This is a genomic window from Pseudoalteromonas distincta, from assembly GCF_000814675.1.
Lineage (GTDB): Bacteria > Pseudomonadota > Gammaproteobacteria > Enterobacterales > Alteromonadaceae > Pseudoalteromonas > Pseudoalteromonas distincta.
Genome location: NZ_JWIG01000011.1, coordinates 115,343 through 173,013, shown reverse-complemented (window position 1 = coordinate 173,013; position 57,671 = coordinate 115,343). Strand labels below are relative to the sequence as shown.

The window sequence follows — 57,671 nt, the reverse complement described above, 5'->3', positions numbered from 1 at the left end:
CACGTCAAGAAGCTCGTAGCAGCAACCTACTGATTTTAACAAAAACTAACTCTGTTTCTCGTGTTCATCGTCCAGCTTACATCGATTATGTAGGCATTAAGCGTTTTGACGATGAAGGCAATGTAATTGGTGAAGACCGCTTTATCGGTTTATTTTCATCAAGCTTTTACAATAACAGTGCTACTGATGTACCTGTGTTAAAAAGTAAAATTAATCGCATTATGGAAATGTGTGATTTTGCTAAAGGTACTCACGCTTACAAAGCTGTTTTAAATATTTTAGAAACCTACCCACGTGATGAGCTAGTTCAAGCGCGCGAAGGTGAGCTACTTGAAGTTGCTATGGGTGTGTTACAAGTACAAGAGCGCGATATGTGTCGCTTGTTTGTACGTAAAGATGCGTATGGTCGTTTTTTATCTTGTATGGTTTATGTACCTCGCGAGCGTTATAACACGGCTCTTCGTCGTGAAACGCAAGATATATTAGCTAATGCATTTAATTCTGACGATAAAGTCGAATTTACTACTTATTTCTCTGAGTCAACACTGGCGCGTACTCATTACACCGTTCGTGTGACCGACAACAAGATCGAATATAACGTGAAAGACATCGAAAACAATTTAGTAGAAGCTGCACGTACGTGGGAAGATAAACTTCAATCTGCTCTTTTAGAGTCTGCGGGTGAAGCTCGTGGTAACGATTTAAATCGTAAATACTGTAACGCGTTTGCACGCTCGTACAAAGATGAAGTGCTTCCAAGTGCTGCGGTTGTTGATATTGAAAAGTTAGAACTACTTAGCGATGAAAACAAACTAGAAATGCTGTTTTATCGTCCTCAAGAAGAAGCAAACAGCAATATTGTACGATTAAGCTTATTCCATAAAGATGAGCCGATTCACTTATCTGATGTTATGCCAATGCTTGAAAACTTTGGCCTTCGCGTTGTTGGTGAAACACCATATTCAGTTAAAACTAGCGATGGTCGTATCAACTGGATCATGGACTTCTCGATGCTTATTGACAGCAAAGGGATGGCGGATTTTGATAAAATCTCAGCACGTTTTCGTGCTGCATTAACAAATGTTTGGGGCAACCGCCTTGAAAACGATGGTTTTAACCGTTTAGTGTTAATGGGTGGCTTAACAGGCCGCGAAGCCTCTATTTTACGTGCGTACGCTAAATACATGCGTCAAATAGGTGTAACGTTCTCACAAAGCTACATAGAAAGTACATTTGCAAATTATCCAAATATCGCAGCGCAAATTGTTAACTTGTTTGCTAAAAAGTTCTCAGTTAAAAGCCCTGCAAGTGCTAAAACACTTGAAAAGCTAAGCACGCAAATTTATTTAGAGCTTGAAAATGTAGCAAACCTTGATGATGACCGTATTATACGTTTATACGTAGATATGATTGTTGCGACGCTGCGTACTAACTATTTCCAAAAATACGATGCTGGACAGTTTAAGTCTTATGTGTCGTTTAAAATACAACCTAGCTTAATCCCTGATGTACCACTTCCTTTACCTGCGTTTGAAATTTTTGTTTATTCTCCGCGCGTAGAAGGTGTGCATTTACGTTACGGCAAAGTAGCGCGTGGTGGTCTGCGTTGGTCCGACCGTCGTGAAGACTTCCGTACTGAAGTACTTGGCTTAGTTAAAGCACAACAAGTTAAAAATACGGTAATCGTACCTGTAGGTTCTAAAGGTGGCTTTGTATGTAAACAACTACCGACAGAGCGTGAAGCGTTTATCAAAGAAGGCCAAGAGTGTTATAAAATCTTTATCCGTGGTCTTTTAGATATTACTGATAATATTGAGCGTGGTGAAATAGTACCAGCGCGCGATGTTGTTCGTCACGATGAAGATGATGCTTACCTAGTAGTTGCAGCCGATAAAGGAACCGCTACTTTCTCTGATATCGCAAATGGCATTGCTAACGAATACAATTTCTGGCTAGGTGATGCATTTGCATCTGGTGGCTCGGTTGGTTATGACCATAAGAAAATGGGTATCACAGCAAAAGGCGCATGGGAGTCAGTTAAACGACATTTCCGTGAAATGGATATTGATTGTCAAACTACCGACTTTACAGTCGTAGCAATTGGCGATATGGCAGGCGATGTATTTGGTAATGGTATGCTGTTATCTAAGCATATTCGTCTACAAGTTGCCTTTAACCATATGCACATTTTTGTTGACCCTAATCCAGATGCTGCTACATCTTACCCTGAGCGCGAACGTTTATTTAATATGCCGCGTTCTTCTTGGGAAGATTACAATAAAGAGCTAATTTCTGCCGGTGGCGGTGTGTTCTCTCGTGCAGCTAAATCAATTACGCTTAGCCCAGAAATGAAAAAAATGTTGGGCACTAAAAAAGCTAGTATGACACCAAATGAGTTAATGAAAGCCTCATTAATGATGGAGTTTGATTTACTGTGGAATGGCGGTATTGGTACATACATTAAACACTCTAAAGAAACTGATGCCGATGTAGGGGATCGTGCAAACGATGCACTACGTATCAATGGTAGAGATTTAGGCGCTAAAATAATAGGTGAGGGCGGTAACTTAGGTGCAACGCAATTAGGTCGTGTTGAATTTGCAGCTAAAGGTGGTCGCGTTAATACTGACTTCATTGATAACGTAGGGGGTGTTGCCTGTTCAGATAACGAAGTTAACATTAAGATTTTACTTAATGGCTTAGTTGCTGAAGGTGACCTAACACGTAAACAACGTGATGAGCTACTTTACTCAATGACAGATGAAGTTTCTGAATTAGTATTAAAAGACTGTTACCGTCAAACACATACTATTTCAATTACGCAGTCTAAAGGAACTTCAACGCTCAAAGAAAAGATTCGCTTTATTCATGCGCTTGAAAAAGAAGGCAAGTTAAACCGTGCTATCGAATTTATTCCAAGTGATGAAGAATTGGCAGAGCGCGCCGCTGCAGGTAAAGACTTAACTCGTCCTGAGCTTTCAGTGCTAGTGTCTTACGCAAAAATGGTATTAAAAGAGTCTTTAGTAAGTGATGAAATTACTGAAAACCCTTACTATCGCCAATTGCTTGTTAAGTCATTCCCACGCCCATTGCGTGAGAAGTTTAACGATGCGATGAACAACCACCCACTTCGTAAAGAAATTATTGCAACTAAACTTGCTAACAGTATCGTTAACGATATGGGTTTAAACTTCATGGTACGTATGCATGAAGAAACCGGTGCTAATGAAGCTGAGATAGCAATGTGTTACTCAATTGCTAGCGAAATATTTGAAATGCGTGAAACATGGTCTTCTATTAGTGCACTTGATAATAAAATACCAGCAGCAGTTCAAACTGAAATGCTTTACCAACTTCGCCGTACTGTGCGCCGTGCAACGCGTTGGTTCTTACGTCACCGTAATAAGTCACAAACGATCGAACAAGGAATTGAATTCTTTGCGCCAACCTTTAAAGATTTAAGCGATAACTTAAATACGTATATGATTGAAAAAGAAAATGATCGTATTGTAATTGAGGCCAATAAGTTAATTGACGCGGGCGTTCCAACAGATATAGCTAATCGTATTGTTTCTTTATCAAGCTTATTCTCTGTGATGGATTTAGCAGAAGTTGCGAATAGTTCAGGTAAGAGTATTTCGATGGTGTCCAATACTTACTTTAAACTAGGTGCAAGAATGGGTCTGCATTGGTTCTTAGAGCAAATAACTAAGCAACCAGTAGCAAATCATTGGCAAGCACTTGCTCGCTCGTCTTATCGAGAAGAGCTTGATTGGCAGCAACGTACGTTATCTGAAGTTGTATTAAATAGCTTTGAAGGTGATGAGAGCGATGTGGATAGTCAAATAGACGAGTGGATGGATAGCCAAGATTTATTACTTCAACGCTGGAAACAAATGCTGGCTGAGTTTAAAACATCACAAAGCCACGACTTTGCTAAGTTCTCGGTTGCACTTCGTGAACTTATGTTGTTAAGCCACAATTGTGATACGTCAGGAAAATAATTTAGCTTTAATCAGTTAATTGTTTAGTAAATAAATAACTGATTGTTAAAATTGTTATACAATACCTCAGCCTTGTCTGAGGTATTTTTTTGTCTAAAATTTAAAAAGAGGATTATATTGATGTTTTATGATTTAGCTCGCCGTTTTATGTTTACCCGTGATGCGGAGTGGGCGCATGAGTTTGCACTTAATAATCTTCGTCGTTTTACCAATACACCTTTAAATTTAGCTTGGTCGCAAAATATTTCTGATAAGCCAGTCGATTTTTTGGGTCTGAAATTTAAAAACCCTGTAGGGCTAGCAGCTGGCCTTGATAAAAATGCGGAATGTATTGATGCATTCAGCCAAATGGGCTTTGGTTTTATTGAAGTTGGCACTATTACGCCGCGTGCTCAAGCTGGTAATGATAAACCTCGTATTTTTAGGTTGCCAGAATCAAACGCTATTATTAACCGCATGGGTTTTAATAATAAAGGCGTTGATAACTTAGTTGCAAATGTAAAAGCAGCAAAATACAGCGGCATACTCGGTATTAATATTGGTAAAAATAAAGATACGCCAAATGAACAAGGTAAAGATGACTATATTCATTGTATGCGTAAAGTGTTTGAGCATGCCTCATATATTACGGTAAATATTTCATCACCAAATACACCTGGCTTGCGTGACTTGCAATATGGCGCTGCACTTGATGATTTACTGCAAAGTCTTAAAAACGAACAGTTAGATTTAGTTGCAAAGCACAATAAACAAGTGCCTATGCTTGTAAAAATTGCACCGGATCTAGATCAAATTCAAATTCAACAAGTAAGTGAATCACTTTTAAATAATAAAATCGATGGTGTAATTGCCACCAATACCACGCTTGAGCGAGCTGCAGTTATGGGCCAGCAATATGCAGAAGAAGCCGGCGGTTTATCAGGTCACCCTGTTAGAATGCGTTCTACAGAGGTAGTGAGTGAATTGAAACGCTTAACACAAGGTAAATTACCAATCATCGGAGTAGGCGGAATAGATGATGCGCAATCTGCAAAAGAAAAGTTCGATGCAGGCGCAAATTTAGTCCAGGTTTATACTGGGTTCATCTACAAAGGTCCACAATTGGTAAAGTCGATCGTTAACGGCTTATAAGGATCAGTTATCTAAGCTTTTGATCGTTCGATAAATGTTCTAAGCAAGCATTTTAAAAGTGGTCAAAAGCGGTTATACTGTGAGCAATAATTATTCAACATACCCAAGGAGGAGTAAATGTTACAAGCATCAAAGCAATGGCAGTGGATTACTTGTCCTAATAAAAATCGTTTGTTACTTGATTTAAATGACGACATGCAATTATGTACGCCCTATAAGTTAAGACAACTCACCGATTCTGTTTTTAAAAATCCACGTTTTAGTTTAGAAGATGCTGCATTTTATGAACAAGTTTATAACTATTTAGATGGGTTTGAATTGTGGTCTGCTGCTCAAATTTGTCAAATATCGCTAAATGCAACCGCTGTTAAGTATCATTTAAAACCCGTTTTATCAAAAAGCTGGTTTTTTGAAGAGTACACTGGAACAGAGCCTAGTGTCGAAGCAATAGTTAAATTAATATCTAAAGCGCAAACTGGCGATTTTTTAATTGTAGAGCATTGCCCTGATGCATCTATTTGCTTAAATTTAAGCGAAACCTTCAAATTAGACGAAAATTTATCTTTAGCACAATTTGAAGTAATCCGTATTTTGAATAATCGAGTACACCCCATCCTAAATCAGCAATATCAAAGTCAAACCGCCTAACCAAATTTAAGTCTTAAGCGTGTCTTTATGGCGTGTTTGTAGCCCAACCTATGTTATAATCCTGCGCAATTAGCTATTAAGGGTTATTACTTTGCAATTTATCGCACTTACTTCTATCGGAATCGAAAATTTATTGGTTGATGAACTAACAGAACTTGGCGCAACTGTGTCTAAGCAAACTGTTGGTTCTGTTCGTTTTGAGGCTGACTCATTACTGGCGCAAAAGGTTTGTTTATCAAGTCGTTTTGCAACGCGTGTGCTTATGCTTATTGAAGAAAAAGAAGGCGTAGATGACAAGAATAGCCTGTATAATTTTGCTCGCTCGCAACCTTGGCAAGAGTGGTTTGGACCAACTCAAACATTCGCTGTCGACTTCAACGGTACCAATGACTCATTAAAAAACACACAATTTTCGGGTCTTGTAATAAAAGATGCGATTGTTGACTACTTTAATGATTTATACGAGCAGCGTCCTAACGTTGATAAGCAAGATGCAAATGTGCGTGTTGTTGCACGATTAAATCGTTACGGCGTTTCTATGTATATTGACTATTCTGGCCCTCGTTTGTCTGAACGTGGTTACCGTCAAGGTCAAGGTAAAGCACCAATTAAAGAACATTTAGCTGCTGCATTAATTAAACGAAGTGGTTGGCTTGATAATGTAAAACAACCTTTATTCGATCCATGTTGTGGTGCAGGTACTATTTTAATCGAAGCTGCCGGCATGGCACGAAACGAAGCACCGGGATTATTTCGTGAAGGCTTTGCTTTTGAGCGTTTACCTAGTTTTAGAGCCGCTAAGTTTAAAGAACTTAAAGAAGAGTTACTTGCTAACATTACCGATCCTAAATTGTGGTTAATTGGCCACGATTACGATGAGCAAGTTTTAAATAAAGCGATTGATAATGCCAAACGTGCTGAGCTTGATGATGTTATTAAGTTTAAGCAAAGTGATGCAACTAAACTTACTGCTGTTGCAAAATTACCGGGTGTTGTAATTTCAAACTTACCTTACGGTGAGCGTATTGGCTCTATGGCTGAGCTTGTTGATTTACACCGTAATTTAGGTGTTGGCTTTAAAAAGCACTTTAATCATTGGAAACTTGCCTTACTAGGTATGGACGAGAGCTTATTTAAACTTTTAAAACTTGTGCGCCTTAAGCGTTATAAGTTTAAAAATGGCCCACTTGATGTTGAACTTAACTTATATCAATTAGATGATAAGCAAGTAAGTTTGACCACCGATGATAAAAAAGCGCTTAATTTTGAAGGTTCTACGTCATTCGCAAATAGATTGAAAAAGAATAAGCAAGGCTTAAAAAACTGGCTTAAACAAAATAAAGTAGACGCTTATCGTGTTTATGAAGCGGATATCCCTGAGTACAATGTTGCTGTAGATATTTACGGTGATTCTGCGGTTATTTTTGAATATGCAGCGCCTAAAGAAATTGATGAAAAAACATCAGAAAAACGCCTGCAAGACGTAATAACATTGACTTCGCAACAACTTGATATCTCACCTGAAAATATTGCTGTAAAAGTGCGTAAAAAGCAAAAGGGCGAAGACCAGTATACGGCCATGTCTAAACAAAACCGAACTATGGTAGTTGAAGAGTTTGGTGCTAAGTTTAAAGTTAATTTATTTGACTACTTAGACACAGGTTTGTTTTTAGATCACCGTTTAATGCGTCGTTATATTCAAGAAAATGCGAAAGATAAGCGCTTTTTAAACTTGTTTGCATACACAGGTACTGCCTCTGTGCATGCTGCACTTGGTGGCGCTAAAGCAATTACAACAGTTGATTTATCTAAAACCTATTTAAAATGGGGCCAAGATAACTTCGATTTAAACAATATCAGTAATACACGTTACCGTTTTGAACAAGCAGATTGTTTAAAGTGGTTAGAGCATGCGACAGCACAATATGATTTGATATTTTTAGACCCTCCAACGTTCTCAAACTCAAAACGTATGAAAGACGCGTTTGATGTGCAAAGCGATCACATTAAATTATTAACGTGGGTTAAAAAGATCTTAAGTCCATCAGGTACTTTGATTTTCTCTAATAACAAACGTGGTTTTGTAATGGATGAAGTTGGCCTGATTGGTTTAGGTTTAAAAGCCGTTAATATCTCAGATAAAACGCTATCACCAGACTTCAAACGTAATAAAAAAATCCATAATAGCTGGCTAATTACGCATGGCTAAATGGATTTTATATCATACTGATGGTTGCCACTTGTGCGAACAGGCTGAGCAACTTATCACTGATGTACTAAATGACAACAGTGAGTTATTACTAATCGATATTATGACTGATGAGCAGCTTATTGCTGAGTATCAAATTACTATTCCTGTATTAAAAAGTGAAAAAGGCGAGAAATTATATTGGCCTTTTACTTTACACTCTGTGCGCGAATTTTTAGCACAAGCAGAATAAGAGCAAATAAGAACTATGGATTTAATAAGAATTTTAAAAGCACAACTTGCTTTTGGTACACATGCTTTGCTTAACAAAGCAGACGCTGTTATAGAAAGTGGCGAAAGAGTGTGTGTAGTTGGTCGAAATGGCGCGGGTAAGTCAACGTTATTAAAAGTACTCGATGGACAAGTTGTTTTAGATGACGGTGAAATAAATCAGCTTGGTGGCATTCGAATTTCTCGTTTAGAGCAAGATCCACCAAAAGGTGCAAGCGGAACTGTATTTGATTACGTTGCGCAGGGTATGCCGGAAATTGCTAACCTACTCATTGATTTTCATCATGTTAGCAACGAACTGCAAACACAATGTACTGATAAGTTATTAAATAAACTTGAACGTTTATCAAACCAACTTGAAGCCGCTGATGGTTGGCGCTTTGATAGCCGAATTCAATTAGTTTTGACACAGTTAGAATTAACACCAGAGGCTAAACTTGAGTCTCTTTCTGGTGGCTGGTTACGTAAAGTAGCACTTGCGCGTGCACTTGTAAGTGAGCCTGACTTATTATTACTAGATGAGCCAACAAACCATTTAGATATGGCAAGTGTAATGTGGCTCGAACAGTTTTTAAAAGAATTCAAAGGCGGCATTGTATTTATATCGCATGACCGTGCGTTTATTCGCGCTGTCGCTACGCGTATTTTAGATTTAGATCGCGGTAAACTTATTTCGTACCCAGGTGATTACGCGACTTATCTAGAGCAAAAAGCGCATGATTTAAAAGTAGAAGAAGCGCAAAATGCATTGTTTGATAAGCGTTTAGCTGAAGAAGAAACGTGGATTCGCCAAGGTGTTAAAGCGCGAAGAACGCGTAACGAAGGGCGTGTTCGAGAGCTAAAACAGCTACGTAATGAGCGCAAGCAACGTGTTGATCAAGTTGGAAAAACTGACTTTAATATTGAAACAGCTGATCGCTCAGGTAAGTTGGTATTTGAAGCTAAGAACCTTTGCCATGCATTTAAAGACAAAGTTATTGCTGATGATTTTTCGACACTTGTAATGCGTGGCGACAGAATTGGCTTAGTAGGCCCAAATGGTATTGGTAAAACAACACTATTAAAACTAATGTTTGGTGATTTAGAACCAGATAGTGGTATTACTAAGCAAGGTGTTAATTTAGAGTTTGCTTACTTTGACCAATACCGTGAAAAACTTGACGAAGAAGCAACTGTTCAAGATAACGTTGCCGAAGGTAAACAAGAAGTGATGATGGGCGGTCGTTCACGCCATGTTTTAGGTTACCTGCAAGACTTTTTATTCCCTCCAGCACGCGCTCGAACCCCGGTTAAAGCACTCTCTGGTGGTGAAAAAAATAGACTGCTATTAGCTAAACTGTTTTTAAAACCATCTAATATACTTGTTCTCGATGAGCCAACGAATGACTTGGACATTGAAACGTTAGAGTTACTAGAGGACATTATTAATCAATATCAAGGTACAGTGCTGATTGTAAGCCATGACCGAGAATTTATTGATAATACATGTTCTAGTGTATGGGCATTTGAAGGCAATGGTAAAGTAACAGATATCGTCGGTGGTTATAGCGACTACGAAGCTTATGTAGGTTACTTAGCTGAACAAGAAAAAAAAATTCAGCAACAACCAGTAAAAAAAGTTGAAAAAGTAACAGCTCCAGCTTCAAAACCAGCAGCTAAGACAAATAAACTCTCTTACAAATTAAAACTTGAATTAGAGCAACTACCGAATAAAATGGAAAAACTAGAAGCTGAAATTGAAGCTCAACAAGCTGTAGTAAGTGACGCAAACTTTTTTAAACAAGAGAGTGATGTAACAACTAAAGCATTGAACCATTTAGCACAACTTGAGTCTGACCTTGAAGCTGCCCTTGAGCGCTGGGAAGAACTTGAAGAATTACAGAATCAGTAGTAAGGACTAAAATGAAATATAAATTACTCGCTGCCAGTATTTTAGCGACATTAAGCACTTCAGCAACAAGTGCGACGTACCAGTTAAGTGAATTAGGGACTCTTGAAGACGCTAAATATTCTTATGTAACAGATGTAAGCGAAAGCGGGCATATTATTGGTTTCGCAAATGGTTTATACAATTTACCTATTGATACAAGCTATATAGATTTTACTGAAAACCTTATTGAAAATAGCTATGACAATACAGAGGCAGCATTTGAATTAAGTGATAAAGAGATTACCTTCACACTTGATGACATTGAAAATAATGATGCAGTACTGACTAATGCTGATGCACACACTTTCATGGTTAGTTTTTTATCTTCAATTTCTACAAATTTTGAATATCAAAAATTAAGCTCATTAGTAGGCATAAAATATAATGATACACAAATAACTGAGCAACCATTATTTGATGTTGCATCTGTTGATTATGACGGACTAACACGTTCAACTACTAACCTTTTTAATGCTGTAACTGAAGATGGTGTTACAGTCGGTTGGGGAAGCGCCCCATACGATAAAGTATCTTTTACACCTGATGGCGAAGATGATGCAGAAACGTGGTTTACTCATGAATTTATAGAACGTGGGATTGTAATAAGCGCTGATGGCAGTGTAAGTGTTGAGTTAGAGCCTGAGTTTAATGAATACGGTGGCACAAGCCGCGCTAACGATATTGTTAAAACTAACAGTGGTTATACCGTTGTAGGTAATATGTCTACAAGCATTCCAGATGACAGACAAGATAATATTGATGATAACTGTGATAATGAAGACGAACCTACGTCAGTATGTATCAACTTGTTAAATTCAAATATTACACGAGGCTTATTTAATAAGCGCGCTGTTAAATGGGAACTTGATGAATCACTTAATATCACGTCTGTTGAAGAGCTTGGTATGGCACTGACACCTGATGAAGGTGAAGCGGAAGATGATGCATTTACAAGTACTGCTTTAGCAGTGAACAGCAACGGGACAATTGTAGGTTCATCGAATACACGTTATTACAAAAATGACGATACAATTCTTACAATGCCAGTTTATTTTAAAGACGGTGCGGTTGTTGATTTTATTAATCAAGAAGATGACTGGCAGTCTGGTAAATCAATTGCTATTAATGATAACGATGTAATTACAGGTTATGCAACTAAACGTATTGAAGGTACTCTTCGTAATAAATTCTTTTACCATGATATAGCAACGGGTAGTACGGTTTTCCCTACTGATTACTTTTCAAGCTCAAGTTCTTACGGTAACGATATAAACAACCAAGGTTATATTGTAGGTGAAGGGGAAGTGGGTGTTTCTGATAGCTCGCGACTCAAAGAGGCCTTTATTTACAAAATTGGTGAAGACAAAATCACTAATCTAAACGATTTACTGCCTTGTTATGACACCGACGGTGAAACTGATTACGCTTATACTATGGTTGAAGCGACTGCTATCAACGAAAATAATGAAATATTTGGTACTGCGACTAAAACAGTTGAAAAGCTAGATTCATTAGGCGGTGTAGTAACTGATATTAATGGTGAAATTGAATATGAGAGTATTGCAATAGCAGTTAAACTAACTCCCATTGCAAATGGTGAAGTAGAAAGCTGTGCTCCAGTAGAAGCGGAAGCTTATGAGCGTAACTCTGCTAGCTTCCCTTGGTATACATTATTGTTATTACCACTGGTTGGCTTAAGGCGCGTATTTCGCTTTTAAAGTTTATTGATTATAAAAAAACCAACTTAATAAAGTTGGTTTTTTTTCGTCTATAATATTTTATTAGATTAGAATTGCAGTGATTATTTAGCTTTAACGCCCTAATTATTTCGTGATAACCATGCTTTTTTCACAGATCGGCGCCAAATAATATCGATACCAAAATATCCGATAATTGATGCAATAGAAGCACATACTAATGAACCTAATAAAAATGCAGGACCAATTGTTTCTATACTTTCTAAAAACCAAGACCAACTGGCTTCAAATACAAAGTGTTGTTCTGGCTGATTAAGTATTAACGTACCCACTAAGTATGAGCCATAAAAGATAGGTGGCATGGTTAATGGATTCGTAAGCCATACTAAAGCAACTGATATGGGTAAATTAACCCTAAATAATATAGCACCTGCTGCGGCTAAAACCATTTGAAAAGGAACAGGGATGAAAGCAAAAAATAACCCGACCGCGAAGGCCCCTCGAGCTGAACGTCTATTTAAATGCCAAAGATTTGCGTCTTGCAAAAGTCGTCCAAATATTTTTAGTGATTTATGATGTCTAATTTTATTTGGATCAGGTAAAAATCTTTGGATCGTTTTTTTAGCCATTTAAAGCAACCATTTACATCAGTGTGGATAAGTCTTGGGTTTGTAATTGGCTGTGTAGCAACCGTGTTTTATTATCAAACTCTCGAATTTACAGTCTTCACAATTTTCATTGTAATAGTGAGCGCTTATTTTAAGCCGTTTTTAAACGTATTGTTAGGCTTTATTTGCGCAATTTGCTTTGTTGGTATGCATTTTTACCTTTTTTATAGTTTTGAAATACCAAAACCGAACGAAAAGTATGCACTTGATTCTACATTAGTTGTTGAAGAGGTTATTTCTGATAAAAAACCTCAGTATATCAAAGCCAAAATAGTGGCATTAGACGGGAGTAGTTTTTCGAATTTTAGAGCACCCAAAGCAATGCTCAGTGTTAATTCTGCACAGCCTTTTACAGTCGGCGATGAATTCTCTGCATTAATCCATTTAAAATATTTTCGCAGTAATAAAAATTTTAATGTGTTTGATAATGAACGTTATGCATTTATAAATAGAATATTATTTAAAGGCAAAGTGCTCAATAAAGAGCTTAATATAATACACAGCGATAAACAAAGCATCGTGCTAGATTATCAAAACTTCATTAAAAATACCTATACAAATACAAGATTGCAGTGGCTCTATTATGCATTACTCAGTGGTGATAAATCGTTAATGAGCTATACAGATAAACAATTAATGCAATCACTTGGGTTAAGTCACTTACTGGCTATATCGGGCTTACATATTGGTTTGATTTTTAGCTTTGGTTACTTATTCATTCGATTTATCTGTACGAAAATAAACTTTTCAATTGGTCAATCATTTAACCTTACACTTTACTACAGTTCGTTCGGTTTTATAGCTGCATTAGTTTACGTATATTTAAGTGACTTTTTAGTATCAGCAACGCGAGCACTAATTATGCTGGGTTGTTATTTGTTACTTTATTTTCTTGCTAAGCAGCCGCTGCGATGGCATAGTATTTTATTTGCCTTGGTAATAGTGCTTGCTGTTAACCCATTTAATTTACTTAATCCAGGTCTGTATTTTTCATTTTTAGCAGTCGCTATAATTTTTACTGTTATTAGTAAATTACCAATATTAAATACACGAATAAAAAACAAAATTATTGCGTTATTTGTTATTCAAGTAGCATTATTTATCGGTTTATTACCACTTTCACTTTATTTTTTTAATGGCGTAAGTATTGCGGGACTAGTGATTAACTTAATTGCGATACCGTTTCTTTCCATCATTATTTTGCCATTTTTGATTGTTTTTACATTACTGAGTACTTTTATAGATATAGGTAATTTAATACATTTGTTTGATACAGGGTTATATGCATTATTTAAATTACTTTATGAAATACCCGAGCCGTTAAGATGGCTGACAACAGGACGAATCGAGTTAATATTCGTCATTTTTACCTATATTACTATGTTGATGATTTACTTCCTCCCCTATAAGTTGCTTTCTTTCATTCCTTTAACAGTACTTTTATTGAATAATCTTCTAAAAGAAAAGCCTAACTGGCAACTTCATGTGTTTGATGTTGGGCATGGTCTCATGGCATTAATTGAAAAAGATAACCAAGTGCTTATCTATGATTTTGGTCCAAGTTATTTTAATCGTTTTAGCCGTACGCGAAGTATTTTATTGCCTTATATAAAAGCAAATAATTTCACAGTAAAAACAGCAATTCTAAGTCATGAAGACAGCGATCACGCTGGAGGAATACAGCATTTTATTGAAGCTGGATTTGGGGAAACATTAAAGCAATTTCATCCTGAAAATACACTTAATGTGTGTGAAGTCCAAAGTGTTGATTTTGTTGGTTTAAGAGTAGAAAGTTTTAGCACTAGAGGGTATGGAAATGAAAACGACGATTCATGCGTTGTTAGAGTATCGAGTAATACTCATAGTGTGTTATTTACAGGTGATATATCAAAATCTCGTGAAGCCTCTTTATTAGCTAATAATACATCGTTGAAAAGTACAGTCATGTTAAGCCCGCATCATGGCAGTGATACATCCTCAAGTGTTAATTTTATTAGTCATGTAGCTCCTAAAGTTGTGATTCATTCAAGTGCTTATAAAGGACAGTGGGAATTTCCCAAGCCAGTTGTTGTCGAGCGTTACAAAGCAATAAGCGCCGAGCAATTTACAACAGGCGTTGAAGGACAAATTAGTATTAAATTCTACTCAAACAATTTGGTCATAGAAACAGCAAGAGGGCAGGAAAGTTATTGGTTTATCAAAGATTGACGTTTAGTTTTATCTCATCGAAGGATACAATACAGGGAGTTACTGTATTTAGAGAGTGTTATGGATCAAAGTACTGCACAAATTTATAAACGTCTTGTCTCGTATGTTGGCGCATACAAAAGCGTCGCTTTTATCGCAATTGTTGGGATGATAGGCTATTCAGCAATGGATGCTTTATTCATTCAATTAATGAAGCCGTTTATTGATCAAGGTTTAAACCAGCGAAATACAGAAGTTTTAAAGTACGCTCCTTTTGTCGTTATCGCGTTAGTACTAGGGCGTGGTGTTTTTAACTTTATGTCTTCGTACTGTTTAAGTTATGTGGGCTCTCAAGTTGTACGCTCTTTACGCCAAGAGTTATTTGAGCACATATTGCATTTACCCGTTTCTTTTCATGACAAAAACTCAACAGGCGATTTAATTTCAAAAATCACTTTTGACACAGAGCAAGTTCAACAAGCAATTACTAAAGCGTTACTTATTGTTGTACGTGAAGGGGCCTTTGTTGTCTTTTTACTTGGTGTAATGTTTTATACCAGTTGGAAGCTCTCACTTATATTTTTAGTCATCATCCCTCTCGTTGCCATTATTGTAGCAGTTGTATCGAAACGTTTTCGCCATATTTCTAAAAGTATCCAATCAGCTATGGGGCAGGTTACACGTAGCTCTGAACAAATGCTTAGCGGACATAAAGTTATTCATGGATTTGGCGGACAAGACCAAGAAATAAACCATTTCTCAAAGATTAATAATCATAACCGCCAGCAGCGCATTAAAATGGATGCGACAAAAGCTTTAAGTGTATCAATTATTCAAATATTAGCAGCAAGTGCTATGGCTGTTATTTTATGGGCTGTATCTCTTCCATCAATGATTGATACGATTACCTCTGGTGACTTCATGGCATTAATTGCCTCAATGATGATGCTATTGCGACCGCTAAAACAACTCGCTAATGTTAATAGTGATATGCAGCGTGGTATCTCTGCTGCACAAAGTATTTTTTTAGTGTTAGATGAAGAAATGGAAAAAGATACTGGCACCGTTTCAGTCGATAAAGTTAAAGGGGTAATTGAAGTTAAAAATGTAACCTTTAAGTACCCAACAAAAGATGAAGCCGTATTAAACGATTTGTCGCTAACGATTAAAGCGGGTGAAAGTATTGCCTTAGTAGGGCGCTCAGGCTCGGGTAAATCAACAATTTCTAATTTATTACCACGCTACTATGACCTAGAGTTACCGAGTGAAATATTACTTGATGGTATAGCCCTGCAGGATTATAAATTAACAGATTTGCGTCGCCAATTTGCTTTAGTGTCTCAACAAGTCGTGTTATTTAACGATACGATTGCTAACAATATTTGTTATGGCATAAAGCATGATGTGTCTGAGAAAGAATTAGAGCAAGTTGCTAAACAAGCGCATGTTTGGGAGTTTGTTAAAGACCTGCCAGAGCAATTAAACACCATGGTAGGTGAAAATGGTGTAATGCTCTCCGGCGGTCAACGTCAGCGTATAGCGATAGCACGTGCAATATTAAAAGACGCACCTATTTTGATTTTAGACGAGGCAACATCAGCACTTGATACCGAATCTGAAAAGCTTATTCAGCAAGCATTAGAAACGCTAATGAAAGATAAAACCTCAATTGTCATTGCGCACCGCTTATCTACTATCGAAAACAGTGACCGAATTTATGTTATTGATAACGGTCGTGTAATAGAAAGTGGCGATCACAATAGCTTATTAGCAAATGACGGTACTTATTCAGCCCTTTGCAAAATGCAGTTTGGTGATCAGGCGTGAGTAAAATAGAACAAAGCTGGTATAAACCATTTGGACTAATTACTTTGCTGTTATTACCATTAAGTGCTTTGTTTTGGGTTGTATCTTCATTTCGAAAATACTTATACAGCGCTAAAATACTTAAACCTTTTGAGTGCAAAACGCCTGTAATCGTAGTTGGCAATATAAGTGTAGGCGGTAATGGTAAAACGCCTTTTGTTTTGTGGCTGTATGGTCATTTAACACAGCAAGGTTTATCAGTAGGAATTATTAGTAGAGGATATGGCGGGCAATCAGAAAATTACCCGCTGTTAGTTACTGAGCTTGTAGATGCTCAGCAGGCTGGAGATGAGCCCGTACTTTTATACCATCGTTTAAAGTGCCCAATAGCGGTTGGGCCTAATAGACAACACAATATCGATTTATTAGAAAATAATTGTACACTCGATGTTATTATTTCTGATGATGGAATGCAGCATTATAAAATGCCTCGTAGCATTGAGTGTTGTATTGTTGATAGTGAGCGTCGTTTTGGTAATGGCTTTGTTATGCCAGCAGGGCCACTTCGTGAAACAACTAAACGATTGCAAAGTGTCGATATAGTAATTGAAAATGGTGGTGAGGCTAATAATAGCTACACATTACAAGTAAGTAATCTTCGCTTGGTTAATTCAAGCGATTATGCAAAAAGTAACGTAAGTGAAGCACATGCAATAAGTGCAATTGGGAACCCTAGACGGTTTGAAAACTCATTAGAAGCACAAGATATTACGTTATTATCGACTCATCATTTTAGAGATCATTATGCTTATACAGTAGATGATTTTGCCCAATTTGGTGATGATTGCATTATAATGACCGAAAAAGATGCCGTTAAATGTAAGTCCTTTGCAAAGCCTAATTGGTATTATTTACCAGTAGATGCACAACCTACCGATAGCGTAATAAACACATTAAATTCAATATTAAAAGAAAAAGGAATACTCAATGGCCTTTGATACAAAATTACTCGAGATAATTGCGTGCCCTGTTTGTAAGGGAAAATTACGCTTTGACAGAGAAAACAACGAACTAATTAGCACAGCAGCTAAGCTTGCTTATCCTGTTCAAGACGATATTCCAGTTTTACTTGAAAATGAAGCACGAGAACTATCTCTAGAAGAGGTTGAAAAGTGGAATTCGTAGTTGTAATTCCTGCTCGTTTTGCATCGACCCGACTACCAGGTAAACCGCTTGCTGATATTTGTGGTAAGCCAATGGTTCAACACGTTTACGAAAAAGCATGTTTATCAGGTGCTAGTAAAGTAGTTATAGCAACCGATCATCAAAAAGTATTTGATGCAGTAAGTATGTTTACTAATGATGTACTAATGACGCGTGAAGATCACCAGTCGGGTACTGAACGATTAGCTGAAGTGGTTGATTTGCTTAAACTTGATAGCAATACAATTGTGGTTAATGTACAAGGCGATGAGCCATTACTTGCACCAGAAAACGTATCTCAAGTTGCTGCACTATTAAGTGATTCAACAGCACCAATGGCAACGTTAAGTGTTGCTATTGAAGAACGTGATGAAGTATTTAATCCTAATGCCGTTAAAGTGGTTAGCGATATAAATAAAAATGCCCTGTATTTCTCTCGTGCAAGTATACCGTTTGATAGAAATACGATGATGGAAGATAGCACTGCCCTTAATTTAGCCCCGTTTCAACGCCATGTAGGTATTTATGCGTACAGAGCGGGTTTTATTAAACAATACATAGAGCTGAGTGTATCACCACTAGAATTACTTGAATCACTTGAGCAGTTACGTGTTTTGTATCACGGTTATAAAATTAAAATAGAACAAGCTCAAATAGCCCCTCATGCAGGCGTAGATACGCCTGATGATTTAGCTAAAGTGATAGCGCATATTAAAAGTAAAAACGTGTGAGTGAGCAAGTAAGTAAGATAATAAAAGTTGTTTATACACATAACGACTTTTATATTTTAGAAAAGCCAGCGGGTCTTAATTTTCATTCTGAAGAAGGGCCTGGCTTTGTTGTTTTAGCCGAACAACAATTATCGCAAAAGCTTTATGCCGTGCATCGTTTAGATAAAGTGACATCAGGGCTGATTATTTTAGCGCGAAACAAATCCGCTGCAGCCGCCTTTACTGTTATGTTTACTGAGCATGCGATTGCTAAATTTTATTTAGCGATTAGTGATGCTAAACCAAAAAAGAAGCAAGGGTGGATAAAAGGCGATATGGCTAAGTCTCGCCGTGGCTCGTTTAAGTTACTAACGAGTACACTTAACCCTGCAATCACCCGATTCTATTCTCTGAATTATAAGCCAGGGTTTAGAGGGTATATTTTAAAACCTTACTCTGGCAAAACACATCAACTAAGAGTGGCACTAAAAAGTGTGGGCGCAGCTATTTTAGGCGATGTAATGTATTCAGGCACGCCATCAAATCGTACCTATTTACATGCATATGCATTGAGCTTTTTATGGCAAAGTGAACAAATACAGCTAACTTTATTACCCGATAATGGTGATGAGTATTTGGCGTTAATTAAACATCAAGATTTTCAAGCATGGCAATCGCCATGGCAACTGGATTGGTAAATGAGCGAAAAAGTTACAGATATACGTTTTGGTGGTATTAAACGTTTATATGGTCATCAACAGTTTGATTGGCTTCAAGAAGCACATTTTTGTGTAGTAGGGATTGGGGGTGTAGGAAGCTGGACAGCAGAAGCACTTGCACGTACTGGTGTTGGTGAAATAACACTTATAGATTTGGATGATATTTGCGCGACCAACGTCAATAGACAAATTCACGCGTTAACGGGCACTATTGGTCAAGCTAAAGTCGATGCAATGAAAGCGCGCTGCGAGCTCATTAATCCACAGTGCCAAATTAATGTAATAGATGACTTTATTACGCTTGATAATATTCAAGAGCATATTCAAGGTTTTGATTATGTAATTGATTGTATTGATGCAGTTAAAGAAAAAGCAGCATTAATTGCTCACTGTAAACGTAATAAACTACCTATAATTACAACTGGTGGTGCTGGCGGGCAAACAGATCCTAGCCAAATAACTTTTGGTGATGTAGCTAAAACTACGCAAGACCCATTACTTGCAAAGGTGCGCTATATTTTGCGCAAGCAATATAATTTTAGTAATAATCCTAAACGTAAGTTTAATATTGATTGTGTTTACTCAACAGAGCAATTGGTTTACCCAGGAAGCGATGGCAGCGTATGTCATGCTAAGCAAAGTGCTGATGGCACGATGAATATGGACTGTAATAATGGTTTTGGCTCTGTGACTATGATCACAGGAAGCTTTGGATTTTTTGTTGCTGCTAAAGCTGTACGTAAATACTTAGATAAAAAACAACGCTCACAAGCCTAGGCTCTGCCTTGCCTAAATACCAAACAGACTGCTGCAATTTAACCTTGAAAGATCAACAGACCTTGGTTAACTAAGCTTGTGTTGTGCCATGGTTTGAATTTTTTCAACCATGGCTTTAATACCATTACCACGTGATGCGCTTAAGTGGCTAATAAGGCCTAGCTTTTCAAATTCTTCATACGCATTTTTATTCACTACCTGTTCTGGTGTGAGCCCGTTATAAAGCGCTAAAATAATAGCTAATAATCCTTTTACTATACGAGTATCAGAGTCACCTATTACAACAAGTGTATTTTCGGTTAAGTCAAATTCAACGAACATCCATACTTTGCTTTCACAGCCAGAGACAAGTGCGTCATCAGTTTTTAAAACATCAGCTAAAGCCGGTAACGTTTTTCCTAAAAGCATTATTTCACGATATTTTTGCTGCCAAGCAGGTGCATTTTTTATAGATTCTGTGACTTTGTTAAACGTATTTGTCATGAGTTATCCTAATTAATTCTATTAAACTGGCGTTCAATCTAATAAAGCTATACATTTTTTAAGTGAATCAATGAATATATCTACATCTTTGTATGTATTATAAAAAGAAAAACTCGCTCTTAACGTTCCATTAAGCCCTAAATGTGTCATTAATGGTTGCGTACAATGGTGTCCACTTCTGACTGCAACCCCATATCCGTCAAGTAAAGTTGCCAAATCATAAGGATGTTCATCTTTAAAATTAAAACAGAGTGTACCAATATTGTCAGATAGGTTGCTGAATATGGTAATGCCATCCACCTTTACCAATTTTTGTGCCGCGTAACTAAACAATTCTTGTTCATATTGCTGTATTTGCACGTGATCTAATTCATTTAAATAGTCTAAAGCGGCACCAAAGCCTAAAACTCCAGAAATATTTGGTGTGCCAGTTTCAAATTTTGCAGGCGCAGGGCGATAAGTGCTATGAGTTAAGTAAACTTTATCGATCATTTCACCGCCGGATTGGTAAATATCTAGTGTATTTAGCTCTTCATATTGGCCATAAAGTACACCTAAGCCTGTTGGACCGAGCATTTTATGGCTTGAGCAAACATAAAAGTCACAGTTTAATTCACGTAAATCGGGTTTTAAATGCAGTGCACCTTGGGCTCCGTCCACTAAAACAAGCGAATTCACCTCTTTTGCAGCTACAATTAGTGGCTTTAAATCAGTGATATTACCCAGTGTGTTCGATGCTTGTGTAATAGCTAATAAGGCAGGTTTTGTTTCTTTTATAAATTCACAGCATTGTTGTATGTTTAGCGTGCCGTTATTGTTAAGCGGCAGAGAGACTAATTTAGCTCCCGTCTGTTGGCTTACTAGTTGCCAAGGCACTATGTTTGCGTGATGCTCAAGCGGAGATATTATTATGGTATGACTTTTATCTAAACGCTTTTTTAAGCCGTTAGCGACCAAATTTATGGCTTCTGTAGCACCTTTAGTCCATACAATCTCTTTACTTAAGACATTAAAAAACCTTGCAGTTTTATCCCGGACTTGTTCATAAGAATAAGTGGCTTGCTCGCTAAGTGTATGGCGTCCACGGTGTACATTTGCATTTTGAGACGTATAAAACTCAGTAATTGTATCTATAACTGATTGAGGCTTTTGTGAGGTTGCTGCTGAGTCTAAATAAACAAGCGGGCAGCCGTTTATTGTTTGATTTAATGTCGGGAAGTCTTTTCTAATTTTATTTATATCAAACTTTAAAGTAGGCATAGCTCATCTACATAGTGTTTTTAAGGCAGGGATTGTAATCGGTTTATGATAATTCTCAAGTGCTGTTAATAAAAAAGGCCGCAAAATGCGGCCTTTTAAACTAACCAGCGCTAATTAACGCTTGTCAGTTGATACGTAGTCACGTTGAGTGTAACCAGTATACATTTGGCGAGGACGGCTGATCTTATGACCAGGTTGAGATAGCATCTCATCCCAGTGAGTGATCCAACCAACAGTACGTGCCATTGCAAAAATTACAGTGAACATGCTTGTTGGAATACCAATCGCTTTTAAGATAATACCAGAGTAGAAATCTACGTTAGGGTATAGTTTCTTCTCTACAAAGTACGGGTCTTCAAGGGCAATTTGCTCAAGCTTCATAGCAATATCAAGAAGTGGATCTTGGATATTTAGCTCAGCTAAAACTTCATGACACGTTTGACGCATTACTGTAGCACGTGGGTCGAAGTTTTTGTAAACGCGGTGACCAAAGCCCATAAGGCGGAATGGGTCAGCTTTGTCTTTAGCTTTAGCAACGTATTCATCAATACGGTCCACAGAGCCAATCTCTTCTAACATGTTTAAACATGCTTCGTTAGCGCCGCCGTGAGCAGGTCCCCATAAAGAAGCAATACCAGCTGCAATACATGCATACGGGTTAGCACCTGATGAACCAGCAAGACGCACTGTTGAAGTCGATGCATTTTGCTCATGATCTGCATGAAGCATAAAGATTTTATCCATAGCTTTAGCAGTTACAGGGTTAACTTTATATTCTTCAGCAGGTACAGAGAACATCATGTGTAAGAAGTTTTCTGCGTAGCTTAAATCGTTACGTGGGTATACAAACGGTTGGCCGATGTTTGTTTTATAAGCCATTGCAGCAATAGTTGGTAACTTAGCAACTAGCTTAACTGCACTTGTTTTACGTTGTTCTGCATCAGTAATATCAAGGTCTTCATGATAAAAAGATGATAACGCACCCACTACGCCACAAAGCATTGCCATTGGGTGAGCGTCAAAGCGGAAACCTTGGAAAAAGTTAGCAATCTTCTCGTCAAGCATAGTGCTTGTAGTGATTTCATTCTTAAAAACTTCGTATTGTTCTTTAGAAGGTAACTCACCATTTAAAAGTAAGTAGCAAAGCTCAATATAGTTAGAATCTTCAGCTAATTGCTCAATTGGGTAACCACGGTGAAGTAGTACACCTTTACCACCATCAATATAGGTGATTGCAGATTCACAAGAACCAGTCGACATGAAACCTGGGTCATAAGTAAAGTGACCATGTGAACCTAACGTACGTACGTCGATTACATCTTGGCCAGCAGTGCCTTGATAAATTGGAAGTTCGATTGGATCTAGTCCATCAATATGGACTGTGGCTTTTTTATCTGCCATCGCTATGTATCTCCTATTAAGATATCTATTCTGATTTTTAGATTTTAAAGTTCTGAAATCTGTTTTAAGCACATCTTCGCATTTTAACGTGAAAGAGGGGGTTAAAGTCAATTTTTATAAACATTATGCATATATGTATAATAAATATTCGGTATTAATTAAATATAATACTATTGGCTAATTCGCAAACATCTCTAAATAAACAAGAATTGTAAAAAGTCCTGTGGGTATATATACTAACGGTGGTTTTAAACCGTATTGTATTTGGGTAAACATATTCTTAACAGCTTAAAATTTACTGTTTTGTGAACTTTAACTATTTTGATACGTTTATTCTGATAGTTCCATCAGTAATATTTGGTGGGTTTTTAGAAAAACAAGTAGATGAGCTCCACTGTGAGCAAAGATGGGCAAGTAACTGTGAAAAAGCAAAGACCTGTAAATCTAGATCTAACAACTATATCTATGCCGGCAACGGCTAAAGCTTCAATTTTTCACCGCGTCACCGGTGTTGCATTGTTTTTTGCTTTAACGTTTGTCATTTGGGCTTGGTCTGAGTCTCTCTCTTCAGCTGAAGGTTTTGAATTCGTCAAGGGTCTGTTTAACGGATTCATTGCCAAATTTATAGCTTGGGGCACTGTTTCTGTATTAGGTTATCACCTTATTGGTGGCATCCGTCATATGATTATGGATATGGGACATTGGGAAGAACTTGAATCAGGTAACCTCAGCGCTAAAGTATCAATGGCTCTTGGTGTTGTGTTTGCCGTATTGGCAGGGGTGTGGATATGGTTTTAAATCAAGCAACTCTAAAACGTGATGGTGTACAAGATTTCGTATCTTTACGTACCACGGCATTAATAATCAGCGCGTACGCGATTTTTATTATCGGCTATTTTTTAGCGACGCCAGAAGTCACTTTCGAAGCCTGGACAGGCCTCTTCTCTAACCTAGCAATGAAAGGGTTTACTTTAATTACCCTTATTTGCATTATGGTTCATACCCGCATTGGCCTTTGGCAAGTTCTTACAGACTATGTTAAGTGTTCGAAGTTGCGTGCTGTTTTAGGTTTTGTTTTAAACCTAATGGCCGTTGCTTACGTAGCTATTGGTCTAATCGTATTATGGGGTGTTTAAGTGAAATATTCTGTTCGTGAATTTGACGCCGTAGTAATTGGTGCAGGTGGTGCTGGTATGCGCGCTGCTTTAGCAATTACAGAATCTGGCAAAACGTGTGCATTAATATCTAAAGTATTTCCAACGCGCTCACACACTGTATCTGCTCAAGGTGGTATTACAGTAGCGCTTGGTAATTCACACGAAGACAACTGGGAATGGCATATGTACGATACCGTTAAGGGTTCCGATTTTATCGGCGACCAAGACGCTATTGAATACATGTGTCAAACTGGCCCAGAAGCTATTACTGAATTAGAAAACATGGGACTACCATTTTCTCGTTTTGAAAATGGCCGTGTTTACCAACGTCCTTTCGGTGGTCAATCGAAAAACTTTGGTGGTGAACAAGCCGCACGTACTGCTGCTGCAGCTGACCGTACTGGTCATGCTTTACTTCATCTTCTATATCAACAAAACGTTAAAAACAAAACAAATGTATTCTCTGAGTGGTATGCACTTGACTTAGTTAAAAACGACAATGGCGATGTAGTAGGGTGTACAGCAATTGAGATTGAAACAGGTGAAATCACTTTCTTCAAATCTAAAGCAGTTGTATTAGCCACTGGTGGTGCAGGTCGTATATTCGCATCAACAACAAATGCTCACATTAACACCGGTGACGGTGTTGGTATGGCAACACGCGCTGGTATTTCTATGCAAGACATGGAAATGTGGCAGTTCCACCCAACGGGTATTGCAGGTGCTGGTACGCTAGTAACTGAAGGTTGTCGTGGTGAAGGCGGTTATCTTTTAAATAAAGATGGCGAGCGCTTCATGGAACGTTACGCACCAAATGCAAAAGACTTAGCGTCTCGCGATGTTGTTGCGCGTTCAATGATGACTGAAATCCGTGAAGGTCGTGGTTGTGATGGTCCTTGGGGTCCTCATATCAAGCTGAAACTTGACCATTTAGGTGAAGAAACGCTTAACCTACGTCTTCCTGGCGTATGTGACCTAGCTAAAACTTTCGCTCACGTTGATCCAGCTAAAGAGCCAATTCCAGTAATTCCTACTTGTCATTATATGATGGGTGGTGTTCCTACTAACGTAAATGGACAAGCACTACAAATCGATGCTCAAGGCAACGAAAAAGTAGTTGAAGGTTTATTTGCTGTTGGTGAGATTGCATGTGTATCAGTACACGGTGCAAACCGCCTAGGTGGTAACTCATTACTAGATTTAGTTGTATTTGGCCGTGCTGCTGGTAACTTCTTAGGTAAATACCTTAAAGATGTTGAAGTATCAAAAGCGGCTTCAGAGTCAGATTTAGAAGCGTCTCTTGCACGTTACAACCGTTGGGAAAATTCAACGGCTGGTCAAGGTGAAGATCCAGTTCAAATCAAAAAAGACCTACAGCAATGTATGCAGCTTAACTTCTCGGTATTCCGTGAAGGCGATTCAATGGCTTCAGGTCTTCAAGAACTTAAAGAAATTCGTGAACGTCTGCAACATGCTCGTCTTGATGATAAATCATCAGACTTCAATACGCAGCGTATCGAATGTCTTGAACTAGATAACTTAATGGAAACAGCTTACTCAACTGCAGTAGCTGCAAACTTCCGTACAGAAAGCCGTGGTGCACATTCTCGCTTTGACTACCCAGATCGTGATGACGAAAACTGGTTATGTCACTCAGTATTCAATCCTGTAACGGATGAAATGAGTAAGCGTGATGTAAACTATGCGCCTAAAACGCGTGAAGCTTTCCCACCTAAAGCACGTGTTTACTAGGAGATAGACGATGGCACAAGTACAATTTTCAGTTTATCGTTATAATCCAGATGTTGACAACGCTCCTCGTATGCAAGAATACACCTTGCAAACAGAGGAAGGTCACGACATGATGGTGTTAGATGCACTTATTCTTTTAAAAGAACAAGATCCTACACTATCTTTTCGTCGTTCATGCCGTGAAGGTGTGTGTGGATCTGATGGTGTTAACATGAATGGTAAAAATGGTTTAGCATGTATTACTCCTTTATCTACGCTACAAAAAAATGGCAAAGGTAAAATTGTAGTACGTCCGTTACCAGGCTTACCTGTGGTTCGTGACCTTGTTATTGACATGAGTCAGTTCTACACTCAGTACGAAAAAGTTAAACCTTATTTAATTAATGATCAGCCTGCAGCAGGCGAGCGTCTTCAATCTATTGAAGAGCGTGATAAATTAGATGGGCTATATGAGTGTATTTTGTGTGCATGTTGTTCGACATCGTGTCCTTCGTTCTGGTGGAATCCAGACAAGTTCATTGGTCCAGCAGGCCTTCTTCACGCTTACCGTTTCTTAGCTGATAGCCGAGATACAGCAACTGAAGAACGTTTAGCGGATTTAGACGATGCGTTCAGTGTGTTCCGTTGCCACAGTATCATGAACTGTGTTAGCGTTTGTCCTAAGGGTCTTAACCCGACTAAAGCAATTGGGCAAATCAAATCTATGTTATTAAACCGAGCGGTTTGATTACTTAGTAAACGTAAGATGGCTAATACAGATTATTAGCCATCTTGTTATGATAACTATTAATTTCTGCGCTAAAGAAAAGGGCTTATAAATGCACGAAGGTGTGATGAAGGCATGGCTAGAATCTTCACATTTAAACGGCGGCAACGTTGCTTATGTAGAAGAGCTTTATGAAGCGTATTTAGACGATGCGACTTCTGTGCCAGATGAATGGCGAGAAGTGTTCGAACAATTACCTAAAGTTGATGGTGTGGATGTTGAAGTAAAACATTCAGAAGTTCGAACGCAGTTTGCACAGCTTGCAAAAAACAAGCATAGAGAAGTAGTGGTAGCAGAGGGTAGTGGCAGTGACCTTAAACAGGTTAAAGTTCTACAACTTATTAATGCTTTCCGTTTTCGTGGACACCAAAATGCAAACCTAGATCCATTAGGTATTTGGCAACGAGAGCGTGTACGAGATTTAGAGCTAGAGTACCACGACTTATCTTCAAGTGATTTTGACCGCGAGTTTAACGTAGGATCGTTTGCCGTAGGCCGCGATACTATGCCTTTAGGTGAACTATACCAAGCACTAAAAACTACATATTGTGGTTCAATTGGCGCTGAGTATATGCACATCACATCAACAGAGGAAAAGCGTTGGTTACAACAGCGTTTAGAATCTGTCCAGTCTAGGCCTAAATTCGAAAAAGACGAAAAGCTGCGTATCCTAAAAGGATTAACTGCTGCTGACGGACTTGAAAAATATTTAGGGGCTAAGTTCCCAGGTGCTAAGCGTTTCTCACTTGAAGGTGGCGATGCGTTAGTTCCAATGTTAAAAGAGCTTATTCACCGCGCTGGTGAAAGCGGCCAACAAGAAGCTGTTATTGGTATGGCTCACCGTGGTCGTTTAAATGTTCTTGTAAATGTACTTGGTAAAAATCCATCAGAGTTATTTGATGAGTTTGCTGGTAAACATAAAGAAACATTAAGTTCTGGCGATGTTAAATACCACATGGGTTATTCATCTGACTTTGCTACTAAAGGTGGCAATGTTCATATGGCGCTTGCGTTTAACCCGTCTCATCTTGAAATTGTAAACCCAGTTGTTATGGGCTCAGTACGTGCTCGTCTTGACCGCTTAGGTGACAGTTCTGGTATTAAAGCTTTACCAATTACAATTCATGGTGATTCTGCGGTTACAGGCCAAGGTGTTGTACAAGAAACGTTTAACTTATCACAAACTAACGCGTTTAGTTGTGGTGGTAGTATTCGTATTGTTGTAAATAACCAAGTTGGTTTTACTACATCAAAACAAGACGATGTACGCTCTACAGATTACTGTACTGACATTGCTAAAATGGTTCAGTCACCTATCTTCCATGTTAACTCTGATGACCCTGAAGCAGTTGCATTTGTTACTCAAATTGCACTTGATTTCAGAAACCAGTTTAAACGTGACGTAGTAATCGATTTAGTATGTTACCGTCGCCATGGTCACAATGAAGCTGATGAGCCTAATGCAACTCAGCCTGTTATGTACCAAAAAATTAAAAAGCACCCAGTTCCACGTTTAATATACGCAGACCAACTTATAGCTGAAGGCTCTTTTTCTGAACAAGAAATAAAAGCACTTGCTGATGAGTACCGTAATGCATTAGACGAAGGCAACTGTGTTGTTTCAGAAATTCAACCAGAGACATCGCATTCTTCAGATTGGGCAAAGTATGTTGGCCATGAATGGGATGTTGATTACGATGCCAGCGTACCTGTTGAAGAGCTCAAAGCACTCGGTGAGAAAATCGCTTCTTACCCAGAGCAATATAAAGCACAGTCACGCGTTAAAAAGATTTACGATGATCGTAAATTAATGGCTTCTGGTGAGAAACCTCTAGATTGGGGTATGGCAGAAACACTTGCTTATGCAACAATCGCAACTGAAGGCACTGACATTCGTTTAACTGGTCAGGATTCAGGGCGTGGTACATTCTTCCATCGTCATGCTGTTGTTCACAGTCAATCAGACGGCGCTACTTATACACCTCTACAGCACTTAAGCGAAGATCAAGGTACTTTTGAAGTATTTGACTCTGTTTTATCTGAAGAAGCTGTTGTTGCTTTTGAATACGGTTATGCAACTGCAGAGCCTACTTCATTAGTACTTTGGGAAGCACAGTTTGGTGATTTCGCCAACGGTGCACAGGTTGTATTTGACCAATTCCTAAGTTCTGGTGAGCAAAAATGGGGCCGTTTATGTGGTCTTACAATTTTGTTACCACATGGCTATGAAGGACAAGGTCCAGAACATAGTTCAGCTCGTTTAGAGCGTTTCCTACAACTATGTGCTGATCACAACATGCAAGTATGTGTTCCATCTACTCCTGCACAAGTTTACGCTATGCTTCGTCGTCAATCAGTTCGACCACTACGTCGTCCTTTGATTGTTATGACGCCTAAGTCGTTGCTTCGTCATCCTCTTGCAACTTCATCGCTTGAAGAGCTATCGCATGGTGTTTTCCATAATATGATCGACGAAGTTGATGATATTAACCCTGAGAAAGTTGAACGCGTTGTATTTTGTAGTGGTAAAGTTTATTACGAACTATTACAAGAGCGTCGTAAGCTTGAGCAAGATAATATTGCTATTGTTCGTGTTGAGCAGTTATATCCGTTCCCACATGACGAAATGCAAACAATTATGGAGCGTTACCAACACGTAACTGATTTTGTATGGTGTCAAGAAGAGCCACAAAACCAAGGTGCATGGTACTGTTCACAACATCACTTTATTGATGCAATCCCACAAGGTGCTAAATTAAAATATGCAGGACGTAAAGCGTCTGCATCACCAGCGTGTGGTTACATGTCAGTACATACTAAAGAACAACAAGCGCTCGTTGCCGACGCGCTTACTATAGAAAATAAAGGATAAGCAATGAGCACAGAAATTAAAGTTCCTGTTCTTCCTGAGTCGGTTGCAGATGCTACCGTTGCTACATGGCATGTAAGTGTTGGCGACAAAGTAACTCGCGATCAAAACTTAGTAGACATTGAAACAGATAAAGTGGTTTTAGAAGTTGTTGCACAGCATGACGGTGTAATTACAGAAATATCACAAGAAGAAGGTGCAACCGTACTTGGCGATCAAGTTATGGGTTTACTTGGTGATGCTGATGCAGCGCCAGCAAGTGAAGGTTCATCTAAAGAAGAATCAGCACCAGCTAAATCAGAAGACGCGCCAGCGGCGCAATCAGCACCAGCATCAGAAGGTAAAGAAGTGGACATTAAAGTACCTGTACTTCCAGAATCAGTTGCAGACGCAACAATTGCTACATGGCATGTACAACCAGGTGACGCAGTAACACGCGACCAAAACTTGGTAGATATTGAAACAGATAAAGTTGTTCTTGAAGTAGTAGCTCAAGAAGATGGCATCATGGGTGATATCATTCACAACGAAGGCGATACTGTACTAGGCGAGCAAGTAATTGGTTCGGTTAAAGCAGGCGGTGCACCAGCGGCTCCAGCTGCAAAAGCAGACGAAACGCCAGCAGCAGATTCTAGCGAAAGTTCAGATGTGTTAACACCATCAGTTCGTCGTTTAATTGCTGAGAAAGGCTTAGACGCTTCTAAAATTAACGGCACGGGTAAAAATGGCCGTGTAACTAAAGAAGACGTTGATACTTTCTTAAAAGCACCAGCGCCAGCGGCTAAAAAAGCAGAAGCTTCTGCTCCTGCAGCACCGATGGGCGATCGTACTCAAAAACGTGTTCCTATGACTCGCCTGCGTAAAACGATTGCTACACGTCTTCTTGAAGCTAAAAATTCAACTGCAATGTTAACAACATTCAACGAAGTGAACATGGAACCAATCATGAGCCTTCGTAAGCAGTACCAAGAAGTATTTGAAAAGCGTCATGGTATTCGTTTAGGTTTCATGTCTTTCTACGTGAAAGCGGTAACTGAAGCACTTAAACGCTTCCCAGATGTTAATGCATCAATTGATGGTGACGATATTGTTTACCACAACTATTTTGATATCAGCATTGCAGTATCTACTCCACGTGGTTTAGTTACTCCAGTACTTAAAGATTGTGACAAACTATCTGTTGCTGAAATCGAAAAGGGTATTCGTGAATTAGCACTTAAAGGTCGTGATGGTAAGCTAACGCTTGCAGATATGACCGGTGGTAATTTCACTATCACTAATGGCGGCGTATTTGGTTCATTACTATCTACACCTATCATTAACTTGCCACAGTCTTCAATTTTGGGTATGCATAAAATCCAAGACCGTCCGATGGCTGTAAATGGTAAAGTAGAAATACTACCTATGATGTATTTAGCACTTTCTTATGACCACCGTATCATTGATGGTAAAGAATCTGTTGGTTTCTTAGTGACTATTAAAGAGTTACTTGAAGATCCAACTCGCTTATTGCTAGATGTTTAATCTAGTTGTATGAAATGTAAGCTGTGAATGAACATTCACAGCTTTTTTTTTGCGCCTTTGGTCTTACTGGGGTTTTCATGTTAAGCCTTGGGATCTATACTAGGTGCGCAATTTGGGATAGTTGTTTATTTGAAAAAATATTCAGCTCTTTTAGTATAAAAAATTGGATAAAGCATCATGAATTTGCATGAGTATCAGGCAAAACAACTTTTTGCCGAATATGGTTTACCAGTTTCTCAGGGTTTCGCTTGCGATACACCTGAAGAAGCTGCAGCAGCTGCTGAAAAAATCGGCGGTGATATGTGGGTTGTTAAAACTCAGGTTCACGCAGGTGGACGTGGTAAAGCTGGCGGTGTAAAGCTAGTAAAAACTATCGACGAAGTAAAAGCGTTTGCAGCTAACTGGTTGGGTAAAAACCTAGTTACTTACCAAACAGACGAGAAAGGCCAGCCAGTAGCTAAAATTTTAGTTGAAAGCTGTACTGACATTGCTAACGAATTGTACCTAGGTGCAGTAGTTGACCGTGCATCTCGCAAAGTAGTTTTCATGGCGTCTACTGAAGGCGGCGTTGAAATTGAAACTGTTGCAGAAGAAACACCAGAGCTTATCCACAAAGCTGAAATTGATCCATTAGTGGGTCCTCAAGCTTATCAAGCACGTGAACTAGGCTTCAAATTGGGTCTTAACCCAGTACAAATGAAGCAGTTTGTTAAGATCTTTATGGGTCTTGGTAACATGTTTACTGATTTTGATTTCGCACTACTTGAAATCAACCCGTTAGTAATTACAGACGAAGGTAACCTTCACTGTCTTGACGGAAAAATCGGTATTGATGGTAATGCACTTTACCGTCAGCCTAAAATCCGTGAGTTCCACGATCCATCTCAAGAAGATGCACGTGAAGCACACGCAGCAAGCTTCGAGCTTAACTACGTTGCTCTAGATGGCAATGTTGGTTGTATGGTTAACGGCGCAGGCCTAGCAATGGGTACTATGGACATCGTAAACCTACACGGCGGCAAACCGGCTAACTTCCTAGATGTTGGCGGCGGCGCGACTAAAGAACGTGTTTCTGAAGCATTCAAAATCATCCTTTCTGACGACAATGTTAAAGCTGTTTTAGTAAACATCTTTGGCGGTATCGTACGTTGTGACATGATTGCTGAAGGTATCATTGGCGCAGTTAAAGAAGTTGGCGTAAATGTACCTGTAGTTGTACGTTTAGAAGGTACTAATGCTGAATTAGGTCGTGAAGTTCTTAAGAACTCAGGTCTAGATATCATTGCTGCTGAATCACTAACAGACGCTGCTGAGAAAGTTGTTGCTGCTGCGGAGGGCAAATAATGTCTGTATTAATCAATAAAGATACAAAAGTTATCTGTCAAGGTTTCACTGGTGGCCAAGGTACTTTCCACTCAGAGCAAGCGCTTGAGTACGGTACACAAATGGTTGGTGGTGTAAGCCCAGGTAAAGGCGGTCAAACGCACCTTGGTCTTCCTGTATTCAACACAGTTCGTGATGCTGTTCAAGAAACTGGCGCAACTGCTTCAGTTATCTACGTACCAGCTCCTTTCTGTAAAGATGCAATCTTAGAAGCTATCGATGCTGGCATCGAGCTGATTGTTTGTATCACTGAAGGTATCCCTACGCTTGATATGGTTGACGTAAAAGTTAAACTAGATCAAACAGGTACTCGTATGATCGGTCCTAACTGTCCAGGTGTTATTACTCCTGGTGAGACTAAGATTGGTATCATGCCTGGTCACATCCACAAACCTGGTAAAGTAGGTATTGTTTCTCGCTCTGGTACTTTAACGTACGAAGCGGTTAAGCAAACTACTGATGCTGGTTTTGGTCAGTCTACGTGTGTTGGTATTGGTGGTGATCCAATCCCAGGTACTAACTTTATCGACGTTCTAGAAATGTTCGAAAAAGATCCACAAACTGAAGCAATCGTAATGATTGGTGAAATTGGTGGTACTGCAGAAGAAGAAGCTGCAGAGTACATCAAAGCTAACGTAACTAAACCTGTAGTATCTTACATTGCTGGTGTTACTGCACCAGAAGGTAAGCGTATGGGTCACGCTGGCGCAATCATCGCAGGCGGTAAAGGTACTGCTGATGAGAAATTTGCTGCATTAGAAGCTGCGGGCGTAAAAACTGTACGTTCACTTGCTGAAATCGGTAAAGCACTTAAAGAGAAAACAGGCTGGTAATTGCTTGTTTCCTCTGAAAAGGCCCGCTTATGCGGGCCTTTTTGTTATTGAGGTAAATTTAGAACGGATAACTAATATGCTGAAAAAAGCGTACAGACAAATCTTGTCGTTGTTTATTTATGGCCAGCTCGTTACATAATGCATGAATTGTTTTCTCTACTTGGTTCATAAAGCGGCCATAACCAATTTCATGTTTATCCTGCTGCGTTGCTACAATAACAAAATGTAGTGTTTCTACTAATTTTGTTGCTTCATAAAAATACTTAATTTGATTTTCATTTGATTCAACATCAAAGCTCAACTTTTGTAACTCTGCATTACCTTCATTTTTATCTATTTTACTGTTTCGGACAATGGGTATTGCGCCATTAGCTACCATTGCACCGTGTGTTAGTTTGTTTTGTTCACATGCGCGTTTAAAACTATCTGCAAAGTAATCATAAAACTTTTCCACATCGTTATTGTTCACTATTGTTTGAAACTGTGTTTTGATGGCCCGAGAAACCGCAATGGTAAATGTTGCGTAAGTCATTTCAGCATAGTCACTAGGGATATTACATTGCCTTGATTGATAACGAGGGTAGAGGCTTCTGAGTTTATATCCATAACTCTCTTTATTTCCCTTATCTTTAGCAAATAAATCGTAAGTTAGATGTTGGTGATCGCGAAGTTTAAATTGGGGCTGATTTATAAATAACTGTTCTTGGAGTAAGTTTAATACTTTTTGCACTCTATTGTGAAACAAAGCTGAGTTTGCACGTAAGTCTTCACCCGTGGCTAAAAACAAGAAACGTATTTTCTTGCTTTTTATATCTGGTGAGTAATAAATTTTATGTGCCTCGTGATAACGAGGGTTATAAAAAAACAACATCTGCTTGTCGGTTTCTAATTGATATGACTCATCATGAAAGCGTACAACCGGTAGTTTATCGTTTGCTAATAAATGTACATTATGCAGTTCATACTCATCACAACATGCAAATAATTGACGCGCAATACGCTCGTAGCAACAGTTTATAGTGCTAAAGCTATTATAAAATGCTTCATTAGGTATTATTTCAGCCAATAAATAGTGGTTAGCGCGTGCATTAGTTGGAATATATACACGGTGTTGATTAAGTGTCGCCATCTTAGAATCCTTATAAAGTAGGTTATTTAGCTACTATAATTGGCTTTGATGACCTAAATGTTGCGTTAAAACAAATTTTATTCATAAACAATTGAACAAGTGGATTAAAGTTAATCAATATCTAAAATAAACCTTAATCTATTGCTGTATGTTATTGTATGTTTTTGTAATAATGCATTAGTTTTGTTATTACGTAATATTTAGAGGATCACACTCCTATGGCGGAAATTGAGAATCGCCCAAGTAACTTTATTAGAACCCGAATTGATGAAGACTTAGCAAGTGGCAAACATGCGACAACGCATACACGTTTTCCACCTGAGCCAAATGGTTTTTTACATATTGGCCATGCCAAATCAATTTGTTTGAATTTTGGTATCGCAAAAGACTACAACGGTTTATGTAACCTACGTTTTGACGATACAAACCCTGAAAAAGAAGACATTAACTACGTTAACTCTATTAAAGAGGATGTACAGTGGTTAGGCTTTAATTGGGATGGCGACATAAAGTATTCTTCTAACTATTTTGATACTTTATATGGTTACGCAGTAGAGCTTATTGAAAAAGGCTTAGCGTACGTTTGTTTTTTAACTGCAGACGAAGCACGACAGTACCGCGGTACATTAAAAGAGCCAGGTAAAAACAGTCCTTATAGAGATACTTCAGTTGAAGAAAACCTAGCGTTATTTGAAAAAATGCGCGCTGGCGAATTCAAAGAAGGTGAATGTGTACTGCGTGCTAAAATTGATATGGCAAGCTCATTTATGGTGCTTCGCGATCCAATTATTTACCGTGTACGTTTTGCTCATCATCACCAAACAGCAGACAAGTGGTGCATTTACCCAATGTATGACTTCACTCACTGTATTTCTGATGCGCTTGAAGGTATTACACATTCATTATGTACATTAGAGTTTCAAGATAACCGTCGTTTATACGACTGGGTACTTGATAACATTAGTTTAGAGTGTCACCCACAGCAAATTGAGTTTTCGCGCTTAAATCTTGAATACACTATTATGTCAAAGCGTAAGCTAAATGATTTAGTAGTAAATAACTATGTAGAAGGGTGGGATGACCCTCGTATGCCTACTATTGCAGGTTTACGTCGTCGTGGTTATACACCAGGTTCAATTCGTGAATTTTGTTTGCGTATTGGTGTAACAAAACAAGAGAATATGGTTGAAATGGGCATGCTTGAAGCCTGTATCCGTGAAGACTTAAACGAAAATGCACCACGTGCAATGGCTGTACTCGATCCTGTTAAAATCGTTATTGAAAACTACGATGCAGATAAAGTTGAAACTTTATCAGTGGCTAATCACCCAAATAAAGAAGAAATGGGGCGTCGTGATGTTCCATTTACTCGTGAAATCTATATTGAACGAGAAGACTTTAAAGAAGAAGCGAATAACAAATTCAAACGTTTAGTACTTGATAAAGAAGTACGCTTACGTGGTGCTTATGTTATTAAAGCGCAGCGTGTTGAAAAAGACGAAAATGGCGAAATCACAACTATCTTCTGTACTTACGACAGCGAAACACTTGGTAAAAACCCAAGTGATGGTCGTAAAGTAAAAGGTGTTATTCATTGGGTTTCAGCACCAGAGTCTATTAGTGCAGAAGTTCGTTTATACGACCGCTTGTTTAGCGTACCAAATCCAGCAGCTGCAGAGGAATTTGAAACTACGCTAAACCCGGAGTCACTGGTTGTTTTACCTAATGCTAAATTAGAACCATCGCTTGCTAATTCACAAGCAGAGCAGGGCTTTCAGTTTGAGCGTACGGGTTATTTTTCTCGTGATTCTAAATCAGAGAACGTTGTATTTAATCAAACCGTGGGTCTTCGCGATTCATGGTCTAAAACTCAATAAGTAATACCAATTCGCTTAATTAAGTGATCTATTTTGAGGCTGGAAAAACGTGTTGATAGCTAGGCAAAAAATTCGCTATTTAGTTATTCTAAATGAGCATTTTTTAACGCAGGTAGCGACACGTTTAGCCCCGTAAAATGATTAAGTATTATTGTGGATTGGTATAATACTTAAAATATACCCAGGAATTACTGGGTATATTTATTACTATTGTCTTTTAGGCACAAAAAAACCTGCACTTAGCAGGTTTTTTTATTGCTTTTAAAAGCGGTATTAGCTGTTAGCGTCGCTAAATTCTTTACACGCTGCTTTATCATTACACTCACCGTATAAATACAAAGAATGGTTTGTAAGAGTAATACCATTTTCTTCAGCAATTTCTAGCTGACGACGCTCAATCATGTCATCTTCAAACTCTACTACTTTGCCACATTTCAAACATACTAAATGATCGTGGTGAGTGCTTCCTGAAAGTTCAAATACTGATTTTCCGCCTTCAAAGTGATGACGGCTTACAATACCCGCATCATCAAATTGGTTAAGTACGCGGTATACAGTTGCAAGACCAATTTCTTCACCTAGATCCAAAAGAATTTTGTAAACATCTTCAGCACTGATGTGTTGGTTATCTGGAGATTGTAAAATCTCTAATATTTTAATACGCGGTAAAGTTACTTTTAAACCGGCTTTTTTAAGTTCCAAGTTATGATCAGTCATTAAATCTGTCTCAATTTTATTTGGTTATACTAGACATCTTGCAAAGATGTACACGACACATTAGCAACAAACAGGATAACGTGCCTAAGCGTTAAGTGCAAAGAACAATTGATATATATTGCCACTAAAGCTTAAAACGCTAACTGTTTGATAATTATTTAAACAGCTAGCGATATATGCAGTAAATTAGTCAGCTAATTCACTTAAACACATTTCTTCATATACTTGAGCAGACCATGCTTTAACACGTTGTTCTGTAAGCTCTGGTTGACGGTCTTCGTCGATACCCAAACCTACAAAGTGCTTATCATCAGCCATTCCTTTAGACGCTTCAAAGTCATAGCTTTCACTTGGCCAATGGCCCACAACAATAGCGCCACGTTCAGTAACAATATCGTTGATCATGCCCATTGCATCTAAAAAGTACTCAGCGTAATCTTCTTGGTCACCACAACCAAAAATAGCAACAAGTTTACCTTCAAAGTCTACTTCCTCAAGTTCTGGGAAAAAGTCATCCCAGTCACATTGAGCTTCACCGTAGTACCAAGTAGGGATACCGAATAAGATTAAATCAAATTCAGCAATCTCTTCTTTAGAGCTTTTTGCAATATCATGAACAGCCACTAGCTTTTTACCCAATTCTTTTTGGATCATTTTTGCTACGTGTTCTGTGTTACCTGTGTCACTTCCGAAAAAAATGCCTACACTTGCCATGGATTTAAAACCTTTTATGTATCAATAGCCAATCTTTCTTGTAAAATCGTTTCAATCAGCGCACTGCGGCTAATATTTTGTGCATCTGCCATATCACTCAATGCTTGATATAACTGCGATGAAACTTTAAATTCAACACGCTTTAAACCACGTGCTTTATCTCTTTTTATTTGATTACGTTTATTTACCTTTAACTGCATATCCCGAGAAAGGGGATTGGTTTTAGGTCTGCCTGGGCGTTTTTCGTATTCAAATAAATCGAGTGTAGTTCTATCTGTTTCTGACTTCGCCATGCTTAACCTACACCTGCGCCTTGCCAAAATACTTGAATAAGCCCTTTAGCAATAAAGCCTGAACAACCTAAAAAGAGCACGCCCCAAACAATGTATTGTCCGAACTTTGGTACATTGCCACTTTTTAGTACGTCTTTAATTGCCATGCCGATGAATATGAAAATACCGGCTAAGCCAAAATACAACCCTAGGGTATCAAATTCGTTAATTAACTGACTGACCATCAACGTATAACCTTTAAATTAAACGGCGCGTACTATAGCATATAAATATTCATATATTTAGTGCGCTGAATCAAAAACACGCGATTAAAATTGCTTTAAACCGCAGTTAAAAAGTCATTTATCGCTTTATTAACAGCAAGAGGCTTTTGAGCATGAAGCCAATGACCTGCGCCATGAATAATTTTAGCCTTGGTGTTTTTAAAGCGTGCTGTAATCGCAGTACGATGCTCGGGCAATATATAGTCAGAATCATTACCTTTAATGAAAAGAGTATCGCATAAACAAGAATTGTTTTCATTAACATTGGACGTGATTGTCGAATATTTTTCATCAAGCACATTTAGGTTAAATCGCCATGCAAAATGACCTTCTTCATTTTTGGCGAGGCTTTTAAGTAAAAACTGGCGAACCCCCAGCTCTTCAATATAAGGCTGCATAATTGCATCAGCTTGCTTTCTATCATCTATTGACTGCGTTGAAACTGCTTTTAATGCTTGTAATATTTTTGTGTGGCGAGCAGGGTAACTAACAGGTGCTATATCAAGTACAACCAATTTATTTACCAGTTCAGGGTGTGTTAGTGCTAATTCCATTGCGACTTTCCCACCCATAGAATGTCCAACTAAATGAGCTTTATCTATGTTTAAATGTGCTAATAACTCGACAATATCTTGAGCCATTGCAGGGTAGTTCATTTCATCACTATGAGGAGAAAGCCCGTGGTTGCGTAAATCAACGTTAATAACATTAAAGTGTTCACTTAATGGTTTTGCGATTACATTTAGGTTTTCTAATGATCCAAAAAGTCCGTGGATCAAGATAACATTAGGGCCTTGCCCTTGTTGCTTGTAATTTAACTGCATACACGCCTCCTGAAAATTTCGCCATAGTTTGCCGAGCATTGCTCTAAAAAGCAAAAAATACAGCGACTATTTATTAAATTGGGCTTTTGTTTGTTAAATCAACAACAATCAAGTAAATATTAATATGTTTACGGGAGTGCTTGTTGTAACTCGCATTTCTGATTGGTTTGGGTATAATCACACGGGAGAAAAAAATGTGACCCGTAATGACAGGAAGAACATGAAACAAATCGACATAGACGACGAGTTATATCAGTATATTGCAAGCAATACGCAAAGTATTGGTGAAAGTGCATCCACTATTTTACGTCGTTTATTAAATCTGAGCGGCGAAAAAATTCAAACCGCAAACGTAGAACTAACTCAAAATAATCAAACTGCGACTACGTCTACCGCCACATTAAAAAGCTCAGAGCCACCTGCTGCTGAGACTTCAAAAAAACAAACGCCTGTAGCTCACGCACCCGTGAAGCAAAAAAGCGATAATGTTTTTAATGTATTAAATAAAGAAGAGCTGGCAATGCAAAAGGGTGTTGTTGGGCGCTTTTTGTTTATTTTAAGTGCATTTTACCGCACACATAAAACTGATTTTTCGGCTGTACTAGATATAAAAGGGCGTGACCGTGTTTACTTTGCTACTAGTAAAGAAGCCTTAGTAAATAGCGGTAGTAGTATGAACCCTAAAAACATAACTGATAGTGAATATTGGGTTATGACAAATTCTAATACAACGCGTAAAAAAATGATGCTTCATGAAGTTGCTCTTTGCCTTGGATATAGTGCAGAGCAAGCTGAAAAAATTCGCGATTACCTGTAAGGAAATATAATGGCTATTCACTCAGGCGCAGGCAAAACTGCTCCACAATCAGCACTGGTTAACGTACCTAAATTAGTATCTGCGTATTACTTAAACGAACCTGATCTTGAACAAAATCCAGAGCATTGTGTTGCTTTTGGTACATCAGGCCACCGTGGTTGTTCTTACGATGTTAAATTTAACGAGTCACACATTTTAGCGATTACTCAGGCTATTTGTGATTATAGAAAACAAAATGATATTTTTGGTCCGTTATTTTTAGGTAAAGACACACACGCACTGAGTGAGGCTGCATTTAATTCAGCTATTGAAGTTTTAGTTGCTAACGAAGTGCAAGTGATAACGCAAGAAAACGGTGACTTTACACCAACGCCAGTTATCAGCCACGCCATAGTTAGCCATAACAAGCTACACCAAAATGAGCTTGCAGACGGGATTGTTGTTACGCCTTCGCATAACCCTCCTGAAGATGGTGGCTTTAAATACAACCCACCTAATGGCGGACCTGCTGATACCGACGTTACTAAATGGATTGAAGACAGAGCAAATCAACTTTTATTAGAAGACTTGGTTGAAGTTGAGTTATTCCCATTCGCTAAAGCTTCACGTTCAGGCTTTATCCGCTACGAAGATTTAATGACTCCTTATATTGATGATTTAGCAAATATCGTTAATTTAAAAGCCATTAGCGATGCAGGTATCAAAATTGGTATCGATCCACTAGGTGGTTCAGGTATTAATTTTTGGCCTGTTATTGCTAAAAAATATAATTTAGATTTAACCGTCGTTAATGATGTTGTTGATCCACGTTTTGCTTTTATGCCACTTGATAAAGATGGCAAAATTCGTATGGATTGTTCATCACCTTATTCAATGGCGAACCTTATTGCATTAAAAGATGATTTTGATGTGTCTATTGGTAACGACCCTGACTACGATCGCCACGGTATTGTAACGCCAGATGGTTTAATGAATCCAAACCACTTTTTAGCAGTGGCAATTGATTACTTACTTAAACACCGTGATTGGAATGAAACAGTAGAGATTGGTAAAACACTGGTTTCTAGCTCTATGATCGATAAAGTAGCAGCGCGCAATAATCGTAAAGTAAAAGAAGTACCCGTAGGCTTTAAATGGTTTGTTGAGGGCTTAAGCAAAGGCAAGCTTGCATTTGGTGGCGAAGAAAGCGCAGGCGCTGCATTTTTACGTTTTGATGGCTCTGTATGGTGTACAGATAAAGACGGCTTTATTATGGGACTACTTGCTGCAGAAATACTTGCAGTAACAGGTAAAACTCCATCAGCGCTATATAAAGAACTAGAACAAGAGTTTGGTTCTCCAATTTATAAACGCCTTGATGCACCGGCCTCAAGCGGCCAAAAGTCACGTTTAAAAGCATTGAGTGCTTCTGATGTTAAAGCAGATACACTTGCTGGCGAACCTATTTTGCAAAAACTGACTCATGCACCAGGTAACGATGCGGCAATTGGTGGTTTAAAAGTGGTCACTGAAAATGGCTGGTTTGCAGCGCGTCCATCAGGTACTGAAGATATTTATAAAATATACCTTGAATCATTTAAAGGTGAAGAGCATTTAGCGTTACTTGAAAAAGAAGCTAAAAAGCTTGTAGATTCAGTTATAAGCTAACTTAATCTAATAATTTTAAAACGGCTGATTTATTCAGCCGTTTTTGTTTCTATACCTTTACCTTGTGCATATATATGCATAAGAGTTTACTCTCACATTATTTTTAAAGGGCTTATTACATGTCAGCCAATCCATCTTACTTAAATGAATTAAAACAAACAGGCGATTTTTTAACGCTTAGCCGTAATAACGAATGGCATTTAGATGCAGGTGAATTTGTTTTAGATAATGGAACTTGTGTAAATATACACGATACCGGTGTAATTGAGTTTCAACCTGCTGTTAAAACAAGCAAAGATGTAATTTATTCAAGCGCTGTACACGGTAACGAAACTGCGCCAATTGAAATTTGTGATGCGCTCATTAAACAAATTATAAAAGGTGAGCTAGTCCTTAAACAGCGTGTTTTATTTATTTATGGTAATCCACAATCAATTAATATTGGCCTGCGTTTTGTAGAAGAAAACTTAAATAGATTATTTAATGGTCACCATACAGTTGAAGGTGTACCAATGAATAATGAACGAAACCGCGCTGCAAAGCTTGAGCAATACGTAAGTGACTTTTATGCACGTGGCCAGCAAGGCAGTAGCCGATGTCATTACGACTTACACACTGCAATTAGAGGCTCTAAAAACGAAAAATTTGCTGTGTATCCATTTTTACATGGTAAGCCATGGAAAAAGTCACAGTTACAATTTTTATTGAGCAGTGGTGTAAATACCGTACTTATGATGAAATCACCCGCAACAACGTTTAGCTATTATTCGTCGTTTGTTCATGGTGCAGACTCGTTTACAGTAGAGCTGGGTCAGGTTAAGCCATTTGGCCAAAATGATATGGCCCGCTTTGAAAAAACAAAGCAAACATTAACTGCATTAATTAGCCAAAATGAAGTTAAATACCCTGATTTTAATGCAAGTGAGTTTGAGTTATTTGAAGTGCACCGCACAATTAATAGAACGCAGGATGATTTTAGTTTCCCTTTTTCTGATGATGCTGAGAACTTTACTGGCTTTGCGAAAGGTGAACTACTTGCAACCGACGGTGATACAGCGATTTACGCTGACGTTGAAGGTGAGGCTATTATATTTCCAAATGCGAGCGTAGCATTAGGCCAAAGAGCACTGCTTACCGTTATTCCAATGGATATTGATAGCAATTTCGTCTAATTAAACTCATCAGACCACTGGTGGCTTCAAGTTAACTATATGATTACTATTAATTAAAGTAACCGTATCGTTAACTTGCCACTTATTTAACCTGTATTTGCTTTTGTTTCGTCCCAGATGTGTTGAATAACACTTTACGTTAACGTAAAGTGTTGGCAGCTTTAATTAAAGATAGTGCAGATGTTGCAAAGTTTAACCAGCAACAATCACCCACAATAATAATTTAAAGGGGCACTGTTTTACCGACAACAAAAGAAGGTAGGTTATGAGTAATCCAAATAACGTATCGCTGAATATTAACCACGCGCTTGAATTTATTGATGGCCAAGCACTTAATATTCCAACCCTTAGTATTTTAACTGAGGACGGCGACATTCATCCTAGTGCAACCGCACCTGATATTTCAAAACATACCGCTATTAAGTTATATGAAACAATGCGTTTTATACGTTTGTTAGATGAACGTATGCAAGGCGCGCAGCGCCAAGGTCGAGTTAGTTTTTATATGCAATGCCTAGGCGAAGAAGCCGCAGTTACAGCCTCTGCTGCTGCACTTGATCAAGGCGATATGATCATGGCGCAATATCGTGAACAAGCAGCACTGCATTATCGTGGTTTTACGCTCGATCAATTTATGAACCAAATGTTCTCAAATGAATTGGATTTAGGTAAAGGTCGCCAAATGCCAATCCATTATGGCTCTAAAGCGCTAAACTACATGACGATTTCATCGCCACTGGGTACGCAAATACCACAGGCCACAGGTTATGCATATGGTCAAAAAATAAAGCATATCGACGCTAAAACAGGTGAGCTTGCAAGCACAATTGATAACGTGACTATTTGTTACTTTGGTGAAGGTGCTGCATCAGAAGGTGACTTTCATGCGGGCTTAAATATGGCGGCTGTTCACAAAGCGCCGGTTATATTTTTTGCACGTAATAACGGCTATGCCATATCTACCCCTGCTGATGAGCAGTTTAAAGGCGATGGTATTGCGTCGCGTGGTGTAGGTTATGGTATTAAAACAATTCGTGTTGATGGCACAGATGCACTTGCAGTGTATGCAGCGACCAAAAAAGCACGCGAAATAGCCTCAACACAAGGTGAGCCTGTACTTATTGAATCGATTGCTTATCGATTAGGCGCGCATTCTACATCAGACGATCCCAGTGGTTATCGCTCTAAAGATGAAGAAGCAAATAATCAAATCTGTCCTATTGATAAATTTAGAAAATGGTTGGTCAAGCAAGATTGGTTAAACGAAGAGGACGACATAAAAGCAAAAGAGTCGATTCGTGAAGAAATTTTAGCAGCGCTTAAGCGTGCTGAAGTTGTTGCCAAGCCCGCTTTAGAAGAATTGGTATCTGACGTTTACGATACTCCAATTCCGTTATTGCAACGTCAGTACGAGCAATTAAAAGAACATATAAAACAGCATCCAGATGCTTACCCAGTAACCGCAGGGAGAATTAAGTAATGGCTAAAATGAACATGCTCCACGCAATTAACTCTGCCCTCGATATTACGATGAACGAACACCCTCAAGCCTGTATTTTTGGCGAAGATGTTGGTTACTTCGGTGGTGTATTTAGAGCAACATCAGGTTTGCAAGAAAAATACGGTAAGCATCGTGTTTTTAATACGCCTTTAACCGAACAAGGTATTTTAGGTTTCGCTAATGGCTTAGCGGCTTTTGGTGCGCCTGCATTGGCAGAAATTCAATTTGCTGATTATATATTCCCAGCGTTCGATCAAATAGTAAATGAAGCCGCTAAATTTCGTTATCGCAGTGGTAATGAATTTAATGTTGGTAACTTAACTATTCGTACGCCTTATGGCGGTGGTATTGCTGGTGGCTTATACCACTCGCAATCACCCGAAGCTTATTTTGCACATACACCGGGCTTAAAAGTGGTTGTACCGCGTAACCCTTATCAAGCTAAGGGGTTATTACGTGCCTCTATTAAAGATGATAACCCTGTCATATTTTTTGAGCCTAAGCGTTTATATCGTGCATCAACAGGCGAAGTGCCAGAAGAAGATTATAGTATTGAATTAGGCACGGCTGAAGTGGTACAAGAGGGTACCGATATTACGCTTTTAGCGTGGGGTGCTCAAATGGAGATTATTGAAGAGGCAGCACAGCAAGCAAGCGAGCAAGGTATAAGCTGTGAAGTTATTGACCTTCGTAGTATTTTACCATGGGATGTTGAAACGATTGCTAAATCGGTTATTAAAACCGGTCGTTTAATCGTGAGCCATGAAGCGCCTATAACTAATGGCTTTGGTGCCGAGATAGCAGCAACAATACAACAAGCGTGTTTCTTGCATTTAGAGTCGCCAATTTTACGTGTATGTGGTCTAGATACACCATACCCGTTGGCACTTGAAAAAGAATACGTACCGGATGCACTAAAAGTGTTGGCTGCAATTAAACAATCAATGGATTTTTAGGGGGTACCATGGCGAAAGATTTTATATTACCCGATATTGGTGAAGGCATTGTTGAATGCGAAGTAGTTGAATGGCTAGTACAAGAAGGCGATACCGTATCTGAGGATCAGCCAATTTGTGATGTGATGACAGACAAAGCATTAGTACAAATTCCGGCAGTGCATGATGGCATTATTTCAAAGCTATATTATCAAAAAGGTGAAATTGCTAAAGTACATGCTCCTTTATTTGCTATGGATGTAACTGGTGATAGTACGAGTAATGAAGTAGTAGAAGAGCCAGTTCAAGCTGAAAATCAAACTAATAACAATGCATCTGATGTAGTTGAGGACTTTATACTACCTGATATTGGTGAAGGTATTGTCGAATGTGAGATTGTTGATTGGTTAGTCGCAGAAGGCGATGAAATAGAAGAAGACCAAGCGGTTTGTGACGTAATGACCGACAAAGCATTAGTACAAATTCCGGCAAAATATACAGGCACAGTAAAAAAACTATATTACCAAAAAGGTGAAATAGCAAAAGTACATAGCCCGTTGTTTCAAATGACAATTGCAGGCAGTGCAGTAAAGCCAAATGTTGATATAAACCAAGCGGTCGTAAAGGCTCAAACTAATGCCGTCGCTGAAAAAGTTGCACCAGTTGAAACACAGCAAGCTGCAAAGGTTATCAATCAAAAAGCGGTTGCATCCCCTGCAGTTCGTCGTAAAGCACGTGAGCTAGATGTTGATTTAACCTGTGTACCAGGTAGTGGAAAAAATGGCCGTATTTACAAGCAAGATATTGAAGAGTTTGTAAAAGGCGAAGTGCCAAATACTATTGATACTTCACCGCTTAATAGCGATGCTTCTCAAAGTGCAGTACAAAACCAAACACAGAATAAAAGCGGTGGCGTACGAGTAGAGCAAATTAAAGGCATTAAAGCGGCCATGGCCAAACAAATGGTAGCTTCAGTTTCAACTATTCCGCACTTTACGTTTAGTGATGAAATAGACTTAACACAGCTTATAGCTTTGCGCAGCTCCTTAAAAGAGCAGTACAAAGCACAAGGCGTAAAGCTCACCATGATGCCATTTTTTGTAAAAGCACTCTCGCTGGCAATGAAAGAGTACCCTGTACTTAATTCAAAAGTGAATGATGATTGCTCAGAGCTTACCTATTATAACGATCATAATATTGGTATAGCGGTTGATTCAAAAATTGGCTTGTTAGTGCCTAATATTAAGTCGTGCCAGAGTAAGAGTATTGTTGATGTGGCTAATGATTTAACCCGCTTAACTCTCTCAGCGCGAGAAGGGCGTGTTGCCCCTGATGATTTAAAAGGTGGGACAATTAGCATTTCTAACATTGGTGCGATTGGCGGCACTATTGCGACCCCTATAATTAATAAACCAGAAGTAGCTATTGTTGCGCTTGGTAAACTACAGCATCTACCACGTTTTGACGAAAGTGGGCACGTTGTGAGTAAAGCGATAATGCAAGTAAGTTGGTCTGGCGATCACCGTGTTATTGATGGCGGAACGATTGCTCGCTTTAATAACCTATGGAAATCGTACTTAGAAAATCCTTCGGCAATGATGATGGCAATGAGTTAATAATATAATTGTTTAAACCTAGGGCGTGTTGATCTTTGATGATTGAATTTACAGCAGTATGTTTGGTTTTTAGGCAAGGCAGAGCCTATGAAGTGTGGTTACTCCCCATAAATAGGCGATAACGCAGCATAAATGCCAAACATGCGCTGCCCTTCGGGTTTTGCCTAGGGGCGATAAACTCTTTGTTGCTCGGTTTTTACTTAGCCCACTAGGTTACAAACCTCGCGCCGCGATTTAATCGCCCCTAGATTGAACAAATTTCAATCCGCAAAGGTCAACACGCCCTAATAAAAAACCAGCAATTTGCTGGTTTTTTGTTTTAAATGAGTCTGTTTTTATTTAAGATACAAGTGTTACTAAAAAGTAATAAAGTTAACCCCGTTAGGGAATATAAAAAATAACACTAAGGAAATTTCATGGAACATTATATGAACGCACTGCGCAGCTACGCCGATTTTTCAGGCCGTAACCGTCGTAAAGCATATTGGATGTTTGTATTGATTAACACTTTAATCTCTATAGCACTTTCATTCGTTGATGAATTAATTGGCTTTTATATTATCAGCAATATTTATAGTTTAGCACTATTGATACCTAGTTTGAGTGCTGGCGCACGTCGCCTTCATGATACTGGTCGTTCAGGCTGGTGGCAGTTACTTTGGTTAGTGCCAGTAATTGGTTGGATTGTTTTAATTGTTTTTCTTGCACAAGACTCACATGAAGGTGAGAACGATTATGGCCCAAATCCAAAAGAACTAGCTGCAGAGCCAGCAGCCGTATAAATAAAATAAGTTAACATCCTAAAAGCTCAGCAATAGCTGAGCTTTTTTGTTTATGGCAATTTTAACTTAAAAAGTAAAGGCCATAGCCAACGGCCAAAGCAGGAATAGATGTATACACAGTCGCAATTACAGCCGCTTTAGGTGCCATTGCAATTGCAGGAAATAACGCATCACCATCATTAGATATTGCATTAGCAGTTAATGCACTAAAGGGAATAATGCCTTGAATATATAACGTAGTAACAATTATTTGCGGACCACAACCTGGTAAAAAACCAATCACTACAGCAATAAGTGGCGCTAAATAAGCATAGTGTGCAAACCAGTTTTTTAAATCAAGCCCTGCAATATTTACTAAAATCTCAAACAACATAAATGATGCCACTACCCATGCGGTCACAAAGTGTGTGTCTTGAAGTACTTTAATAATTTTAGAAGGTGGATTACATTCATCGTCTTCTGAGGTTACTTCTTTATAGCTTTCACCTTTAGAAGAATACGCCCATATAGTTACAGTAAATAACGCCATTGCAGCACCAAAAATACTAATACTTGTGCCTGTGTATTTTCCAAATTGATCAAAGTTGACATTAAATGCAATTAAAAAAGCAATAATGAGGCTTGGAATAATAGCGAACATCCAAACGGGTTTGCTTATTTTAATTATACTAGTTGGCAATACTTTAACTTGGTGTTTTTGTTCTTGCTTTGTTGGGCGTAAAAAGTCTTTTGCATGAAGGGCGTTTACTATAACACCACAAAGCGTGCCTACTACTAAGCCAATAGCCATTATGGTTAAACCTTCAGTAGGGCGAGTGGCAAGGAGTAAAAATGCGGCATCTCCCATTGTAGCTGTTAAAACAGCAACAATAGCCCCAAAACTTGCTTGGCCTTTTGTAAACTGGGTAACCACTATTATTGCACCACCACATCCAGGAAGGGCACCTAAAACGGCAGCAAAAAATATTTCTAATACCGGCGATTTAGCACTTAAATAACTAAGTTCTAATTGAGGTAAATGCTCTATGGCGTAGTAATATATTAATAATGTAGCAGCAACAAATACGCTAACTTGAAAAAAAGCATCGCTTAGTGCTGTTATTGTAATTTCACGAAGTGATGGCACAGCTAAGCATACCAGTAAAAAAAGTGGTAATAATAAACGTTTATTTTGGCTAACAAAGCGTTTAGAAGCGGGCGTAATAAATCCTATTTGAGAGAGTAAAATCATACAGTGTTACCAATTAAATAAACTTAGTAACACTGTATATTTTAATTAAATGATAATCAATATCATTTGCATCTATTTAAATCGATTACTCTCTTTGAGTTTTTCGATGTTAAACCAATGCTACTTACGTTGAAATTCTGAGTTTGCATTCCACGTTGGCCATTGCTCTTGCTCCGAAATATCAAAACCTACTTTATAAAACAATTGTAAGTCTTGAACAGCACCCGATAAATCCCATTCGTCACGGTAACGATCACATGGTTGATGATAACAACCGCGAAGTACTAAACTCATGCGTTTACGGTAATTAGCTGTCTCTTCGTCAGCTGCGACTGTGCCGCCACCTGCGTACATGGCTGGAATCCCCATATTAGCAAATGCAAAGTGATCAGAGCGGTAATAGCCACCAGATGATGGTTTAGGATCGCCTGATATTGTTCTGCCTTGCTCTTTAGCTGCAGTTGCTAAAAACTCATCCATTTGTGACTTGCCAATACCAACCACATTCATGTCTTTTACTTTGCCTAATAAATTTAAGCTATCCATGTTTATGTTAGCGACTGTTTTATTAGCTGCAATCACTGGGTTAGCTGCATAGTATTTAGAACCTAGTAAGCCTTGCTCTTCAGCAGTTACTGCTAAAAATGTCATTGAGCGGCTAGGGTGCTTAGGTAATTTAGTAAAGGCTTCAGCTACTTCAATAAGCCCAGCTGTACCCGTTGCGTTGTCGTGAGCACCGTTGTAAATTTGATCGCCTTTACGTGTTTTATCTGTACCTAAGTGATCCCAATGCGCTGAGTAAATAACATGCTCATCTGGTTGCTCGCTTCCTGGTAACGTAGCGATAAAGTTATACGACACTGATTTTTTAATTGTATTTTTAACATTAACAGAAGCAGTTAAATCGCCCATATCAACATGGTAAGCACCTTTAGCTGCGTTTTCTTTCGCAGTCTCAAAATCTAATCCTGCTTTAGTGAATAGCTCTTTTGCTACGTCAGTTGTAACCCAGCCTTCAACGGCTACACGGTCCATATTATTGTTTTCTTTTTGAAAACCAAACTGCTCACCGCTCCAAGAGTTTTCAACTACTGACCATGGATATGACGCAGGTGCTGTTTCATGAATAATAATTGCACCAGCTGCACCTTGGCGACTAGCTTCTTCATATTTGTATGTCCAACGCCCATAATAGGTCATTGCGTCGCCAGTGAATAACGCAGGATCTTTTGTTGCAAAGCCTGGATCGTTAACCAGCATCACAACCGTTTTGCCCTTAACGTCTAAACCTTCGTAATCATTCCAATTGTATTCAGGTGCGTTAACGCCGTAGCCTACAAATACAAGTTCAGAGTTTTCTATGCCTTCTTGAGCACTTATCCGACTGCTACCCATAACCATGTCTTTTTTGTATTGGTAGTCTTTACCGCCAATATTAAGCACCATGTTCGAATCAGCTTCTAAAGAAACCAATGGCACTTCTTGTAAGTAACTGTCGCCATTACCTGGTTTTAAACCTAAAGCTTTAAACTGCGCAGTTAAATAATCAAGCGTTAGCTTTTCGCCAGGTGATGAAGGAGCACGTCCACCAAACTCATCCGATGCGAGTACTTTTACATGTTTAGCCAGTTCATCAGCTTGAATACTGTTATAACCATTTGTTACATCAGTAGGGGTAATACTTGTTGTTGCGCAACCTGCTAAAACAGCAGTAGCGAGGAGTGTGAGAGAGAAATAATGTTTCATGTCAGCTCTTTTTTTGTTTTAAGTTGTGATTAGTATATTAACTTCTATTAAGCAGAACCAGTTTTTGCGGTAAACTTCTCGTAAATTATAGGCATAAATTGTTAAAGGTTTAAATGAAGCGTTTTACTCCCCCCGAGCAGTGGCAAATCAGTAGTTTAGAAACAGGTGCATTTGCGCATTTACGTGAGCTATTTAAAGTTAACGAACTAACAGATTGGCCATCGCCGCAGTGGTTTTCTCCATTTTTAACTGCTATTAATGAGAATAATATTCCTATTACTTTTGAAGATGATGCAAAGGTAGACTTTGGCGAGCGGTATTATGAGCAAGTAATTTTTGAAACAGGTGTTGTACCTACACGCAGTGAAAACTGGCATGACTTATTTGGTGGGTTTATATGGTGTTTATTTCCTAAAACCAAAGCGTTAATAAACCATAGACATGTGCAAGATATAGCTGAGCATGGACTGCAACAGCGTACTAAGCATCGTAATGCACTAACGCTTTTTGATGAGTGTGGTGTTGTATTAGCTATAAGTGAGAGTAAATGGCAGCAGTGGCTTTGCGATCACCAATGGAAAACTGCATTCGTTGAACACAAACATGAGTGGGGTAAAACAATAAAACCTTTTATGTTTGGTCATGCTAATTATGAAATGCTAACAAAGCCCTATATAGGTTTAACGGGTAAAGCGTTATTTGTTTGTGTACCTAATGAAATATTTTGTAAAGATTTAGTAACTCAATACCAGTACCTTGACCAAGCCCTTTATGAGATGATTAGTACAGATAACTGCTTAGCCGATAACAAAAAGCTTTCACCACTGCCTTTATTAGGTGTGCCAGGCTGGCATGACGAAAACAAAGACGACTCTTTTTACAACAATACAGATTATTTTAGAGCGAAACGAAGGATGCGAACATGATAGAAGTTGCTGGGCTTAAAAAGAAATTTAAGCTAACTAAAGATCACAAAAAAAATAAAATAGACGACATCGATCCTCGTGAAGATAAAGACTACTTTCACTCAGTACGAGACGTTAGTTTTAGTTGCGCTAAAGGTGAGGTACTTGGATTGCTCGGCCCAAATGGTGCGGGTAAAACGACGACACTTAGAATGATTTCAACCGCGTTAAAGCCCGATGAAGGCTCAATAACGATTGCCGGAAACGATATTGTAAAAAAACCGCTACTGGGCCGTAAGTCTATTGGATTTTTATCAGGCTCTACGGGTTTGTATGGCCGCTTAACTGTAAAAGAAAACATAGAGTATTTTGCAAAGCTTCATGGCATGAACAAAAGCGATATAGCATCGCGTTGTGATGAGCTATTTACATTGCTTGATATGCATAAATTTGTAGATAAACGGGCAGAAAACCTTTCAACAGGTATGAAGCAAAAAGCAAATATAGCGCGTGCAGTTGTTCATCGCCCAGCAGTTGTGGTACTTGATGAGCCAACAACGGGCCTTGATATAATGACAACACAAACAGTCATTAAATTTATCAAAGGTTTAAAGGCGCAAGGGACGCCTGTTATTTTCTCAACCCATCATCTAGATGAAGTAGCCCTTTTATGTGACCGTGTCGCTGTAATTAACGAAGGTATTAGCTGTTTTGACGGAACAGTAGAAGAGTTTAAACAAGCAGGCAATAGTGATGAGCTTAATCAAGCGTTTATGAATATATTAACGGAGAAACATGATGTTTGAGGTATTTAAAAAGGAATTAAGAGAGTTATTACGCGATAAAAAAACGCTATTATTTGTAGTCGCGCTTCCTGTTGCTATATTTCCGTTATTGTTTGCCGTAATGGCATTTATAAGCTCGCAAGCTGCAATGGATGCTGAGCAAAAAGTAAATACTTACGCGATTATCAACGGTGAATACGCACAAGAATTTACTGACAAAGTGTTTTATCACAAAAGTTTTGAGCTTTATAAAGGGGATAAAACCTTTAACAATATTGATGAGCTTAAAGCAGGTGTAATCGCTGGCGATATTGATATGGGTATTTATTTACCAAGTCATGCTGTGCAAACATTGGACGATGGAAAACAAAGCCAGTGGCAGGTTGTTTTTAACGATTCAAAATCTATCAACTTTTTATTCGAACGCGTTAAAGAGCTCGCAAAAGAATACAGTGACGTGCTGCAAACTCAAAAGCTAATCAGTTTTGGTATTGAAGAGTCTGTTCAAAAATCTATTCTTAATCCAATTGAAGTAATAAAAGTAGATACAGCCGATAAACGTGAAAACCTTGGCGAAAAAATTGGCGGTTTTTTACCTTACCTACTTATTCCATTAGTATTGATGGGGGCAACTTATCCCGCTATTGATTTAGGCGCTGGCGAAAAAGAACGCGGCACGCTAGAAACACTTCTACTTACACCTATTACGCGTACAGAGTTGGTGCTTGGTAAGTTTATAACCTTGTTAACTACATCCATTGCCTCCACAACCATAACCGTCTTAAGTATGGGCTGTTGGATAGCATTGGCGCTCGCATTTGCCGATCTTGATTTTATTAAAGCCGCATTTAGTACATTAGCAGTTACCGATTTACTAATGATATTTGTACTATTACTACCTGTTGCAGCTATCTTTTCGGCCTTAGCTCTGGCTATATCTATCTATGCTCGCACGTTTAAAGAAGCGCAAAATTATATGGCACCACTTAGTATGGGCGTATTTTTCCCGATTATTATTTCAATAATGCCAAATATGGAACTTACTGCTAAAACAGCATTCATTCCTGTTACAAACGTAGCATTAGCAATTAAAGAAATAGTAAAAGGGACTGTTGATTACACATTTGTAGGCTTAATATTTTTAGCCACTGCAATCATTGCTGCTGGGCTATTGGCATTTTGTGTCAAGTGGTTTAACAGAGAAGATGTGCTATTTAGATAATGTACATAAAGGGTTTTAAGAATATATAAAAGGTAGCAATTGCTACCTTTTATACTTTGAAGCGATTAATAGTTAAAATAGCCCATTTATTAATTTTGTAAGCCAATATTTTTTCACCCATTCATTTAAAATTCACATAAGGGTTATGCTCTAAATAAAACTAATAATTTAGTCTTTTTATTATAAAAATTATAACGATAACTGATTAGTTAGAGGGTCCAATTCTCTCTTTAATACTCTATACTAATAACAATAAAAACTTATGGTGAAGGTAAATGTTAAAAAGGAATATTTTTTTGAATGTGACAAAAAATAATAAACTAATGCTCGTTGCAACAATAATATTTGTTCTTATAGCTTTACCATCTCTGTATTTGTTCGATCAAAAAGTAAGAAGTGATGTTTATAATTCAGCTCAAATAGAATTAAAGCGTGAACTTGAAACAAAAAGCCTTTCATTAAAAAAACATCTTAAAGACAGTGTTACCGCCATTCGCTTTTTAGATGCTACACCACCAATACAAGGCATTACCCGCGCTAAAGAAAATAAACTAATTGATCCTGTTCTTGGTACGCCAATAGATGTTTGGCAAGAGCGCTTAGCAAGTATTTTTACTGGTTTTATGCAGACCGATGACAGTATTTTGCAAGCTCGCTATATTATGCTCGAAGATGGTGGGCAAGAGATTGTTAGAGTTGACCGAAATCAACTTGGAGAGATTAATCGACTGCAAGGTCTGCAATTACAAAAAAAAGGTCAACGCGATTACATAATCAAAGCAAGCATGCTTGATAAGAAAAGTGTTTATATTTCTCCAATTAACTACAACCGTGAAAATGGACAGATACAAGAACCTTATATAAGCACTTTTCGTGTTGCTAAGCCTGTTTTTGATGAAAATAATAAAATATTTGCAATATTAGTTACTAATTACTTTGCGGATAAATTACTTGAAGATTTAACAGTTGAATCTCCACAAGGGACGCAGATTTACCTTATGAATAATGAAGGTGAATTTTTATATCATCCAAGCCCTCAACTTCGATTCAGTTTTGAATTTAATAAAGCAAAAACATGGTCTGATGAATTTTCCACTGCAACCACCATGACAGAGCAAGGCACTTTACCAATAAGTAATTATCCAGTGGCTTACACTTTAAAAAAACGAATTTCGTTTGAGGGTGATATAGCCATGCTACCTTTAGAGCTTGGTGTAAGTGTTGATACAAAAACATTGTTTGCAAAGGTGAATGAGAGACGTCAAAACTTTATTGCAATGTTGGTGGTATTTTTTAGCATATTTTTAGTTATTGCTTTTTTATACCAACGTTTTATAAACCGTAAGCTGTTAATTAATTCTTTAAAAGAGCAAAACAATAAAGTAATAGAAAATTCTTTGGATGCTATTTTTACAATTGAGCAAAACGGGGAAATTGTTCACTTTAATAATACCGCTAAAGAGGTTTTTGGTAGTTCAATTTCAGGCACTAATCCTGATTTTGTCTCCCTGTTTAATTTAAACAACGCAGACACTAATTGTATACAAGAGACTATTACAAACGGTTCAAAAATGCCGTTTGAAGCAATCTACACAGATGGCAATGGCAACAAACAATATTTTTCGATTACGCTTAGCAGTATTTTTGATGTATATAATAATCGTTATCAAGTTGCGGCTATTTTAAGAAATATTAGTTCATTAAAAAATACGCAATCAGAGCTCGAAGCGTTAAACAGTACTCTGGAGCTAAAGGTTTCACAAAGGACCATTGAACTAGAGCGTGCAATTGACCAAGCATTAGCAGCAAGCCATGCAAAAAGTGACTTTGTAGCAAATATCTCTCACGAAATACGCACACCAATGAATGGCGTATTAGGGATGCTTGAAATGCTCAAAGAAGATGGCTTAACCGAACAACAATACCATTATTTAAAACTAGCAAATAGCAGTGCTAATTCATTGATGAATTTGATTAACGATATCCTTGATTTTTCTAAAATAGAAGCAGGTAAGCTTGATATTGATAATCATACATTTGATGTTGTTACAGTATGTAGCGATATGATTAGCTCTTTAGCGTTACAAGGGCAACGCAAAGGTCTTGAAGTATTTTTAGATACTAAAGATGTAGTAGACAGAATGGTTATTGGCGACAGCCATCGACTTAAACAAATTTTAATTAACCTAGTTAATAATGCGTTTAAATTTACTCATAGAGGTGAAGTAAGTTTAACTGTTGGCTCTAAGTACATTACTGACTCAAAGTTATTAATGAGCTTTACAATAAAAGATACCGGAATTGGTATAGCGCCTGAAAACATAGACAAATTATTTGAAGTATTTACGCAAGAAGACTCAAGCACGACCCGCCATTTTGGTGGTACAGGCTTAGGGTTATCTATATGTAAAAAGCTTGCTCAGTTAATGGGTGGTAATATTACGGTTATAAGTGAAAAGGGCGCGGGTAGTACCTTTACCGCAACGGTTGAGCTACACGTTGCACAAGAGAAAAAATTAAACACAGGTATAGAGCTTGCTACAAGTATCAACGTAGCTGCATTAATAGCGCGCGATAACGTTTATAAAAACGTATGCGACTTATTGTTATTAACCTGCAAAGTAAAAGCAGAAAACATTGTACGACTTGACTACTTTAGTGAGCACAAAGAGTTTGAAGCTGATTTATTATTAATTGATGATGAGCATCCTCAAATTGATGCGTTAATTGATTACTGTAAACAGTTTAATAAAAAGTATGTTTTAATTTTACGAGACATGGTGACAGATAAGCCAATCAAAACGGTATTACCTGAAGGCAGCCATATTTTAAATAAACCACTCACTCAAGATCAATTCAGTTATAAATTAGCCAGCTTATTTGGTGCTAGTAGTGACTGTATTATAGCGCCACCTAAAGGCTTGGAAGAGGAACAAGTAGAGCCTGACCTATCTGCTTATCATATATTATTAGTTGACGATAATATGATAAACATTGAAGTAGCAAAGGCGATATTAAAGCGTACTAAAGTAAAAATCACTTGTGCGTCAGACGGTGTAGAAGCATTAGAAGCATTGAGAGAAAACGAAGAGCAAGCTTTTGATGTTATATTAATGGATTGCCAAATGCCTAATTTAAACGGCTACGATACAACAAGTGAAATTAGAAATAGTAAGGCAGGGGTAGATTATACTTACATACCGATTATCGCTATGACAGCGAGTGCGATGGAAGGTGATAGAGAGCGATGTTTAGCTGCTGGAATGAACGACTACATTACAAAACCAATTAAACCAGAAACTTTAAAAGATAAGCTAATTACTTGGTTAAGTTAATCGTTTTTAAAATCAGCTGCTAGGCAGCTGATTTTTTTGGTTTGGTACTTGTTGTTGTATTAAAAGGCGTGTTAAGAATAGCTATGTCTGCGCTATCAAGTATAAATTGTGTATCTGACCAATGTAGTAATTCTATCTTTCCATCTTGCTGCTCTACAAGCGCAGTACAGCTCTCAATCCAATCACCATCGTTACAGTATATAATATCGTCATCCACTTTTATTTTGGGATGGTGAATGTGTCCACAAATAATACCATCTACGTTTTGTTTTTTAGCTTCATGAACTGCGGCATCTTCAAAGGCACTAATCGCTTCTCGTGCTTTGTGTACCCGAGCTTTTATCCATGATGCAAGCGAGTAGTAGTTACCACCAAATATTTTACGTATACGATTGGTCCAGCGATTTAAAAATAATAAAAAGTCGTATCCTGCATCCCCCGCAATACTAACAAGTTTGTTATAACGAGTCGCTGAATCAAAGTCGTCGCCGTGTATAAGTAAAAACCGTTTATTAGCTTTAGTGGTGTGAATAAACTGCTGGTGGATTTCAACACCAAATAATGTTTGATTTATATAGTTTCTAAACGCTTCATCATGATTACCGGGAATATAAATGACACGTGTACCGCTAGCTGCTTTTGTTTGTATGCAGTTTAATACTTCATAATGAGAAGGGGGCCAATAAAACTGTCGCTTCATCGACCATAAGTCAATAATATCACCCACTAAATAAAGTGTGTCAGATTCTACCGAGTTTAAAAAATCAAGTAAG

Annotated in this window: 47 protein-coding genes (2 of these 47 running past the window's edge); 34 read left to right on the top strand and 13 right to left on the bottom strand. The window is 38.2% G+C overall.

Translation table 11 applies throughout. The features are described 5' to 3' along the window. From QT16_RS08705 to QT16_RS08675, 7 genes are all read left to right on the top strand, one after another. Window positions 1-4,004, top strand: partial view of an NAD-glutamate dehydrogenase gene (locus tag QT16_RS08705; RefSeq protein ID WP_039488002.1) — the 3' portion only. The gene continues 838 nt to the left of window position 1, outside the view; the window shows 4,004 of its 4,842 coding nt (coding positions 839-4,842); its start codon lies beyond the left edge, outside the window; the stop codon is at window positions 4,002-4,004. Between the two features lie 120 nt (window positions 4,005-4,124). After that, a complete protein-coding gene (pyrD, locus tag QT16_RS08700; RefSeq protein WP_039488000.1) occupies window positions 4,125-5,135 on the top strand; it encodes a quinone-dependent dihydroorotate dehydrogenase in 1,011 nt (336 codons plus the stop codon). Between the two features lie 117 nt (window positions 5,136-5,252). Beyond that, window positions 5,253-5,783, top strand: coding sequence for a cell division protein ZapC (locus QT16_RS08695; protein ID WP_002961896.1), 531 nt, complete (start codon window positions 5,253-5,255; stop codon window positions 5,781-5,783). Window positions 5,784-5,874: 91 nt separating this feature from the next. Then, window positions 5,875-7,992: a bifunctional 23S rRNA (guanine(2069)-N(7))-methyltransferase RlmK/23S rRNA (guanine(2445)-N(2))-methyltransferase RlmL gene (gene rlmKL / locus QT16_RS08690; protein ID WP_008133692.1), complete on the top strand. Its 2,118-nt coding sequence runs from the start codon at window positions 5,875-5,877 to the stop codon at window positions 7,990-7,992. Then, entirely contained in the window at window positions 7,985-8,224 is a 240-nt protein-coding gene (locus tag QT16_RS08685; protein ID WP_002961779.1) for a glutaredoxin family protein, read from the top strand. Before rlmKL ends, QT16_RS08685 begins: the two co-directional genes overlap by 8 nt. A gap of 15 nt (window positions 8,225-8,239) precedes the next feature. Beyond that, window positions 8,240-10,153, top strand: a complete 1,914-nt coding sequence (gene uup / locus QT16_RS08680; RefSeq protein ID WP_039487996.1) for an ATP-binding cassette ATPase Uup — start codon at window positions 8,240-8,242, stop codon at window positions 10,151-10,153. Window positions 10,154-10,164: 11 nt separating this feature from the next. After that, window positions 10,165-11,910: a DUF3466 family protein gene (locus QT16_RS08675; RefSeq protein WP_039487995.1), complete on the top strand. Its 1,746-nt coding sequence runs from the start codon at window positions 10,165-10,167 to the stop codon at window positions 11,908-11,910. A 101-nt stretch (window positions 11,911-12,011) separates the two neighbouring features. On the opposite strand, the gene QT16_RS08670 is transcribed toward QT16_RS08675, so the two are convergent. Further along, window positions 12,012-12,518, bottom strand: coding sequence for a DUF2062 domain-containing protein (locus QT16_RS08670; RefSeq protein ID WP_024595571.1), 507 nt, complete (start codon window positions 12,516-12,518; stop codon window positions 12,012-12,014). On the opposite strand from QT16_RS08670, the gene QT16_RS08665 reads away from it, so the two are divergent. From QT16_RS08665 to tcdA, 7 genes are read left to right on the top strand one after another with little or no spacing between them, the layout of a single operon-like run. Continuing rightward, window positions 12,498-14,765 (top strand): DNA internalization-related competence protein ComEC/Rec2, encoded by a 2,268-nt coding sequence (locus QT16_RS08665; RefSeq protein ID WP_039487994.1) that lies wholly within the window; start codon window positions 12,498-12,500, stop codon window positions 14,763-14,765. The two genes, QT16_RS08670 and QT16_RS08665, sit on opposite strands and share 21 nt — an antisense overlap. Before the next feature lie 60 nt (window positions 14,766-14,825). Further along, complete coding sequence (msbA, locus tag QT16_RS08660) at window positions 14,826-16,571, top strand: lipid A export permease/ATP-binding protein MsbA (RefSeq protein WP_039487992.1); 1,746 nt, start codon at window positions 14,826-14,828, stop codon at window positions 16,569-16,571. After that, on the top strand, window positions 16,568-17,548 hold the full coding sequence (gene lpxK / locus QT16_RS08655) for a tetraacyldisaccharide 4'-kinase (RefSeq protein WP_039487990.1): 981 nt from the start codon (window positions 16,568-16,570) through the stop codon (window positions 17,546-17,548). The genes msbA and lpxK overlap by 4 nt, the downstream gene beginning before the upstream one ends. Beyond that, complete coding sequence (locus QT16_RS08650; RefSeq protein ID WP_002961789.1) at window positions 17,538-17,735, top strand: Trm112 family protein; 198 nt, start codon at window positions 17,538-17,540, stop codon at window positions 17,733-17,735. Before lpxK ends, QT16_RS08650 begins: the two co-directional genes overlap by 11 nt. Beyond that, window positions 17,723-18,484, top strand: coding sequence for a 3-deoxy-manno-octulosonate cytidylyltransferase (gene kdsB, locus QT16_RS08645; protein WP_039487988.1), 762 nt, complete (start codon window positions 17,723-17,725; stop codon window positions 18,482-18,484). Before QT16_RS08650 ends, kdsB begins: the two co-directional genes overlap by 13 nt. Beyond that, window positions 18,481-19,161 (top strand): TIGR01621 family pseudouridine synthase, encoded by a 681-nt coding sequence (locus QT16_RS08640; RefSeq protein ID WP_039487986.1) that lies wholly within the window; start codon window positions 18,481-18,483, stop codon window positions 19,159-19,161. The genes kdsB and QT16_RS08640 overlap by 4 nt, the downstream gene beginning before the upstream one ends. Beyond that, complete coding sequence (gene tcdA / locus QT16_RS08635) at window positions 19,162-19,959, top strand: tRNA cyclic N6-threonylcarbamoyladenosine(37) synthase TcdA (RefSeq protein WP_039487984.1); 798 nt, start codon at window positions 19,162-19,164, stop codon at window positions 19,957-19,959. It begins immediately after the preceding gene. A gap of 66 nt (window positions 19,960-20,025) precedes the next feature. Here tcdA and QT16_RS08630 read toward each other — a convergent pair whose 3' ends face one another. The 3 genes from QT16_RS08630 to QT16_RS08620 all read right to left on the bottom strand — a co-directional run bounded on the left by QT16_RS08630 (window position 20,026) and on the right by QT16_RS08620 (window position 23,103). Next, the gene (locus tag QT16_RS08630) at window positions 20,026-20,442 is read right to left on the bottom strand and encodes a SufE family protein (RefSeq protein ID WP_002961794.1); all 417 of its coding nucleotides are present in this window, start codon (window positions 20,440-20,442) and stop codon (window positions 20,026-20,028) included. A 33-nt stretch (window positions 20,443-20,475) separates the two neighbouring features. Beyond that, window positions 20,476-21,702 (bottom strand): SufS family cysteine desulfurase, encoded by a 1,227-nt coding sequence (locus QT16_RS08625; RefSeq protein WP_039487981.1) that lies wholly within the window; start codon window positions 21,700-21,702, stop codon window positions 20,476-20,478. 114 nt (window positions 21,703-21,816) lie between these two features. After that, window positions 21,817-23,103: a citrate synthase gene (locus QT16_RS08620; protein ID WP_002961796.1), complete on the bottom strand. Its 1,287-nt coding sequence runs from the start codon at window positions 23,101-23,103 to the stop codon at window positions 21,817-21,819. A gap of 420 nt (window positions 23,104-23,523) precedes the next feature. Here QT16_RS08620 and sdhC point away from each other — a divergent pair, with 420 nt between their 5' ends. The 8 genes from sdhC (at window position 23,524) to sucD (ending at window position 33,387) form a co-directional block, all read left to right on the top strand. Beyond that, window positions 23,524-23,901 (top strand): succinate dehydrogenase, cytochrome b556 subunit, encoded by a 378-nt coding sequence (sdhC, locus tag QT16_RS08615; RefSeq protein WP_122975019.1) that lies wholly within the window; start codon window positions 23,524-23,526, stop codon window positions 23,899-23,901. Beyond that, window positions 23,892-24,239, top strand: a complete 348-nt coding sequence (gene sdhD / locus QT16_RS08610; protein WP_002961798.1) for a succinate dehydrogenase, hydrophobic membrane anchor protein — start codon at window positions 23,892-23,894, stop codon at window positions 24,237-24,239. The genes sdhC and sdhD overlap by 10 nt, the downstream gene beginning before the upstream one ends. Beyond that, window positions 24,240-26,012, top strand: a complete 1,773-nt coding sequence (gene sdhA, locus QT16_RS08605) for a succinate dehydrogenase flavoprotein subunit (RefSeq protein WP_002961801.1) — start codon at window positions 24,240-24,242, stop codon at window positions 26,010-26,012. It begins immediately after the preceding gene. A gap of 10 nt (window positions 26,013-26,022) precedes the next feature. After that, entirely contained in the window at window positions 26,023-26,739 is a 717-nt protein-coding gene (locus QT16_RS08600; protein ID WP_002961804.1) for a succinate dehydrogenase iron-sulfur subunit, read from the top strand. Between the two features lie 91 nt (window positions 26,740-26,830). After that, window positions 26,831-29,650, top strand: a complete 2,820-nt coding sequence (gene sucA, locus QT16_RS08595; protein WP_039487978.1) for a 2-oxoglutarate dehydrogenase E1 component — start codon at window positions 26,831-26,833, stop codon at window positions 29,648-29,650. A 3-nt stretch (window positions 29,651-29,653) separates the two neighbouring features. Then, on the top strand, window positions 29,654-31,171 hold the full coding sequence (gene odhB, locus QT16_RS08590; RefSeq protein ID WP_039487977.1) for a 2-oxoglutarate dehydrogenase complex dihydrolipoyllysine-residue succinyltransferase: 1,518 nt from the start codon (window positions 29,654-29,656) through the stop codon (window positions 31,169-31,171). A gap of 177 nt (window positions 31,172-31,348) precedes the next feature. Next, a complete protein-coding gene (sucC, locus tag QT16_RS08585; protein ID WP_002961809.1) occupies window positions 31,349-32,515 on the top strand; it encodes an ADP-forming succinate--CoA ligase subunit beta in 1,167 nt (388 codons plus the stop codon). Further along, the gene (gene sucD, locus QT16_RS08580; protein WP_002961811.1) at window positions 32,515-33,387 is read left to right on the top strand and encodes a succinate--CoA ligase subunit alpha; all 873 of its coding nucleotides are present in this window, start codon (window positions 32,515-32,517) and stop codon (window positions 33,385-33,387) included. Before sucC ends, sucD begins: the two co-directional genes overlap by 1 nt. A gap of 58 nt (window positions 33,388-33,445) precedes the next feature. On the opposite strand, the gene QT16_RS08575 is transcribed toward sucD, so the two are convergent. Next, entirely contained in the window at window positions 33,446-34,516 is a 1,071-nt protein-coding gene (locus QT16_RS08575; protein WP_039487976.1) for a DUF3083 family protein, read from the bottom strand. A 218-nt stretch (window positions 34,517-34,734) separates the two neighbouring features. Between QT16_RS08575 and glnS the strand changes: the two genes are divergently transcribed. After that, window positions 34,735-36,393 (top strand): glutamine--tRNA ligase, encoded by a 1,659-nt coding sequence (glnS, locus tag QT16_RS08570; protein ID WP_024596870.1) that lies wholly within the window; start codon window positions 34,735-34,737, stop codon window positions 36,391-36,393. Window positions 36,394-36,666: 273 nt separating this feature from the next. On the opposite strand, the gene fur is transcribed toward glnS, so the two are convergent. From fur to QT16_RS08545, 5 genes are all read right to left on the bottom strand, one after another. Then, entirely contained in the window at window positions 36,667-37,110 is a 444-nt protein-coding gene (gene fur / locus QT16_RS08565) for a ferric iron uptake transcriptional regulator (RefSeq protein ID WP_002962922.1), read from the bottom strand. 186 nt (window positions 37,111-37,296) lie between these two features. Continuing rightward, entirely contained in the window at window positions 37,297-37,824 is a 528-nt protein-coding gene (gene fldA / locus QT16_RS08560) for a flavodoxin FldA (RefSeq protein WP_007586856.1), read from the bottom strand. A gap of 14 nt (window positions 37,825-37,838) precedes the next feature. Then, on the bottom strand, window positions 37,839-38,117 hold the full coding sequence (gene ybfE / locus QT16_RS08555; protein ID WP_002962928.1) for a LexA regulated protein: 279 nt from the start codon (window positions 38,115-38,117) through the stop codon (window positions 37,839-37,841). Between the two features lie 2 nt (window positions 38,118-38,119). Continuing rightward, entirely contained in the window at window positions 38,120-38,341 is a 222-nt protein-coding gene (locus tag QT16_RS08550) for a DUF2788 domain-containing protein (protein WP_002962930.1), read from the bottom strand. Window positions 38,342-38,436: 95 nt separating this feature from the next. Then, window positions 38,437-39,204, bottom strand: a complete 768-nt coding sequence (locus QT16_RS08545) for an alpha/beta fold hydrolase (RefSeq protein WP_002962931.1) — start codon at window positions 39,202-39,204, stop codon at window positions 38,437-38,439. A 220-nt stretch (window positions 39,205-39,424) separates the two neighbouring features. Here QT16_RS08545 and seqA point away from each other — a divergent pair, with 220 nt between their 5' ends. The 7 genes from seqA to QT16_RS08510 all read left to right on the top strand — a co-directional run bounded on the left by seqA (window position 39,425) and on the right by QT16_RS08510 (window position 47,674). Beyond that, a complete protein-coding gene (gene seqA, locus QT16_RS08540; protein ID WP_039487971.1) occupies window positions 39,425-40,021 on the top strand; it encodes a replication initiation negative regulator SeqA in 597 nt (198 codons plus the stop codon). A 9-nt stretch (window positions 40,022-40,030) separates the two neighbouring features. Continuing rightward, entirely contained in the window at window positions 40,031-41,668 is a 1,638-nt protein-coding gene (pgm, locus tag QT16_RS08535; protein WP_039487969.1) for a phosphoglucomutase (alpha-D-glucose-1,6-bisphosphate-dependent), read from the top strand. A 119-nt stretch (window positions 41,669-41,787) separates the two neighbouring features. Continuing rightward, window positions 41,788-42,840: a succinylglutamate desuccinylase gene (astE, locus tag QT16_RS08530; protein WP_039487967.1), complete on the top strand. Its 1,053-nt coding sequence runs from the start codon at window positions 41,788-41,790 to the stop codon at window positions 42,838-42,840. Window positions 42,841-43,105: 265 nt separating this feature from the next. Then, complete coding sequence (locus tag QT16_RS08525; RefSeq protein ID WP_039487965.1) at window positions 43,106-44,320, top strand: thiamine pyrophosphate-dependent dehydrogenase E1 component subunit alpha; 1,215 nt, start codon at window positions 43,106-43,108, stop codon at window positions 44,318-44,320. After that, window positions 44,320-45,297 carry an alpha-ketoacid dehydrogenase subunit beta gene (locus QT16_RS08520; RefSeq protein WP_002962936.1) on the top strand — a complete coding sequence of 326 codons (978 nt, stop codon included), beginning with the start codon at window positions 44,320-44,322 and terminating at the stop codon, window positions 45,295-45,297. The genes QT16_RS08525 and QT16_RS08520 overlap by 1 nt, the downstream gene beginning before the upstream one ends. An 8-nt stretch (window positions 45,298-45,305) precedes the next feature. Further along, entirely contained in the window at window positions 45,306-46,892 is a 1,587-nt protein-coding gene (locus QT16_RS08515; RefSeq protein ID WP_039487962.1) for a dihydrolipoyllysine-residue acetyltransferase, read from the top strand. Window positions 46,893-47,308: 416 nt separating this feature from the next. Then, window positions 47,309-47,674: a DUF805 domain-containing protein gene (locus QT16_RS08510; protein ID WP_039487960.1), complete on the top strand. Its 366-nt coding sequence runs from the start codon at window positions 47,309-47,311 to the stop codon at window positions 47,672-47,674. 61 nt (window positions 47,675-47,735) lie between these two features. On the opposite strand, the gene QT16_RS08505 is transcribed toward QT16_RS08510, so the two are convergent. Both QT16_RS08505 and QT16_RS08500 read right to left on the bottom strand, forming a co-directional pair. After that, the gene (locus QT16_RS08505; RefSeq protein ID WP_039487957.1) at window positions 47,736-48,905 is read right to left on the bottom strand and encodes a putative manganese transporter; all 1,170 of its coding nucleotides are present in this window, start codon (window positions 48,903-48,905) and stop codon (window positions 47,736-47,738) included. Window positions 48,906-49,025: 120 nt separating this feature from the next. Beyond that, complete coding sequence (locus tag QT16_RS08500; protein WP_039487956.1) at window positions 49,026-50,651, bottom strand: M28 family metallopeptidase; 1,626 nt, start codon at window positions 50,649-50,651, stop codon at window positions 49,026-49,028. 113 nt (window positions 50,652-50,764) lie between these two features. Here QT16_RS08500 and QT16_RS08495 point away from each other — a divergent pair, with 113 nt between their 5' ends. The 4 genes from QT16_RS08495 (at window position 50,765) to QT16_RS08480 (ending at window position 56,898) form a co-directional block, all read left to right on the top strand. Further along, window positions 50,765-51,577, top strand: coding sequence for a DUF3025 domain-containing protein (locus QT16_RS08495; RefSeq protein ID WP_039487953.1), 813 nt, complete (start codon window positions 50,765-50,767; stop codon window positions 51,575-51,577). Further along, a complete protein-coding gene (locus QT16_RS08490) occupies window positions 51,574-52,362 on the top strand; it encodes an ABC transporter ATP-binding protein (protein ID WP_024596859.1) in 789 nt (262 codons plus the stop codon). The genes QT16_RS08495 and QT16_RS08490 overlap by 4 nt, the downstream gene beginning before the upstream one ends. Next, the gene (locus QT16_RS08485) at window positions 52,355-53,563 is read left to right on the top strand and encodes an ABC transporter permease (protein ID WP_039487952.1); all 1,209 of its coding nucleotides are present in this window, start codon (window positions 52,355-52,357) and stop codon (window positions 53,561-53,563) included. Before QT16_RS08490 ends, QT16_RS08485 begins: the two co-directional genes overlap by 8 nt. Before the next feature lie 323 nt (window positions 53,564-53,886). Then, window positions 53,887-56,898, top strand: coding sequence for an ATP-binding protein (locus QT16_RS08480; RefSeq protein ID WP_039488061.1), 3,012 nt, complete (start codon window positions 53,887-53,889; stop codon window positions 56,896-56,898). A gap of 19 nt (window positions 56,899-56,917) precedes the next feature. Here the strand turns inward: QT16_RS08480 and QT16_RS08475 are convergent, their stop codons facing one another. Next, window positions 56,918-57,671 carry the 3' portion of a UDP-2,3-diacylglucosamine diphosphatase gene (locus tag QT16_RS08475; RefSeq protein ID WP_039487950.1) on the bottom strand. It continues 92 nt past the right edge of the window, so the window shows 754 of its 846 coding nt (coding positions 93-846); its start codon lies off the right edge, out of view; it ends in the stop codon at window positions 56,918-56,920.

Excerpts from the sequence above, each read along its gene's own strand:
- pyrD (WP_039488000.1), top strand. The coding sequence starts at position 4,125 with ATGTTTTATGATTTAGCTCGCCGTTTTATGTTTACCCGTGATGCGGAG.
- QT16_RS08695 (WP_002961896.1), top strand. The coding sequence starts at position 5,253 with ATGTTACAAGCATCAAAGCAATGGCAGTGGATTACTTGTCCTAATAAA.
- QT16_RS08685 (WP_002961779.1), top strand. The coding sequence starts at position 7,985 with ATGGCTAAATGGATTTTATATCATACTGATGGTTGCCACTTGTGCGAA.
- uup (WP_039487996.1), top strand. The coding sequence starts at position 8,240 with ATGGATTTAATAAGAATTTTAAAAGCACAACTTGCTTTTGGTACACAT.
- QT16_RS08675 (WP_039487995.1), top strand. The coding sequence starts at position 10,165 with ATGAAATATAAATTACTCGCTGCCAGTATTTTAGCGACATTAAGCACT.
- QT16_RS08670 (WP_024595571.1), bottom strand. The coding sequence starts at position 12,518 with ATGGCTAAAAAAACGATCCAAAGATTTTTACCTGATCCAAATAAAATT.
- msbA (WP_039487992.1), top strand. The coding sequence starts at position 14,826 with ATGGATCAAAGTACTGCACAAATTTATAAACGTCTTGTCTCGTATGTT.
- QT16_RS08650 (WP_002961789.1), top strand. The coding sequence starts at position 17,538 with ATGGCCTTTGATACAAAATTACTCGAGATAATTGCGTGCCCTGTTTGT.
- tcdA (WP_039487984.1), top strand. The coding sequence starts at position 19,162 with ATGAGCGAAAAAGTTACAGATATACGTTTTGGTGGTATTAAACGTTTA.
- QT16_RS08630 (WP_002961794.1), bottom strand. The coding sequence starts at position 20,442 with ATGACAAATACGTTTAACAAAGTCACAGAATCTATAAAAAATGCACCT.
- QT16_RS08625 (WP_039487981.1), bottom strand. The coding sequence starts at position 21,702 with ATGCCTACTTTAAAGTTTGATATAAATAAAATTAGAAAAGACTTCCCG.
- QT16_RS08620 (WP_002961796.1), bottom strand. The coding sequence starts at position 23,103 with ATGGCAGATAAAAAAGCCACAGTCCATATTGATGGACTAGATCCAATC.
- sdhD (WP_002961798.1), top strand. The coding sequence starts at position 23,892 with ATGGTTTTAAATCAAGCAACTCTAAAACGTGATGGTGTACAAGATTTC.
- QT16_RS08600 (WP_002961804.1), top strand. The coding sequence starts at position 26,023 with ATGGCACAAGTACAATTTTCAGTTTATCGTTATAATCCAGATGTTGAC.
- sucA (WP_039487978.1), top strand. The coding sequence starts at position 26,831 with ATGCACGAAGGTGTGATGAAGGCATGGCTAGAATCTTCACATTTAAAC.
- odhB (WP_039487977.1), top strand. The coding sequence starts at position 29,654 with ATGAGCACAGAAATTAAAGTTCCTGTTCTTCCTGAGTCGGTTGCAGAT.
- sucC (WP_002961809.1), top strand. The coding sequence starts at position 31,349 with ATGAATTTGCATGAGTATCAGGCAAAACAACTTTTTGCCGAATATGGT.
- sucD (WP_002961811.1), top strand. The coding sequence starts at position 32,515 with ATGTCTGTATTAATCAATAAAGATACAAAAGTTATCTGTCAAGGTTTC.
- QT16_RS08575 (WP_039487976.1), bottom strand. The coding sequence starts at position 34,516 with ATGGCGACACTTAATCAACACCGTGTATATATTCCAACTAATGCACGC.
- glnS (WP_024596870.1), top strand. The coding sequence starts at position 34,735 with ATGGCGGAAATTGAGAATCGCCCAAGTAACTTTATTAGAACCCGAATT.
- fur (WP_002962922.1), bottom strand. The coding sequence starts at position 37,110 with ATGACTGATCATAACTTGGAACTTAAAAAAGCCGGTTTAAAAGTAACT.
- fldA (WP_007586856.1), bottom strand. The coding sequence starts at position 37,824 with ATGGCAAGTGTAGGCATTTTTTTCGGAAGTGACACAGGTAACACAGAA.
- ybfE (WP_002962928.1), bottom strand. The coding sequence starts at position 38,117 with ATGGCGAAGTCAGAAACAGATAGAACTACACTCGATTTATTTGAATAC.
- QT16_RS08550 (WP_002962930.1), bottom strand. The coding sequence starts at position 38,341 with ATGGTCAGTCAGTTAATTAACGAATTTGATACCCTAGGGTTGTATTTT.
- QT16_RS08545 (WP_002962931.1), bottom strand. The coding sequence starts at position 39,204 with ATGCAGTTAAATTACAAGCAACAAGGGCAAGGCCCTAATGTTATCTTG.
- seqA (WP_039487971.1), top strand. The coding sequence starts at position 39,425 with ATGAAACAAATCGACATAGACGACGAGTTATATCAGTATATTGCAAGC.
- pgm (WP_039487969.1), top strand. The coding sequence starts at position 40,031 with ATGGCTATTCACTCAGGCGCAGGCAAAACTGCTCCACAATCAGCACTG.
- astE (WP_039487967.1), top strand. The coding sequence starts at position 41,788 with ATGTCAGCCAATCCATCTTACTTAAATGAATTAAAACAAACAGGCGAT.
- QT16_RS08525 (WP_039487965.1), top strand. The coding sequence starts at position 43,106 with ATGAGTAATCCAAATAACGTATCGCTGAATATTAACCACGCGCTTGAA.
- QT16_RS08520 (WP_002962936.1), top strand. The coding sequence starts at position 44,320 with ATGGCTAAAATGAACATGCTCCACGCAATTAACTCTGCCCTCGATATT.
- QT16_RS08515 (WP_039487962.1), top strand. The coding sequence starts at position 45,306 with ATGGCGAAAGATTTTATATTACCCGATATTGGTGAAGGCATTGTTGAA.
- QT16_RS08510 (WP_039487960.1), top strand. The coding sequence starts at position 47,309 with ATGGAACATTATATGAACGCACTGCGCAGCTACGCCGATTTTTCAGGC.
- QT16_RS08505 (WP_039487957.1), bottom strand. The coding sequence starts at position 48,905 with ATGATTTTACTCTCTCAAATAGGATTTATTACGCCCGCTTCTAAACGC.
- QT16_RS08500 (WP_039487956.1), bottom strand. The coding sequence starts at position 50,651 with ATGAAACATTATTTCTCTCTCACACTCCTCGCTACTGCTGTTTTAGCA.
- QT16_RS08495 (WP_039487953.1), top strand. The coding sequence starts at position 50,765 with ATGAAGCGTTTTACTCCCCCCGAGCAGTGGCAAATCAGTAGTTTAGAA.
- QT16_RS08490 (WP_024596859.1), top strand. The coding sequence starts at position 51,574 with ATGATAGAAGTTGCTGGGCTTAAAAAGAAATTTAAGCTAACTAAAGAT.
- QT16_RS08485 (WP_039487952.1), top strand. The coding sequence starts at position 52,355 with ATGTTTGAGGTATTTAAAAAGGAATTAAGAGAGTTATTACGCGATAAA.
- QT16_RS08480 (WP_039488061.1), top strand. The coding sequence starts at position 53,887 with ATGCTCGTTGCAACAATAATATTTGTTCTTATAGCTTTACCATCTCTG.